Genomic DNA, 57,671 nt, shown 5'->3' with positions numbered 1-57,671 from the left:
GCACCCCGTGCTGTCCTTCGGGATCGAGCGCACCCTGGCGGCGGCCGGAGTCGAGGGTGTGGCGCTGGAGACCCTGCGCCGCGGCGACGGCGACCAGGCCCGGTTGCTCACGGCCGCCGCACGCGCTTTCACCGTCGGAGTGGACATCGACTGGGGCGCGCTCTTCCGCGGAACGGGCGCACACCGGATCGACCTGCCCACGTACGCTTTCCAGCGCGTCCGGTTCTGGCCGGACACGACGGCGCCCGCCGCCCGTCCGGAGGCCGCCGACCGGCCGACGACCGCTCCGGAACCGGAGCCGGTCTCCGCTGGAGGCGGCACAGGGGATCTGGTGGCGGCGCTCACGGCGCGGGTGCTCGAACAGGACTCGCTGCCGACGGACGACGCCCAACGGGCCTTCCGCGACCTGGGCTTCGACTCCATCATGCTGCTCGAACTCGCGGACCTCGTCGAGGACGAGACCGGGGTCCGCCTCGACGACACCGTCCTGTTCGACCTGCCCACCCCGGCCGCCCTGACGGAGTTCCTGGTCGACACGGTGGGGGAGCGGACGCCGGAGCACACCGCGAGCGCCGCGCCCGCCGCCACGGCCCCCTCCCGTTCCGCGCGGGTCCCCCACTCCGCCGCACCCGTCGCGGTGTTCGACGATGACCCCATCGCCATCACCGCGATGGCCTGCCGCCTGCCGGGTGGCGTGCGCTCCCCCGAACAGCTGTGGAGGCTGGTCGAGGCCGGTGTGGACGCCATCGGGGACTTTCCGGACAACCGCGGTTGGGACATCGACGGGATCTACCACCCCGAGCCCGGGGTCCCCGGGCGCACCTACACCCGCGCGGGCGGGTTCCTCTACGACGCCGATCTGTTCGACCCCGGTTTCTTCGGAATCAGCCCCCGGGAGGCCGACGCCATGGACCCCCAGCAGCGGCTGCTGCTGGAGGTCTCGTGGGAGGCGGTCCACCGGGCCGGGCTGGTCGCCGATGACCTGCGCGAGCGCCAGATCGGTGTGTTCGTCGGCGCCATGCCCGGCGACTACGGGCCGCGACTGGCGGACCGGGGGGCGGGCGAGGACGGGGGGTACCGGCTCACCGGCAGCACCCTGAGCGTGGCCTCGGGCCGCATCGCGTACGTGCTGGGCCTGCGCGGTCCCGCGCTGACCATCGACACTGCCTGCTCGTCCTCTCTGGTGGCGCTGCACCAGGCGGCTGAGTCCATCCGGCGGGGCGAGTGCGAGATGGCCTTGGCCGGAGGGGCCACCGTGATGTCCACTCCGGGCATGTTCCTGGAGTTCTCCGCCCAGCGCGGCCTGTCCCCGGACGGGCGCTGCCGGGCCTTCGGGGACGGGGCCGACGGCACCGCCTGGTCCGAGGGCGCGGGCGTGCTGTTGCTGGAGCGGGCTTCGCGCGCTCGCCGGGCGGGGCGTCCGGTCCTGGCCTTGGTCAAGGGCAGTGCGGTCAACTCCGACGGCGCCAGCAACGGGTTGACCGCGCCCAACCGCGATGCCCAGGAGCGGGTGATCCACCGGGCGCTGTCGACGGCCGGGGTGTCGCCGGAGGAGGTCGACGCCGTGGAGGCGCACGGCACCGGCACCCGGTTGGGCGACCCGATCGAGGCCAAGGCACTGATCTCGGTGTACGGGCGGGCGCGCGGCGACTCCGACGAGGACCTGCGGTTGGGCTCGCTCAAGTCCAACCTCGGGCACTCCCAGGCCGCGGCCGGGGTTGCCGGAGTGATCAAGATGGTGGAGGCGCTGCGGCATGGGCGGCTGCCTCGGACACTGCACGTCGACCGGCCCACGGACAAGGTGGAGTGGGACGGCAGCGGGGTGCGCCTGCTGCGCGAGGCCGAGGCTTGGCCGGACACGGGCAGGCCCCGCAGGGCCGCGGTGTCCTCCTTCGGGATCAGCGGCACCAACGCGCACGTGGTGCTGGAGGGCGTCGCGGACGAGGGCGCCCCCGTGACCGTCCCCGACGACCCGTTCCGGCGCGAACGCCACTGGGCGGACGCCCTGGCGGCTCCGGCGGAGCCGCCAGGGCGGCGCACCGTGGCGCCGCTCGACGAAGGTCTGGAACTGGCGGACGGGCGGACCGTGTTCACCGGCCGCATCGGCCTGGCGGGGCAACCGTGGGCGCGCGATCACGGACTCTGGGGGCGGGTCGTCGTTCCCGGCACGGCGCTGGTGGAGTTGGTAGCGCACGCGGCCGCGCGCACGGGGACCCCCACAGTGGCCGATCTGGTCCTGGAGGCGCCCCTGGTGCTGCATCGGGGCGGTGACGTCCTCCTCCAGGTCACTGTGGACGGGGACGCCAAGACCGGTCGGCGCCGGGTGAGCGTGCACGCACGCCCCGACGATGGCCCGGACGCCCTGTGGACCAGACATGCTTCGGGTTCCCTGGAGAGGGAGGGGGAGCCCGACACGGGGTCCACGGACGCCGCGGTGGTTCCGTGGCCCCCGGTGAGGGCCGACTCCGCGTCCGTGCGACCCGACTACGAGAGCCTTGCCGGGCGCGGGTACTCCTACGGGCCTGTCTTCCAGGGCCTGCGAAATGTGTGGCGGCACGGCGATGAGCTCTTCGCCGAGGCGGAGATACCTGCGGCCGCGTACATCGGAGGTGTCTTCCACGGCCCTCACCCCGCGCTGGTGGACGCGGCGCTGCACGCCGTCCTCCTCCACGGGGAGTCCGCCGACAGTGTCCCCCTGGTGCCTTTCGCCTGGTCCGGGGTGCGTGTTCGCGCGGTCGGGGCGGATGCCCCCACGCGGGCGCGCGTGCACGTCACCGTGCTCGGGCCCGACCGGTACCGCCTGCACCTGACCGATGGGGACGGGACCGTCATGGTGGCCGTCGAAGAACTCGTCATGCGGCCGCTGGACGAGGACGCCCTGCCGCCGCGCGACGCCGCGGAGCTGCCGGGCCTCTACGAACTCGTGTGGGAGAAGGCTCCGGCACCGGACCCCGCGCAGGCCGTTCCCACCCGCACCCCCGGTTTGGACGAACTCGACCTCGACGGCCACATACCGCCGCTGGTCTACACCGAGCTGCCCGCCGAACTGGTCTACTCGGAGGAGGATCCGGTCCCCGGTGCCGTCCGGCAGGGTTTGGACGCCGCTCTGAAAACCGTCCGGTCCTGGCTGGCGGACCCCCGCACCGAGCACGCGCGGTTGGTCGTCGTGACCTGGCGGGCGGTAGCCACCGCGCCGGGCGCTCGGATCATCGGACTGGCGGCGGCCCCGGTGTGGGGTCTGCTGCGGGTCGCCCAGCGCGAGCACCCCGGCCGCCTGGTGATCGTCGACTCCGACGGCTCCGACGACTCCCACCGAGTGATGGCCGGCGCCGTCAGCCTGGGGGAACCCCAGCTTGCGCTGCGCTCGGGTACCGTCCTGGTGCCCCGACTGGCCAAGGCGGGGCCCGACGGTGACCTCGTCCTTCCGGGGACGCCCTGGCGCCTGGACACCGGCCGCCCCGGTTCCCTGGCCGACCTGGGCTTGGTCCGAGCCAACAGGGCCGCTCTGCCGCTGGGGCCGTATGAGGTGCGGGTAGCCGTCCGCGCCGCCGGGGTGAACTTCCGCGACGTCGTGGTCGCCCTCGGCCTGGTCGAAGGCGAGACCGGGATGGGCATCGAGGGTGCCGGGATCGTCCTGGAGACCGGCGCCGAGGTCGCGGACTTGGCCCCGGGCGACCGGGTGACGGGCATGTTCGACGGAGCGTTCGGCCCGATCGCGGTCGCCGACGCCCGCAAGCTCGTCCGTTTTCCCGACGACTGGACGTTCGAGCAGGCGGCTGCGGTGCCCGTCATCTTCTTGAGCGCCTACTACGGCCTCGTCGACATGGCCGCGGTCCGGCCCGGAGAGAGCGTCCTGGTGCACGCCGCCGCGGGCGGTGTGGGCATGGCCGCTGTGCAGCTGGCCCAGTATATGGGCGCGCGCGTGTTCGGTACCGCCAGTCCGCGCAAGTGGGCGGGCCTGGAGGCCTACGGGCTCACCGAGGACCGGTTGTCCTCTTCCCGTGACCTGGAGTTCGAAGCACGGCTGCGCGCCGCCAACGGTGGACGCGGCATGGACGTGGTCCTCAACTCGCTCAGCGGGAAGTTCGTGGACGCCTCCCTGCGGCTGCTGCGTTCCCCGGGCGACGGCGGCGGTCCCGGCGGCCGCTTCGTGGAGATGGGCAAGACCGACATCCGTGATGTGGAAGAGGTCGGCGCCGTCCACCCCGGGCGCGACTACCAGGCGTTCAACCTGCCTGACGTGTCCCCTGAGCGGATCGGACAGATGCTCGGACGGATCATGGAGCTGCTGGTCGGCGGTGCCGTCTCACCGCCGCCCGTCACCGTCCACGATCTGCGACATGCCCAGGACGCCCTGCGCTCCCTGCAGCGCGGTGACAACGTGGGCAAGCTGGTGCTGACCGTGCCCGCGCCCTTCCCCCAGGACCGCACGGTCCTGATCACCGGTGGCACCGGGACCCTGGGCCACAGGATGGCCCGCCACCTGGTCACCGGCTATGGCGTGCGCGACCTGCTGTTGATCAGCCGCAGCGGCCCCGGGGCCGAGGGGCAGGCGGAGCGCACCGCGGAACTGGAGTCGCTGGGTGCCCGCGTCACCGTCGCCGCCTGCGACGCCGCGGATCGGTCGGCCCTGGCCGCCTTGGTCGCGGGCGTCCCCGCCGACCGACCCCTGGGCGCCGTGGTGCACACCGCCGGTGTGCTCGACGACGCCACCGTCACCTCCCTCACCCAGGAACAGGTCGAACGGGTCCTGCGACCCAAGGTCGACGCTGCCTGGAACCTCCACGAACTGACCGCCGACGCGGACCTGGGCTCCTTCGTCCTGTTCTCCTCGGCCGTGGGGGTCCTGGGCAACCCGGGCCAGGCCAACTACGCCGCCGCCAACGTCTTCTGCGACTCCCTGGCCCACCACCGCCGTGAGCGCGGACTGCCCGCGACCTCCCTGGCATGGGGGCTGTGGGCGGAGTCCAGCGGCATGACCGGGCACCTGGACGACATCGGACTGGCCGCCCTGAGCCGTCACGGACTCGCGCCGATGAGGCCCGAGGACGCGCTGGCCGCGTTCGACACCGCACTGTGGTGGGACCTGGCCAACAGCGTGCCCGCCCTGCTGGACACCTCTCACGGCGTGGACACTCCGGTCCTGCGCGACCTGGCCGGACCGGGCCCCGCCACCTCCGCCGAGGCCACGCCCGCGACCGGTCCCGCGAGCCGGTTCACGTCCCTGCCCGAGGCCGAGCGGGAGAGGGCGGTCCTGGTCGAGGTCCGCTCCCAGACCGCTACCGTCCTTGGCCACGACCCCGGCGTCGGTGCGTCGCGCATCGACCCCGACAGCCCGTTCACCGCTCTCGGCCTCGACTCCCTGACCGGAGTCGAACTGCGCAACCGCTTGAGCGGGGCCACCGGCGTCCGCGTCCCCGCCACCGCCGTCTTCGACCACCCCACCCCGCGTGCCCTGGCCTCGCTCCTCCTGGAACGGCTCTTCCCGGAAGCGTCCCCTCGGGGACGCTCGGCGGACACCGGCGCGGAGGAGCCCGCGGGAACGGGGCACCGCACCGACGCCCAGGACGGCGGCATCGACGCGATGGGGGTGGAGGAACTCGTCACCTTGGCCCTCCACGGGCGGGGGCACCCGAATCACGGAGAACAGGAGACGGCAGTTGACCACTGAGGACACACGTTTGGTCGCGGCCCTACGAACCGCGCTGAAGGAGAACGCACGACTGCGGGGCGAACTGGACGGCCTCACCGAGTCCGACCCGATCGCCGTCGTCGGCATGGGCTGCCGCTTCCCCGGAAGCGCCGATTCGCCCGAGGCGCTGTGGGACCTGGTCTTCGAGGGGCGCGACGTCGTGCGGCCCTTCCCCACGGACCGCGGGTGGGACCTCCAGGACCTGTTCAGCGGCGACTCGCCCCGCTCCTCGACCGGTGAGGGCGGTTTCCTCGACGCTCCCGCCTCCTTCGACGCGGAGTTCTTCGGTGTCTCCCCTCGTGAGGCGGTGGCGACAGACCCCCAGCAGAGACTGCTCCTGGAAACCGCCTGGGAGGCGGTGGAACGGTCCGGGATCGACCCCTTCTCCCTCGCGGGGACCGAGACCGGCGTGTTCGTGGGCACCATGCCCCAGGAGTACGGTCCCCGACTCGTGGACGCCTCCTCCGACGGCTTCGCCCTCACCGGGTCACTGACCAGCGTCGCCTCCGGCCGGATCTCCTACACCCTGGGGCTGACGGGGCCGGCACTGACCATCGACACGGCATGCTCGGCGTCGCTGGTGGCCCTGCACCAAGCGGTCCGGGCCCTGCGCGCCGGGGAGTGCTCGCTCGCCCTGGCCGGTGGCGCCTGTGTCATGGCGTCCCCGGGGGTGTTCGTGGAGTTCTCCCGCCAGGGAGGGCTGGCCCCGGACGGCCGCTGCAAGGCGTTCTCCGCTGACGCGGACGGCACCGGCTGGGCCGAGGGCGCGGGCATGATCGTCCTGGAACGCCTCTCCGACGCCCGGCGCAACGGGCGCACGGTCCTGGCGGTCATCCGCGGCAGCGCCGTCAACCAGGACGGGGCGTCGAACGGCATCATGGCGCCGAACGGGCCCTCCCAGCAGCGGGTCATCCGGCGTGCCCTGGAGGACGCCGGACTCGCCCCCGGCGACATCGACATGGTGGAGGCGCACGGGACGGGTACCAGGCTCGGTGATCCGATCGAGGCGCAGGCGCTCATCGAGGTCTACGGTCCGGGGCGCGCCGAGGACCGACCGCTGTGGCTGGGTTCCCTCAAGTCCAACATCGGCCACGCCCAGACCGCAGCCGGGGTCGGCGGTGTCATCAAGGCCGTCATGGCGCTGCGCCACGGTGTCCTGCCCACGAGCCTGCACTCGGACACCCCCACATCCCTGGTGGACTGGTCCGGAAGCGGGGTCCGGCTGCTGACCGAGGCACGCCCGTGGCCGGACACCGGCCGTCCCCGCCGCGCCGGGGTGTCCTCTTTCGGGATGAGCGGCACCAACGCGCACATGATCATCGAGCAGGCATCCGAGGTCCCGGTCGCACCGCAGCGGTCGGACGGGGGAACGGACCCCGTCCCGTGGGTGCTGTCAGCGCGCACCGAGGACGCGCTGCGGGAACAGGCGGACCGCCTGGCCCGGCGGCTGCGCGCCGAACCCGGGATCACGGTGCGGGAGGCGGGATGGTCCCTCGCCACCACCCGGTCCCGGTTTTCCCGCCGGGCCGCGCTCCTGGCCGGTGACCGTGAGGAGGCTCTGACCACGCTGGAGCTCTTCGCCGAGGGCAGGCCGGCGCCGGGCCTGATCCGCGGGCACGCCACGGCCGAGCCGCGCGTCGCGTTCGTCTTCCCTGGTCAGGGGGCGCTCGGAGAGGCACCGGACCTGAGTGCGCTCCTGGCCGCCCACCCGGTCTTCGCGGAGAGCGTCCACGAGTGCGAGAAGGCGTTGGACCCCCACCTCGACTGGTCGGTGACGGCCGCGCTGCGCGGTGGCCCCGACGCCCCCGACACCAGCCGCCCCGACGTGGCCCAGCCGCTGCTGTTCACGGTCATGGTCTCCCTCGCCCGGCTGTGGCGGTCCCACGGCGTCGAGCCGTCCGCCGTGGTCGGCCACTCCCAGGGGGAGATCGCCGCCGCGCACGTCGCGGGCATCCTGACCCTGGAGGACGCCGCCGCGGTGGTGGCCCTGCGCAGCAGGCTCGTCCTCCCGCTGGTGGGCGGCGGCGGGATGCTGGCCCTGCAACTGAGACCGGGGCAGGAGCCGCCCTCGCTGGCGCCCTGGACGGGACGATTGGACACGGCCGCCCACAACGGCCCCAGCACCGTCGTGGTCGCCGGGGAGGCGGAGGCGCTGGGCGAGCTGTCCGACCTGTGCGCGCGGGAGGGGATCCTCTCCTTCCCCGTCGCGGCGGACTTCGCCGCGCACTCCCCGCAGGTCGACGCCCTGCGCGGGGAGCTCCTGCCCGCGCTCGCCGGTGCCCGGCCGGGGCCGGGGCATGTGCCGCTCTACTCCACGGTGCACGGGACCAGGATCGACGGCACCGCCATGGACGCCGAGTACTGGTACCGCAACATCCGCCGGACCGTGCTGTTCGAAGAGGCGGTGCGCTCCATGGCGGCCGACGAGCACACCACGTTCCTGGAGATGGGACCGCGCGCGGTCCTCACGGTCGGCGTCCAGCAGACGGTGGAGTCCGTCCGCGGAAGCGGAGGGGCGGCTGCGCTCGGCTCCTTCCGCGGTGCCGCCTGCGGCCCCCAGGAGTTCTCCGCCGCCCTCGGCGAGGCGTGGGTGTGCGGGGTCGAACCCGACTGGGCGACGGTGTACGCGTCGGACGCACCGCACGCGGTCGACCTGCCCACCTACCCCTTCCAACGCCAGGTCTACTGGTTGGATCCCGCGCCCCGGTCCGCGGCCCCGCGGTCCGAGGAGCCCGGGTCCGCTCCGACCGTCCCATCCGGTGCGGGCCGTCCGCCCGCACTGTCCGAGCTGTCACGGCGCGAACGCGAGGACGCCGTGCTCGCCCTGGTCCGCGAACACGTCGCGGCCGTGCTGGGCTTCGTGTCCCCCGAACGGGTCGACGATCGGCGCGGGTTCGTGGACGCGGGAGGAACGTCCCTGGGAGCCGTGCGACTGCGCAACGCCCTGAACGAGGCCACAGGACTCGAACTGCCCGTCACCGTCGCATTCGACCATCCCACCCCGGTGGCCTTGGCACGGCACCTGCTCTCCCGGCTGCTCGCCTCCGGAGAGGAGACCGCCGCCGACCCGACCACGGCCCTGGCCCGGCTCCGGTCCGCCCTGACCTCCGCGGAACTGGACGAGGCCGGGCGCGACCGGATGGAGCACGGACTCCGTGACCTGCTGGACACGCTGGCCGCGGACAGGACGCACGGAGGGAAGGGCACTGAGGTCGGGGAGCTGGAGGGCGCCAAGGATGACGACCTCATCGAGCTCATCGGTAGGGAATTCGGGATCTCGTAGTCGACGCACGTTCTGAACTCGGAGTGGGCCACTGATGACACAAGAGGACAGGTTCCAGGAACTGGCGCGTCGACTCGCACTCGACCTGCGCCACGCACGCGACCGCATCGACGAACTGGAGGACCGCCGGCACGAGCCGATCGCCGTGGTCGGCATCGGCTGCCGCTATCCGGGCGGCGTGGATTCCCCCGAGAGCTTGTGGGAGCTGGTCGAGCGAGGCGGGGAGGGGCTCTCGGACTTTCCCACCGACCGCGGCTGGGACCTGGACGCCCTGTTCAACGGTGACTCCGACACACCCGGTACCAGCTACCTGCGCAAGGGCGGTTTCCTGCACGGCGCCGCCGGGTTCGACGCCTCCTTCTTCGGCATCAGCCCGCGCGAGGCGACCGCCATGGACCCTCAGCAGAGGATCGCGCTGGAGACCTCCTGGGAGGCCGTCGAGCACGCCCGTATGGACCCTGCCACCCTGCGCGGCACATCGACCGGGGTGTTTCTGGGCCTGGTCGCCCAACCCTACGGCCCGCCCATCCAGTACGCGGGTGAGGAGCTGGAGGGGTACCTGCTCACCGGCGTCATGCCCGCTGTGGCGGCCGGCCGGGTGGCCTACAGCCTCGGACTGGAGGGGCCCGCCTTCACCGTCGACACCGCCTGCTCGTCCTCCCTCGTCGCCCTGCACCTGGCCGCCGGGTCCCTGCGCGCGGGGGAGTGCGACCTGGCGCTGGCCGGTGGCGTGAGCGTGTACGCCGACACGGGGCCCTGGGTGTCCTTCAGCCGCCAGCGAGGTCTGGCCCCCGACGGCCGGTGCAAGGCGTTCTCCTCGACCGCCGACGGCACGAGTTGGTCCGAGGGCTCCGGAATGCTCCTCCTGGAACGACTGAGCACCGCGCGGAGCAACGGGCGCCGTGTCCTCGGAGTCCTGCGCGGCAGCGCCGTGAACCAGGACGGGGCCAGCAGCGGACTCGCGGTACCCAACGGCCTGGCCCAGCAGCGGGTGATCCGCGCCGCCCTGGCCGACGCCCGTCTCGCCCCCGGGGACGTCGACCTGGTGGAGGCGCACGGCACGGGGACGACCCTGGGCGACCCCATCGAGGCCAACGCTCTGTTGGCGACCTACGGCCGGGACCGGTCCGCGAAGAGCCCCGTCAGGGTGGGATCCCTGAAGTCCAACATCGGCCACTCCGGGGCGGCCGCCGGTGTGGGAGGTGTCATCAAGGCCCTCATGGCGATGCGGAACGCGACCCTGCCCCGCACCCTGCACGTAGCCGAGCCCAGCCCGCACGTGGACTGGGATTCCGGTGCCCTCGCGCTGCTGACCAGGGCCGAGCCGTGGCCGGAGACCGGCCACCCGCGCCGCTCCGCCGTGTCCTCGTTCGGTGTGAGCGGCACCAACGTCCATGTGGTCCTCGAGGAAGCACCGGCCGGACCCGAGCACCCGGACGCCCCGACGGGGACCGACGCACTCGCGCTTCTGGAGACGCCCGCGGTGCCGTGGGTGCTCGGCGGGCGCACCGAGGCGGCCCTGCGCTCCCAGGCCCGGCGCCTGTACGACCACTTGGCGGAGCGTCCAGGACTCGCCCCCGCCGACGTCGGCCTGTCCCTGGCGACCACGCGCACCGCCTTCGAGCACCGGGCCGCCGTGACGGCGGCGGACCGCGACAGCCTCCTTCGGGGTCTGCGTTCCCTCGCCGAGGCCGTTCCCGACACCGCCGTCGCCCGGGGCACCGCTCCCCTCTCGCCCCGGCGCACGGTCTTCGTCTTCCCGGGGCAGGGGTCCCAGTGGGAGGGCATGGCCGTTGAGCTGATGGCCTCGTCCCCAGTGTTCGCCGCACGCATGGCCGACTGCGAACGGGCGCTGTCCCTGTTCGTGGACTGGTCGCTGTCCGCCGTGCTCAGAGGTGAGGAGGGGGCCCCGCCCCTGGAGAGCGACGACGTGGTCCAACCGGCTCTGTGGGCGGTGATGGTGTCGCTCGCCGAGTTGTGGCGGTCGCACGGAGTCGAGCCGAGCGCGGTTGTCGGCCACTCACAGGGCGAGATCGCGGCCGCGTGCGTGGCCGGGGCGCTGTCCCTGGAGGACGCGGCCGGGGTCGTGGCACTGCGGAGCCGGGCGGTCCTGGAGCTGGCCGGCACCGGCGCGATGGCCTCGATCGCCCTCGGGGCCGACGAGGTCCGCGGACGGCTGGACGATCTCGCCGAATCCGTCCACGTCGCCGCCCTCAACGGCCCCGCCGCCACGGTGGTCGCGGGCGACCCGGAAGGGGTGCGACGGCTGGTCAAGGAATACGAGAGCCAGGGGGTGCAGGCCCGTCTGATCCCGGTGGAGTACGCGTCGCACACCCCGCACGTCGAACGGCTGCGCGAACGGATCCTCACCGCGCTCGCCGACATCGCCCCCCGGCGGCCGGACGTCCCCGTCTACTCGTCTTTGACGGGGGGACCGCTGGGAGACGCCCCCGTCGACGCCGACCACTGGTACCGGGGACTGCGCCACCCCGTCCGGTTCGAGGAGGCCGTCCGGTCCCTGACCGACCACGGACACACCGCGTTCCTTGAGATCAGCCCGCACCCCGTGCTCGGCTCCGCCCTCCAGGACACCCGTGAGGACGCCGGGGCGGAGGACGCCGTAGTGCTCCCCACCCTGTACCGGGACGAGGGCGGTGCCGACCGCTTCCTCGCCTCGGTGGCACAGGCGTACGTCCACGGTGTCGCCGTGGACTGGACACGGGTCTTCGGGCTGCGGCGTGAGGTCGATCTGCCGACCTACGCGTTCCAGCATGCCCGCCACTGGGCTTCGGCCCCGGTGGGCGGACAGGTGGACCGCGCGGGCCTGACCAGTGCCGACCACCCCATGCTCAGCGCCGCCGTGTCCCTCGCCGACTCCGACGAACACCTGTTCACAGGGCGAATCGCGCTGGACACCCACCCCTGGATCGCCGACCACGTCGTCCTTGGCATGGTTCTGCTCCCCGGAACCGCCTTCCTGGAGATGGCGCTGCACGCGGGCGACCGGGTCGGATTCCCGCAGGTGGAGGAGCTGGTGCTGCACGCGCCGCTGGAGATGCCGGCCATGGGCGGTGTGCAGATCCAGCTCAGGGTCGGTGCGCCCGACGCCGCGGGGGCCCGTCCACTGTCCGTGCACTCCAGGGCCTCCGGCGGGGACGAAGGCAGCTGGACCCACCACGCCGCCGGCCTGCTCACGCGGGCGCTCGCGGTGCCCGAGAACACCGAAACTTCGCAGCCCTGGCCGCCCTCCGGAGCCCTGCCCGTGCCGGTCGAGGACTTCTACCCCCGTGTCACCGCACTCGGCAACGCCTTCGGCCCGGTCTTCACCGGCATGCGCGCCGCCTGGCGGGACGGCGACGACCTCTACGCGGAGGTCCGCCTGCCCGCCGCCGAGGAGCCCGGTTCCGCCGACTTCGGTATCCACCCCGCCTTGATGGACTCCTCCCAGCACCCCCTTGCGCTGCCCTTCGTCACGGACGCGGGCGGCGGTGCGAGCCTGGCGGAGTCGGCAGGGCTCCCCTTCACCTGGTCGGACGTCACCCTGCACGCCGCCGGGGCAGCACACGTCCGGGTCCGTGTGCGCCGGACCGGAGCGGACTCGGTCTCGTTGGACCTCTCCGACCCCTCCGGACGGCCGGTCGCCACGGTGGGATCGCTGGTGACACGTCCGATCACCCCCGCGCAGCTGGCGGCCGCCACCCGTACGGGAGGTGACGACCTGTTCCGGGTCGAGTGGACCGCGCCGAGCGGCGCGTTCGGCCCCGATGCTCCCCCCGACGAGCTGGCCCTCCTAGGGCCCGACCCGCTCGGCCTCGCCGACCACCTCGCGGGAGCGGGACACCCGGTCACGGCCCACGCCGACCTCACGGCACTGCGTGGGGCCCTGGCCGCAGGGACGGTCGCGCCGGCGGCCGTGCTCGTTCCCTTCGCGGCGTCCCCGCCCGAGGGAACGGCCGAGGCAGCCCACGCCGCCACCTATCGGGCCCTGGACCTGCTCCAGGAGTGGCTCGCCGACGACGGTGCCGAGGAGACTCCCCTGGTCCTGGTCACCCGGGGGGCGGTCGCGGCCGCCGAAGGGGATGACGTCCCCGATCTGGACCACGCCCCCCTGTGGGGGCTGGTCCGCACCGTGCAGATGGAGTTCCCCGGCAGGTGCGCGATCATCGACGTGGACGACGCCGCGACGGCGGCGCCCCTGGTGGCGGCGGTCATGGCAGGCGAGGAGCCCCAGGTGGCCCTGCGCGAGGGGAAACCGCTGGTTCCCAGGCTCACACGCGCCGCCCCCCAGAAGAGGGAGCCGCTGGACCTGGGGTCGGACGGCACGGTGCTGGTCACCGGGGCCAACGGCACCGTCGGGGGCGTGGTGGCCCGCCACCTCGTCGTCGAATGCGGGGCCCGGAACCTGCTCCTGGTCAGCCGGACCGGACGTGAGGGCACTCCCGACGAACTCCGGTCCGAGCTGAGCGCGCTCGGGGCCACGCTGAGTTTCGCCTCCTGCGACGCCGCGGACCGGGACGCGCTGCGCGCGGTGATCGAGTCCGTCCCCGACGACCGGCCGCTGCGATCGGTCGTGCACATCGCGGGCACCGTTGGCGGCGCCGTCTTCACGGCGCTGACCACCGACCACGTCGACCACGTGATGCGCCCCAAGGTGGACGCCTCGATCAACCTGCACGAACTCACCCGCGACCTGGACCTGCGCGAGTTCGTGCTGTTCTCCTCCGCGGCCAGCACCCTGGGCAACCCCGGTCAGGCCAACTACGCGGCGGCCAACGCCTATCTGGACGCCCTGGCGCATCGGCGCCGCGCCAGCGGTCTCCCGGCGACCACCATCGGTTGGGGCATGTGGGCCCAGCGCAGCCAACTGACGGCCCACCTGGGCGAGACGGACCTGCACCGGTACGCGCGCATGGGCATCGCCGAGCAGATCGCCGACGAGCGCGGGGTCGAACTGTTCGACGAGGCACTGGCGGACGGGGCGGCCCACCTGCTCGCGGTTCCGCTGGACATCCCCGCCATGTCCGCGCGCGGCCTGCGCGGTGGTGACGTCCCGACCATGCTGCGCGGCCTGGTCCGCAGACCGCGCCGCAGGGCGGCGGGGCAGGCGGTCGACTCCGAGGGCCTGCGCCGCCGCCTGGCCGGGGCGGACGCCCGACAGCGGCGGCAACTGGTCCTCGACCTCGTCCGGGACGCCACGGCCGAGGTGCTCGGGCACTCCGCCCCGCAGGACGTGGCGGCCGACCGGGACTTCCTGGAGATCGGCTTCGACTCGCTCACCGCGGTCGAACTCCGCAACCAGCTGCGCTCCCTGACCGGCCTGCGCCTGCCCGCGGGGCTGGCGTTCAAGTACCCCACGCCCGCGGCCGTGGCGGATTTCCTCCTGGAGAGCCTGCCCGGTTCGGACGGGTCGGCTCCTCGGCCGCGCGAGGCGGCGGAGGCCCCCGGGGCGGACGAGGCGCGGACGCCGGACAGCCTGGTCACGCTCTTCGAGGAGTTCTGCCGCCAGGGCAGGACCGCCGAGGGGATGCGGCTGCTGGACGCGGCCGGGCTGGTGCGCCCCGGCTTCTCCGAGGCGGAGGGCCACGTCAGCGCCCGCGGTCCGGTCGTGCTGTCGAGCAAGGAGGCCGACACCTCCCTCCTGGTGTGCCTGCCGTCCATCGTCCTGGCCTCCGGCCCCCAGGAGTTCGCGAGGTTCGCCGGCGGCGTGCGCGGGCTGCGGGAGGTCGTGGTCGTCCCCCATCCGGGCTTCCGGGACGGCGAACCGCTGCCGGACACGCTGGCGGCGGCCCTGTCGGCGCAGGCCGACGCCGTCGCCCGCTGTGCCGACGGGCGCCCCTTCGTCCTCGTCTCCCGCTCCTCCGGAGGGCTGGTCGCGCACGCCGTGGCCGAACTCCTGGAGGAACGCGGTGCGCGCCCGGCGGCCCTGGCCCTCCTGGACCCGCCCCACCCGGACGACGAGGCGGTCCTGCCGACCACGGAGGCCCAGATGCTCCAGCGCGGCGGCGCCCTGGGCATCGTCGACAGCGCCCGCCTCACCGCGATGGGCCGTTACATGCGGCTGTTCGCCGACGTACGCCCCGGGCCCGTCGCGGCGCCCTCGGTGGTCCTGCGCCCGGAGGACCCCATCACCGACCGGGACGGGGTCCCCATCCCCCCGTTCAGCTGGGCGCCCCCGCACGAGCGGATCACCGTTCCCGGCGACCACTTCACGATGTTGGAGGACCACGCCGACATCGTCGCCCGGACGCTGCACGACTGGTTGTCGGAGCGCGGCCTGTGAACGGCCCTCCCCGCATCCGCGTACCGCGCCCCGACCCCCGCACAGACCACAGGAGGCCATGATGCCCACACGAGAGGCGGCGCCGCGCCCGGACGGGCACCGGATCACGGTGCTCGGGGCCGGCACCATGGGCGCCGGGATCACCTCCCTCGCGCTCGGCCACGGCGTGCCCGTGACGCTGGTCGACGTCGACCAGGCCGCCCTCGACGGGGCACGCGCCAGGATCGGGCACCACGGGCGCGTCGCCCAGCTGATGGGAGCCCTTCCGGACGGGGTGGAGCCCGGTGGGCTCGACACCACCACCTCGCTGGACTCCGCGGCCGAGGCCACGGTCGTCATCGAGGCCGTCACCGAGGACCAGGACACCAAGGCGGCGCTCCTCACGGAGGTGGGCGCCAGGACCAGGCCGGGCACGGTCCTGATCACCAACACCTCGTCCATCCCCGTGGACGACCTCGCCGGGTACCATCCCCGCCCCGGCGAGGTGGTGGGCACCCACTTCATGAACCCGCCCTACCTGATCCGCACGGTCGAGGTCGTCCGGGGCCCGCGGACCTCCCAGCACACACTGGACGCCCTCGACGGCCTGCTGCGCACGCTGCGCAGGGAGTCCGTCGTCGTGTCCGACGCGCCGGGGTTCGTCACCAGCCGCCTGCTGCACCCGATGATCAACGACGCCGCCCGGGTGGTCCAGGAGGGCACCGCCAGCGCGGAGGACGTCGACGCGCTCATGGTCGGCTGCCTCGGTCACCGGACGGGGCCGTTGCGGACCGCGGACATGATCGGCCTGGACAACCTCGTCGACTCCCTGTGGGTCCTGCACGAACGCACCGGCGACGAACGCTGCCGCCCCTGCGACCTCCTCCTGGGGAAGGTCCGGGCGGGCGACCACGGCCGCAAGAGCGGCCGCGGGTTCTTCACCTACGAACGGACGGAGCAACTGTCATGACCACGCCCGCTCAGACACCCCGGAGCCACGGAGAGGTCGAAGCCGACCTCATCGCCTTCCTGGAGGGCCGGACCCGGGCGTCGTGGGACGAGGACGTCGACCTGTTCGCCACCGGCGGCCTGTCGTCGATGTTCGCCATGGAGCTCGTCGTGCACCTGGAGCAGGCCCACGGGGTCTCCATCCGCGGCGGCGACCTGAAGCTCGACAACTTCCGCACGGTCCGGACCATGGCCGACCTGGTCCGGCGCCTGAAGGCCGACGAGGACACCGATGGCTGACGACGTGACGGTTCTCGGGGCCCGGGTCAGCGAGATCGTCGGGGACCGGGCCGACGCGTGGGACCGCTCCGGGAACCTTCCCGAGCCGGTGCTGCGCGAACTCGCCTCCGGCGGCCTGCTGTGCCCGCAGGTCCCCTCCCGGTACGGCGGCCTGGGGCTGGGCAGCCGTGACGGCGGGGAGCTCACCGCGCACGTGGGCAGCCTGTGCAGCTCCGTGCGCAGCGTCATGACCTCGCAGCAGATGGTGGCGGGCAGTGTCGAGCGGCTCGGGGACGACGACCAGCGCGACCGCTACCTGCCGCTCCTGACGGGCGGGCGGATCGCCGCGGCCGCCTTCAGCGAGCCCGGTGCGGGCAGCGACCTGTCGGCCATGGCGACCACCATCCGGGCCGAGGGGGACACGGTGGTGGTCGACGGGCGCAAGTCGTGGATCACCACGTCCGCCTACGCCGACATGCTCCTGGTGTTCGGCCGGTTCGGGGACGCGGCGGCCGCGGTCGTCGTCCCCGCCGACGCCCCCGGCGTCACGGTCGAGAGGATCTCCGACCCCCTGGGCTGCCGGGCCGCCGGGCACGCCGACATCACCTTCGACGGTGTGCGCGTGCCGGCCGACGCCGTGCTCGGCGGCGGCGGGCTCCCCCTGCCGTTCCTGGTCACCGCCGCCCTGGCGCACGGCCGCATGTCGGTGGCCTGGGGGTGCGTGGGCATCCTGCGCGCCTGCCTGTCCGAGGCGACCCGGCACGCCCGTACCCGCGAGCAGTTCGGCGTGCCGATCGCCCGGCACCAGCTGGTGGCGCGCCACCTGGCCGAGATCTACACCGCCGAACAGATCGCCACCCGCGCGTGCGAACACGCCAGCGACCGCTGGGAGACCGGTTCGCCGGACATGGTCACCGCCACCGTGCTGGCCAAGCACGTCAGCGCCACCCACGCGGTCTCCGGGGCGAGCTCGGCGTTGCAGGTCCTGGCGTCCGCGGGGGCCCGCGACGGGCACACCGTGGCGCGCGCCCACCGGGACGCCCGGATGATGGAGATCATCGAGGGCAGCAGCGAGATGTGCACGCTCGTCCTGGCCGACCACGTCCTTGCCACCGCCGACTGAACCATTCCCGAAGCGAACCCGAAGCGAAGAGGAGGACCAACGGTGAGCGCAGACAGGGAGAGCCGGGGCCCGGCGCTGGTGAAGTGCCTGGTGTGGGACCTCGACAACACCTTGTGGAAGGGAACCCTCCTGGAGGGGGACGAGCCGCTCCTGGCCGAGGAGCTCCGCGACGTGGTGGTCGAGCTGGACGCCCGCGGCATCCTCCAGGCCGTCGCGAGCAAGAACGACCACGACCTGGCCTGGGCCTGGCTGGAGAAGCTGGGGGTGGCCGAGTACCTCGTGCTGCCCCGCATCGGCTGGGGCCCCAAGTCGCAGTCGGTACGGGCCATCGCGGACCGGCTGAACTTCGCCCACGGAGCGGTCGCCTTCATCGACGACCAGCCCACCGAACGCGCGGAGGTCGAGTTCTCCCTTCCCGACGTCCGCTGCTACACGGCGGAGCAGGCCGCGTCCCTGCCGGAGCTGCCGGAGTTCAGCCCGCCCGTGGTCACCGTGGACGCGCGGCGCAGGCGCACGATGTACCAGGCGGGGTTCGAGCGTGAGGAGGCGCGGACGGGCTTCACCGGTCCCGACGAGGATTTCCTGCGCTCCCTGGACCTGGTGATGGGTATCGGCAGGGCCGGCGGGGAGGAACTGTCCCGGGTCGAGGAACTGACCGTGCGGACCAGCCAGATGAACGCCACCGGGGTGCACTACTCCGACGCGGCCCTGCGCGGGCTGCTGTCGGACCCCGGGCACGAGGTGCTGGTCGTCACCCTCACGGACCGCTTCGGCCCCCACGGGGCCGTCGGGGTGGTGCTCCTGGAGAGGCACCCGTCGGTGTGGCACCTGAAACTGCTGGCGACCTCCTGCCGGGTGGTCTCCTTCGGCGCGGGCGCCGCGATCCTGAACTGGCTGGTCGACCAGGCCGCGCGCCGGGGAGCGCACCTCGTCGCGGACTTCCGGCCCACGGAGCGCAACCGGATGATGGAGATCGCCTACCGGTTCGCCGGTTTCACCGACGACCCCTGCCCGTGCTCCGGGGCGGTGGCCGAGGCCTCCGAGGAGGGCGTCCAGCGGCTGCACCTGGTGGCCGAGCGCCGCGAACCGCCCGCCACGCTCAGGATCGAGGCCCCGGACCTGGGATGAGGACCCGCTGGGTGGAAGGCCACCCAGCGGCGCCCTCCCTACCGTTTGCGGGCCAGGGTGATCCCGTCGGCCATGGGGATGAGGGACAGGTCCACCCGCTCGTCGCCGTGCAGGGCCTCGTTCAGCTCACGGATCGCCGTCGTGTCCGGGTCCTGGGCGTCCCCGTCGGCCACGCGACCGGAAAAGAGGGTGTTGTCCACGACGATGAGTCCGCCGGCGCGGACCAGCGGGACCGAGCGCTCGTAGTAGAGCGGGTAGTTCTTCTTGTCGGCGTCGATGAAAACCATGTCGAAACTGTCCGGACCCCGTTTCTCGGCCAAATCCGAGAGCGTTTCCGCGGCGTCCCCCACGCGCAGCTCGATGCGGTCCTCGACCCCGGCGCGCTTCCAGTGGGGGGCGCCTATCTCCGCCCAGCGGTCCGTGATGTCGCAGGTGGTGATCCTTCCCTCCGGAGGGAGCGCGCGGGCCATGCACAGGGTGCTGTAGCCGGTGAAGGTGCCGATCTCCAGCACCGAACGTGCGCCGACCAGCCGGACGAGGAGGGCCAGCAGCTGTCCCTCCTCCGCCATCACCTGAAGCGACTCCCCTCCGGGAAGTCCGGACGTTTCCTCGCGCAGTTCGGACAGGACGTCGTCCTCGCGCAGGGAAGTGCCGCGCACGTAGTCCAGAAGGGCGGGGGTCATTTCGGTCTGATGAGCCATGCGGTGAATACTAGACGGAATAAGCAGGCGGGACAAAGCAGTGGGAATGATGGTTTATCCGCTCCGTGGGGAAACGGAATCGACCGGGGCCGGCACCACCGGCCCGCCGTCGTGCACGGGCGGTGGCGAACCGCACGCCCCGGAACAGAACGGGCCCGCCGGGCGTTGGCCGGTACGTGCCCGCGGCGCCCCTTCGCCCGCCCGTGGCCGCGCGCCCACCGCGCGCGCCCGGCGGCGAAAACCGGTTGCCGTCCCTCCTACCCTTGACTACTGATGAGCACCACCACGCCCGCGCCCGCCGCGGACACGCTGCGTTCCCGGCTGCGCGACCTCATGCCCTCGGACCGCCACCGGCTCCGTCGGCGTATCGACGGCCTGGCCAAGATCGGCGACGAGCGCCGCCGCGCCTCCGTCGCCGCCCAGATCTCCGGGGACGTCGACGAGGCGCTCCTGCGCGTGAACCTGCGCCGCGAGTCCGTGCCCGAGCTGAACTACCCCGAGTCCCTGCCGGTCAGCTCCCGGCGCGAGGACATCGCCGAGGCCATCCGAGACAACCAGGTCGTCATCGTCGCCGGTGAGACCGGCTCGGGCAAGACCACCCAGCTGCCCAAGATCTGCCTGGAGCTGGGGCGCGGCGTCATGGGCACCATCGGCCACACCCAGCCCCGGCGGCTGGCCGCCCGCACCGTCGCCGAGCGCATCGCCGAGGAGATCGGCACCCCGCTGGGCGAGACGGTCGGCTACAAGGTCCGCTTCACCGACTCCTCCAGCGACAGCACCCTGGTCAAGCTGATGACCGACGGCATCCTGCTCGCCGAGATCCAGCACGACCGCATGCTGCGCCAGTACGACACGCTCATCATCGACGAGGCCCACGAGCGCAGCCTCAACGTCGACTTCCTGCTGGGCTACCTCAAACAGCTGCTGCCCCGGCGCCCCGACCTCAAGGTCGTCATCACCTCGGCCACCATCGACCCCGAGCGCTTCTCCCGCCACTTCGACGACGCCCCCATCGTCGAGGTCTCCGGGCGCACCTACCCGGTCGAGGTCCGCTACCGGCCCATCTCCGAGGAGATCCTCGACCCGGAGGAGAAGAATCCCGGCGGCGGCACCGACCGCGACCAGACCCAGGCCATCCTGGACGCCGTTGACGAGCTCGGCCGCGAGGCCCCCGGCGACGTGCTGGTCTTCCTCAGCGGCGAGCGCGAGATCCGCGACACCGCCGAGGCCCTGGAGAAGAAGAGGCTCCCGGGCACCGAGGTCCTGCCGCTCTACGCGCGCCTGTCCACGGGCGAGCAGAGACGCGTGTGGTCCTCGCACAGCGGACGGCGCATCGTCCTGGCCACCAACGTCGCCGAGACCTCCCTGACCGTCCCCGGCATCAAGTACGTCATCGACCCCGGCACCGCGCGCATCTCCCGCTACTCCCACCGCACCAAGGTGCAGCGCCTGCCCATCGAGGCGGTCTCCCAGGCCTCCGCCAACCAGCGCAAGGGCCGCTGCGGCCGCGTCTCGGAGGGCATCTGCATCCGGCTGTACTCGGAGGAGGACTTCCTCTCCCGCCCCGAGTACACCGACCCCGAGATCCTGCGCACCAACCTGGCCTCGGTCATCCTCCAGATGGCCGCCCTGGGGCTGGGCGACGTCGCCGCCTTCCCGTTCGTGGACGGCCCCGACCACCGCCAGATCAAGGACGGCGTCAACCTCCTCAACGAGCTGGGCGCCCTGCACCCCGACGAGTCCGGGGGCAAACGCAGGCTCACCCCGACCGGCCGCCGCCTGGCCCAGCTGCCCATCGACCCCCGCCTGGGCCGGATGGTCCTGGAGGCCGAGGAACGCGACGTCCTGGGCGAGGTCCTGGTCATCACCGCGGCCCTGTCCATCCAGGACCCGCGCGAGCGGCCCACGGACAAGCAGCAGCAGGCCCAGCAGGCGCACGCCAGGTTCACCGACAAGGAGTCGGACTTCCTGGCCTACCTCAACCTGTGGAACCACCTGCGCGAGAAGCAGCAGGAGCTGTCGGGCAACCAGTTCCGCAGGATGTGTCGCGAGGAGTACCTCAACTACCTGCGCGTACGCGAGTGGCAGGACATCCACGGCCAGCTCAGGCAGGTCCTGCGCTCCATGGGCGTGGAGGTGCCGCGCCCGCGCGAGGAGGCCGCCGACCCGCGCGGCGTGCACATGTCGCTGCTGGCCGGGCTCCTGTCGCACGTGGGCCTCAAGGACCCCGAGAAACACGAGTACCTGGGGGGCCGGGGCGCCCGCTTCGCCGTCTTCCCCGGTTCGGCGCTGTTCAAGAAGCAGCCCCGCTACGTGATGGTCGCCGAGCTGGTGGAGACCTCCAAGCTCTGGGGCCGCATGGTGGCCCGGATCGAGCCGGAGTGGGCCGAGGAGCTGGCCGGGGACATCGTCAAGCGCAGCTACAGCGAGCCGCACTGGGAGCGCAAGCGCGGCGCCGTCATGGCCTTCGAGCGCGTCACCCTCTACGGCGTGCCCATCGTCGTGCAGCGCAAGGTCTCCTACGGAAAGATCGACCCCGAGCTGTCCCGGGAGCTGTTCATCCGCCGCGCCCTGGTCGAGGGCGACTGGGAGACCCGCCACCACTTCTTCCACGACAACCGCAAGCTCCTGGACGAGGTGGAGGACCTCGAACACCGCGCCCGGCGCCGCGACATCGTCGTGGACGACGAGACGCTGTTCCAGTTCTACGACGCCCGCCTGCCGGACTCGGTGGTCTCGGCCGCGCACTTCGACTCCTGGTGGAAGAAGACCCGCCGCACCGAGCCCGATCTGCTGGACTTCACCCGCGAGGAGCTCATCAACGAGGGCGCGGGGTCGATCAGCGAGGACGACTACCCGGACGTGTGGCGCCAGGGCGAGTTCACCTTCCCGCTCAGCTACCAGTTCGAGCCGGGCAGCGACTCCGACGGCGTCACCGCGCGCGTCCCGGTGAAGTTCCTCAACCAGGTGGAGGACACCGGGTTCGACTGGCAGATCCCGGGCCTGCGCGCCGAGCTGGTGACCGCGCTCATCCGCTCGCTGCCCAAACCGCTGCGCCGCAACTTCGTCCCGGTCCCGGACAACGCCGCCCGCGCGCTGGCCGGGCTGACGCCCTACGAGGGGCCGCTCACCGCGGCGCTGGCGGACGAGCTCACCCGGATGGCGGGGGAGCGGATCGCCCCCGGCGACTTCCAGCTGGACCGGGTGCCCGACCACCTGCGCATCACCTTCCGGGCCGTGGACGACCGGGGCCGGACCCTGGCCGAGTCCAAGGACCTGGAGAAGCTGCGCGCCAAGCTCAAACCGCGTCTGCGCGAGGCGATCTCGGCCGAGGCCAAGGGCGTGGAGAAGAAGGGCCTGACCTCCTGGGACTTCGGTCCGCTGGAGCAGACCCTGGAGCGCAAGGCGCTGGGACCCAAGGTCAAGGGCTACCCGGCGCTGGTGGACGAGGGCGACAGCGTCGCGATCCGCATCTTCGACACCCGTCCCGAGCAGCGCGCCGCGATGTGGGCGGGCACCCGCCGCCTGCTGCTGCTCACCGTGCCGTCCGTGGCGAACGTGGTGAGCAAGGGGCTCAACAACCCCGACAAGCTGGCCCTGGCCGACAACCCGCACGGTTCGATCCGCAGGATGCTCGACGACGCCGAGACGGCCGCCGTCGACCACCTGCTCGCCCGCGAGGGCGGCCCGGTGTGGAGCGGCGAGGACTTCGCCAAGCTCGCCGACCGGGTGCGCGCCGACCTCGGCGACACCCTCGCCGAGATCCTCGACAAGTCCGCGCGCGTCCTGGTGCTGTGGCGCAAGGTGTCCAAGAAGGTCAAGGGGACCACGTCCCTGGCCGTGCTGCCCTCGCTCAACGACGTGCAGGGCCAGCTCGGCGACCTGGTGGGCGAGGGTTTCGTGACCCGCACCGGCCTGGCCCGCCTGGACGACCTGCACCGCTACCTGCGCGGGGTGGAGTACCGGCTGAACAAGCTGCCGGAGAACCCGCGCCGCGACCAGGTGAACATGTCCAAGGTCGAGCAGACGCGCCAGGCCGTGGCCAAGCTGCGCGGGAGCCTGCCGCCCGGACGGGCGGCCGACCCGGACGTGGCGGAGCTGCGCTGGATGCTGGAGGAGTACCGGGTGAGCCTGTTCGCGCAGGAGCTGCGCACGGCCTACCCGGTCTCGGACAAGCGCATCCTCAAGGCGATCGAGGCCGTCAAGGCCGCCGAGCGCAAGTAGGGGTTCCTCTCCCGCGGTGCCCCCGTACTCAGGGTGCCCGCCAGCAGGTGCCGGGTTCGGATTGGCCGGAAACGTTGCTGATGCGACGCAGGGGCCCTGACCTGCCGTGATCTTGTACTTATAGCGAGGTTGGAGCGCCGAGCCTCGCTATAAGTACAAGATCACGGCGAAGAGGAGGGGGCGGCCACCGGATAAGGGCGCTGACCCTGGGTTGGACACCTGCTGGCGGACGCTCTGAATGCAAGATCATTCGGGGTGGGGCACGTTATCCACAGGTTCGCTCTTCCTCTGGCAGCCGGAACCCGAGGCGTGGACAGTGGGTCCATGGCACCTCACCCGCCGCTGTCCGATGCTCCCCTCGCCGCGGCCAGCGCGACCGCGATGCGCCAGTACGGTGTTCTCAGCTGGCAGCAGGCCCACGCCCACGGGCTCCGTCAGGCCGACATACGCTGCCTGCTGCGCAGCGGGCAGTGGGAGAGGCCGTACCGGCAGGTGTACTCCGTGCGCTCTCTTCTTCCGCCGCCCACGAGTCCCGACAGGCTCCGCAGCGGTGTCATGGCCGCGCAGTTGGCCCTCGGGCCGCGCTCCTTCGCGGGAGGAGAGACCGCCGCACGGCTGTGGGACATGCAGGGGTTGCCGCCATGGGACGGCCGCGAGATCCACATGGTCATCCCGGCGCTCGGGGCCCAGCGCCACGTCACCGGCATCACCCTGCACAGCTGGGACGTCCTGCTGGAGGAGGTCGCCGAGACCGGTCGCGGCATCAGGACCACCCGGCCGGGTCGCACCCTGCGGGACACTCTCCTGCGGGTGGACCGGGACACCGCCGTGTGCCTGATGGACTCGGCCCTGAACCAGGGGCTCGTCAGGCAGGAGGAGTTCGAGGAACTGGAAAGGGCCAACCAGGGCCGCAGGGGGTGTGTGAACGTCCGTCGCTGGTGGACGCTGGCCGATCCCCGTTCCCAGAGCGCGCTGGAAACACGGGTTCGCCTGATCTGTGTCGACGGCGGCCTGCCCCCCGACGAACTGCAACGCCGCTTCGTGGACGGCTGGGGCAGGACGATCGCGGTGGTGGACTTCTGGTGGGAGGAGTCCGGGCTCATCGGAGAAGCCGACGGCCTGGGCCCGCACAGTCTGCCGCAGGCCCTCGCCCGGGACCGGGAGCGGCAGAACGCCCTTCAGCGGTGGCACTCGGGCGTCAGGATCGCCCGCTTCACCTGGCAGGACCTCAAGCGCCCCGAGTACATCCTGGCCACCGTCGCCGCTGCCGGACGTTGACCTTCCGCCCCCGGCCGGCCCTCCGGTTATCTCCGAGCCCGCTCCGAAGGCAGAGCGCAGGCAGGGGGCCGCAGCCGCCGGGGCGTCCCGGCGGCCTGTAGCATGCGCCATGGACTTCAGTGGTGTAGACCACTGTCGGGCGGACATCACAGGCGCGACGGAAGCGAGGCCCCCGGTGGGCGAATCGGCGGACAGCTCGGTGGGCGACTCGGTGGACGGCAAGCGGCTCCTGCTGGTGGGCACCTACACCCCCGACTCCGACCCTCCGGGGGAGGGCGAGGGGGTCTACCGCGTCTGGTTCGACCCCATGACCGGCGAGATGGCCGACGGCGGCGCGGCCGCCCGCACCCCCGGTCCGTCCTTCCTGGCCTTTCGCGAGGACCCGCCCACGGTGTACGCGGTCAACGAGCGCGAGAAGGGCACCGTCACCGCCTTCCGGATCGACGGCCGGGCCGTGCTCACCGAACTGGGCCAGGCCCCGACCGGCGGCGGGTCGCCCTGCCACGTGCTCGCGCACGGCTCCGAGCTGGCGGTGACCAACTACGCCAACGGCGTGGCCACGGTGTACGCCCTGGCCGGTGACGGTTCCCTCGGCGAGACGATGGCGGAACTCGCGCACTCCGGAAGCGGCCCGGTCACCGACCGCCAGGAGGGGCCGCACGCGCACAGCGCCGCCGCCCCCGACGAGCGCCACCTGCTGGTGGCCGACCTGGGCACCGACGAGCTGCGCGTCCTGCGCGGCGGCGAGCAGGTCGGCGCCGTCGCCCTGCCCCCGGGCACCGGGCCCCGGCACACCGCTGTCTCCGGCGAGTACCTCTACGTCGCGGGCGAGTTGGACTCGCGCGTGCACGTCCTGCGCTGGAACCCGGGCACCGGCACCGCCGAGCACCTGGGCTCCGTCCACGCCACCGGTGAGGAGGCGGCGGGCGAGAACTTCCCCGCCGAGATCCTCACGAACGGCGATCACGTCTACGTGTCCAACCGGGGCGCGGACACGATCGCCACCTTCGCCGTCCGCGACGGCGGCGCCCGCCTGGAGCACGTCGCCAACACCCCGGCCGGAGGGCCGTGCCCGCGCAACTTCACCGTCGTGCGCGGCCACCGCGACGAGCCCGACCACCTGGTCGTCGCCGCCCAGAACGGCGACTCGCTGGCCTCACTGCTCCTGGACCCCGGCACGGGCGTCCCGGCCGACACCGGCCACCGGCTGCGCCTGCCCGTCCCCGTGTGCGTGCTCCCGGTCCCGATCACCCGCATCCGCCGTTCCGGGGTCGCGACTGCCTGACGGCTCACACGTAGTCCTCGGACCGGAAGGGGACCGTCACCTCGTCGGCACGAGCGTTGATCACAGCGCTGTCAGCGGTGTCCTCCAGCTCTTCCGGGCACACCGCCTCCGGCTCCGGGGCCCGGCCCCGGGGCCCTTCCGCCGGTCGCACCGGGGCCAAGGACGTTCGCTCCGTTCAGGTGTGCTTCTTCGCGCTCGGCCAGATGCGGTGTTCGGGGTCCCAGAACACGACGTGGAAGACGTTGTCGTCGACGAAGCCGTACAGCCTGCCGGGTCCGTTCAACCTCAACCGGGAGATCCTGGTCTGATCAGCCAGCCGCAGGTGCTCCAGGCGTTCCTTGGCCTGCTTGTCCGGCAGTCCCTCCAGGTCATAGCTCTTCGCGAGACCGCCGCTCTGGTGGAAGAGTTCGCGGACACTCATCCGCTCGAAGTCCCGCGGTTTCCTCAGCAGGTCGCAGAGTTCCTCACCCGGGACCTCCGAGAACCCCCACGGTCCCTCGTGGTCGACGTGCTCGAACCGCCAGCACATGCGCTCATGGGAGCTGTCGGCCTGGGGGAGCCGGTCGGGGTTGGGCGGGCTCCTGCCAGGGGGTTTGGAGAGTGTCGGGGCCTTTGCCGCCCCTACCCCTGGGCGCTGTCGGCCGCCGTGAGCGCGTCGAAGTACTCGTGGAGGTCGTTCTCCGCCAGAGGTTCGGTGCTCCGTTCGAGCCCTTCGGCGCCAGCCCGCTGGCGTGCGCGCAGCCAGGGCGGCTCGCGGTGGGTCATCGCCGACAGCTGGTGCGCGCTGAAGCCCTGGAGCGAGCCCAGGACCAGGTCGACGGACTCCCGCTCACCGGGGTCCAGGGCTTCGGGGTCGCCCTTGATGTCCTCGGGCGCAACGGAGAACAGGCCGCGGTGGCGCGCGTACAGGACGGGGGCGACCGGGCCGTTGGCCCAGGCCTCGAAGCGCTCGGGGAACAGCGGGCGCTCCTCCCAGGCCAGGTGGTAGCCGTAGGAGTAGTAGCACAGCTTCTGGAGCCTCACCGCCCTCACCGCCCGCACGGGAGAAGCGGGAAACGGTAGCGGCTCGTCCGACCCCGCGCTCAGGCACGAACCGGTCCGGCCGCTCTTCGCCAGGGACGACGTTTCGCGCAGCGGGGTCGCGTCCGCCGTCCACGAGTTCGCCCAGGCGGTGGCGGGTGTACGCGAACCCGAGATCGACGGGGTGGACGGGATGCGCACCCTCGCCCTGTGTGAGTCCCTGATCCTCTCGGCGCGTACCGGAACCGCCGTCGCACCGATGGACCTCCTTGAGCTCGTGCGGCGCAGGCCGCGACCACCGAACTGAGCGCACCAGAGCGCAGGGTGGAAATCCGCTTCCGCTGATACGCCGCGACGATAGGCTTCGTGTTCATGGCCACCCCCATCGCCGTTCGGCACGTCAAGAACGCCATCCGCCAGCACTTCGCGGATGTCATCGATTTCAGTGACATCCCGGGCCATTCCCTGACAGTTGAGGAACCCACATCCAGGAGCCTGACCAGAGGGTTGGCCGCGCTCGCGGTCAAGAGCCTGTCGGGCTGTGACCTCAGCGAGGCTGGCGCCTCGGTGATCGACGGGACTGACGACGGAGGCATCGACGCCGTCCACGTCGACAGCACCCGCTCCCGTCTGTGGTTCGTGCAGTCCAAATGGAAGGCCAAGGGCAACGCGACACTGGACCTGGAGGCCACCCTCAAGTTCTGGGACGGGGTGGGCGAGATCCTGTCGACGAATGTGGCAGGCTTCAACGACCGTTTCCGGAAGAAGTGGCCCGAGGTTCTTGAAGCGATCGAGAACCCGTTGGTGAAGATCACCGTGGTCATGGCCCTGTTGGGCAATGAGCCGGTGCATCCCGACATCAAGCGGAAGAATGACGCCAAGATCGCCCTGCACGGCGCCGGAACGGTCGATGTCGAGTACCTACACCTGAACGACTTCCAGAAGTTCGTCAGAGTGGGGGTCAACCGGCCCCGTGTCGACTTGGACGTCATGGTTGAACGTTGCAGTGAGCACGACGGTCCGCTCCCGGCGTTCTCCGGTACGGTCCCAGCAGGCCAGATCAAGGAATGGTACGACGAGCACGGCGATCGGCTCTTCGACCGCAACATCCGACGGTCACTTGGCGTGACCAGTGTCAACCAGACACTCATCGACACACTCAAGAACGAACCGCAGAACTTCTGGTACTTCAACAACGGCATCACGGTACTGGCGGACTTGGTACGCCGGGGAGTGAAGTACAGGGGCAAAGCCGGAGGCAGCGGTCAGCTCACTGTTGAGGGAGCCAGCATCGTCAACGGCGCCCAGACCGTCGCCGCCATCCACAGGGCGGTTCGCGAGGCTCCTGAGGTCGGTGAACAGGCTGATGTCAGTGTGCGCTTCATTTCCCTTGAAGAGGAGAACGGCGACTTCGGTGAACGCGTCACCACCGCGACCAACACACAGAACCAGGTGGAGCGGCGCGATTTCGTCGCGCTGGACCCGGTCCAGGCCGAACTGCGCGACGACTTGGCGCTGACGCTCGGCAAAACCTACGCGCTCAAGCGCGGTGAGCAGATCATCCCTTCTCAGGAGGTGGGCTGCACCGTGCGCGAGGCCGCACTGGCGCTGCTGTGCGCTCACCCGCACTCCGCCTGGGTGGCCAGGGTCAAGGAGAATGAGAATGCCCTGTGGGGGCCTGTCGGTGACCCGATGTACAAGTCACTCTTTGGTCCCTCGCCGACGAGCGCGCGGGTCTGGAACGGTGTTCGGCTCTTCCGGGTTGTTCAGGATCGATTGAAGGAGATCGCGGAGCAGCGCGAGGGGCGGGGCGCGGCGATCGCCGAGCAAGGCAAGTTGCTGGTCACTCATCTGGTCTTCCAGCACACGGACACCAGTGAGATCACGGATCTGGACGCCGACTGGGATACCGAGCTCGACAATGCCGCCGAGTCGGTGGAGACGGTGCTCGATCTGACAATCCACTACGTGGACAGCCGTTTCGGTCCGACTAGTTATCCGCTTACCACCTTCAAAAACGCGGAGCGCTGCGGTGTTCTCGCGGATGCTGTCCTCACTCACCTGGAGTCGGGCGCTGGTTCTCCCGATGCCCCGGCGGTCTATAGGAAGCCGAATAAGGTGCGCAAGCCTCGCACTGTGGGCGTTCTGGTGGATGCGGACAAGATCGCTGATGGAACCCCACTGGAGTTCCGCCCGCAGACACGACCTCAGCAGTTGGGTATGCGTGCCTGGCTGGCGGAGAACCCGGACCGCCGCTGGGCCACGTGGATCAACGACCGCGCGCGCCCGTTGCTGTGGAGTGTGGACGGGCAGCGCTACTCCCCAAGCAATCTGTCCCTGCGCATGCTCCAGGAAGCAATGGGCGAGCGCGCTGGCAAAGCCGTGCAGGGGCCTAAGCATTGGTTCCTGCCCGGTGAGGGGTCGCTGGTCGAACTTGCCGAACAGGTGCGGCGTTCCGAGGCGGAGTGAGCCCTTGATCAGGGACCTGACCGAACCTGTCTGAGCCTGTCCGAGCACGCCTCTAGTCTGGTGTTCCGCGCCCGTACGTCTTGGGCGCGGAACACGTCAAGAGGGGACCCGGTGGCAACGCACTTCAAGCTCACCCTGCCGCAGCTGGAGCGGCACCTGTTCTCGGCGGCGGACATCCTGCGGGGGCGGATGGACGCCTCCGAGTACAAGGAGTACATCTTCGGGATGCTCTTCCTGAAGCGCGCCTCCGACGAGTTCGAGGACGAGCAGGCCAAGGTCGTCCAGGAACTGCTGGCGGAGGACTTCAGCCAGGAGGAGGCCGAGGAGCTCGCGGAGCGCCCCAGCTACTACTCCGGTGTGTTCTTCGTTCCCGAGGACGCCCGCTGGGAGCGCCTGCGCGACAGGGTCCACACCAACGTCGGCAGCGAGCTGAACAAGGCCCTGGAGGCGCTGGAGAGGGCCAACCCCGAGCTGGAGGGCGTGGTCCAGCACATCGACTTCAACGCCACCATCGGCAAGACCCGCCTGTCGGACCGCTCGCTCCGGGACCTGGTCAGCCACTTCAACGCCTTCAGCCTGCGCGACTCCGACTTCGAGTTCCCCGACCTGCTGGGCGCGGCCTACGAGTACCTCATCGGCCGGTTCGCCGACTCGGCGGGCAAGCGCGGCGGGGAGTTCTACACCCCGCGCGCAGTGGTGCGGATGATGGCCCAGCTCACCGACCCCCAGGAGCGGGAGAGCGTCTACGACCCCTGCGCGGGGTCGGGCGGAATGCTCATCATGGCCAAGCACCACATGGAGGAGCAGGGGCGCAACCCCCGCGACCTGCGCCTGGCCGGACAGGAGCTCAACGGCGGCTCCTGGTCGATCTCCAAGATGAACCTGCTGTTGCACGGCATCCCCGACGCCGACCTGGAGAACGACGACACCCTCCTCCACCCCAGGCACGTCACCAACGGCGCGCTGGACCGGTTCGACGTGGTGCTGTCCAACCCGCCCTTCTCCCAGATGTTCCAGGGGGAGGAGGCCGAACTCGCCGACGCCCGTTACCGCTGGGGCCGGGTCAAGGACGGCGCCAAGAAGGCCGACCTGATGTTCCTCCAGCACATGGTGGCGGTACTCAGGGACGGCACCGGGCGCGGTGCCACCGTCATGCCGCACGGCGTGCTGTTCCGCGGTGGCGAGGAACGCCAGATCCGCACCGAGCTGCTGCGCGACGACTGCATTGAGGCGGTCATCGGCCTGGCCCCGAACCTGTTCTACGGCACGGGCATCCCCGCGTGTGTGATCGTCTTCCGCGCTCCGCGCAGCAAGCCGGAGGAGCGCAAGAACAAGGTGCTGTTCATCAACGCCGACCGGGAGTTCAGGGCCGGGAAGGCGCAGAACCACCTGCTGCCCGAACACACCGAGAAGATCCTCTACGCCTACACCAACTTCGCGGAGATCCCCGGGTACTCGCGGGTGGTGGACCACGAGGAACTGAGCGAGAACGACTTCAACTTCAACATCCGCCGATACGTGGACAACGCCCCGCCGCCGGAGCCGCACGACGTGTACGCCCACCTGCACGGGGGTGTGCCGGAAGCGGAGGTCCAGGAGCGGGCGGAGGCGTTCGCGCGGATCGGGTTCAGCTCTGACGGAACGCTGGTGCCGCGCCCGGAGAGGGCTGACGGGGAACACGGGCCCTACCGCGACTTCGCTGAGGGGTTGACCAGGGCGGACCTGGCGGCGCAGGTGGGCGGGGACCCGGGTGTGCACGCCAGGCGCGAGGAGCTGTTCAAGGCCCTGGACGGCTGGTGGGAGCGCCAGGGTGGCCTGGTCACGGCGTTGCCGGAGACCAAGCATTTGATGAAGGTGCGCCGGGAGCTCATCAACAGCTTCGTGGAGGCGCTGGAACCGGTGGGGTCGCTCGACCGGTTTGAGACCACGGGCGTGGTCGTGCGCTGGTGGGATTCCATTCAGTACGACCTGCGGACACTGGCCGAGAACGGTTTCGGCGGGGTGCTGGACGGCTGGATCACCACCATCGAGGACGGCCTGGAGGCCACGCCGCCGAAGGATCCGACAGAGCACCCGTTGGTGCCCGCGCTGATTCCGGACCACCTGGAGAAATTGGCGGAGGCGGAGCAGAGGGCGTCGGAGTTGGACGCCCGGATCAGGGCCGCGACTCCGAAGCCCGCTGAGGGTGATGAGGACGGCAACGAGGCTGAAGACTCCGGGGACTCAGGGGAGCCCTCGGGTGCAGTGAGTGAAGCCGAACTCAAGAAGCTCAAGAAGGAACGCACCGACACCAAGAAGAAGGTCAAGTCCCTACGTGAAGATCTGGTCGCCGCTTTGCGGATGGCTCGCCACTCCCTGGCCGCCGAGGACGAGCGCGAGTACGTCATGGAGTTCGCCGAGCGGAAACTGACGTCGGAGCTTGAGGACTATTCGGCTAAACAGCGGCGCGTGGTGGTGGCCTCGCTGGAGAACTGGTGGGACAAGTACCAGACTTCGCTGGAGCAGATCGAGACTCGCCGCAATGATGCTGAGCTCAGGATCAACGGGTTCCTGAAGGGGCTCGACTATGCGTGAGACATTGAAAGTAGTTCCGTTTACGGCATTGGCTGAAATCAACCCAAATACGCAGCTCCCACTCCAGGGAGAGTGCTCGTTTCTGGGAATGTCCGATGTTACTGATGATGGAAAGTTCGTATCTTCTCATGTGAGGAGTGTTCGCGAGTCTGATGGTTATACGCGTTTTCGGGACGAAGATGTACTATTTGCGAAGATTACACCTTGCATGGAAAACGGAAAAGGCAGCCGTGTAGACGGCCTTGTTTCCGGTTATGGCTTTGGGAGTACGGAGTTTCATGTGCTTCGTGCGAAGGGTGATTCAGATAGCCGATTTGTTGGCTACTGGGCGCAATCGCGCTTGCTCAGGCAGCGCGCCGAGGCGTTTATGGTGGGTTCGGCTGGCCAGCGTCGAGTTTCTGCGTCTTTCTTCTCCAGGTTCAAGGTGCCACTGCTGGCTGTGGGCGAACAACGGCGGATCGCTGAGACCCTTGATGCTCTCGATGTCGTGATCGACTCGGCTGGACAGGTTATTGACAAGCGATCCAGAGTCAAGCAAGGAGTGGTCGATGGCCTATTCTCGGAGAGGCAGGATTGGCTAGGCCGCTCTCTCCGGTCTTTTTTGGATCATTCGCCCAAGAACGGGTTCAGTCCATCGGAGGTAGGTGACTGGACTGGTGTTCGTGTTCTTGGGCTTAGTTGCTTGACTCCTGATGGTTTTCTTCCAAAGCAGCTTAAGAATGTACCGGCTTGGTGCTCTGGGGTTTCTTCGGCCGTTTTGGAAGATGGGGACCTTCTGATTAGCAGGGCTAACACGCGTGATCTCGTTGGTTTGGCTGGTAGGTATCGGGATGTCGGTGGCCCTTGTCTCTATCCCGACCTCATGATGCGCCTGCGTCCTAGCGGTAGAATTCTCTCCGAATTCCTGGAGATTTCGCTGCGCCACTCTTATATGAGGCGCCAGATCATGGCGAATGCGGTTGGGACATCAGAGAGCATGGTCAAGATCAGCTCCGCCATCGTCCAGAATCTTGATATCTGTGTGCCATCGTTGGAAGAGCAGCGGCGGATTGTCTCGATTGTTGATGCGCATGACGAGCGGATCGCCGCCGAGCGGGCGCGGCTGGAGAAGCTGCGCAAGCTCAAGGCCGGGCTGATGGACGACCTACTCACCGGCCGGGTCCGCGTGAACCAGCTCCAGGACCTTCCCGTTTGACTCCACCCGGATACACGTGTGGCCCGGAGCGGGGGCCCGGGCCACACGTGCGAACAGAGGATCAGCGGAGAGGTCGGCCGCCGCGCGGGCGGGGTCGGGACGGAAGCCGCCACGAGTGGCTACGCCGCTGCGGAGGGACCACGGCCGGGGGCCTGCTGGGCTGCACCTTTTCGATCTCGGCCGCCAACTCCTGGGCGCTGTCACCGCTCAGCATCACCATGCGTCCGGTGTGCGCAGCCCAGTACTGGCCGGTCGAGTTGCCGTGCCACACCGTCCACCCGCGCTTCCGGTAGGTGGCGCGAAGACGACCCACCTCCTGGGGGATGGAAGCCTCTACGGACTCCAGGGTCATGACCGCGCTCATGCCACACCACCTTCCAGAACCCGCAGTGCCTTCCGGAGCTCCTCGGCACCCGCGCACACGACCAGTTCGGGCTGACCGCTGGCGGTGGTCCGGGTACTCGTCGCCACGAAGCAGGGTCGCCCCTGTCCTCCGTGCAGTTCGCAGATGAGGAAGTCAGGGAACTCCTCGCGCAGCGTCAGCACGGCCGCGCTCGGCTTCACGTGGTAACCCTCCATGGTGCTCACTGTCCCTTCCGGGGGAGGGGAACCACCGGGGCCAGCAGCTCGGGCGCGTGCCATCGCAGCTCGAAGAACATCCCAGGTCCGCGCAGGGATTGGAAGCTCCCCCACCGAGAAGCGAGGGCGTTCACCAGAACCAGGCCGCGCCCACCCTCGGCGTAGGTGTCGGGGGTGACGACGCGGAGGGACGGGGCTCGCCCGTAGGCGTCGAGAACCTCCACGCGCAGCCACCTGTGAAAGAAGAACGCCCGGATGTAGAAGTCGCCGCGCCCCACGCTGCCGACCGGGGCGTGTTGGACGTTGTTGGTGGCCAGCTCCGAGAGCAGGAGCAGGGTGTTCTCGGCGGTCTCGTCGGGGGCGTCCGAGAAGGTCAGCTTGCGCTCCATCCAGGCGCGTGCCTCCTTCACGCTCTCCGGGCGTCCGACGAACCGGAAGGAGCAGCGCCGCAACGGCAGCCGCCGTCGCGGTTCGGGGGTGTTGGGAACGATACGGTTGGACATGGGTCCTCACCTGTCTGTTCAGGTTGTGGGCCAAGGCCCTGGTTCGGTGTTCGCGCACCGTCCGGGGCCGTTTGTGTGAGTGCCGGGTTGTGTCCCGGCCTCACTTGGCCACAGTGACACGGCAGGCACTCGAAAGTCCTGCATCTCCATCAGAAGTAGCTATTTGTAGAAAACCGCAGCACGACGTGTTGTTCTGTGGTCAACTGTGGTTATGGCTAGTGGTCGGAAGACGGTCGCGAAAGCGGCAGTGGCGCAGTTTGGCAACGAACTTCGGCGTCTACGGCGATCAGCGGACCTGTCCCAGCGGGAGCTGGCCAGGGCGACGCTGGTCTCCTACCAGATGCTGGGTGCGGTGGAGCGAGCGGAGCGTAGTCCACGCAAGAGCTTCGCGGAGAGGGCGGACGAGGTACTTGGCGCGCGTGGTGCTCTCCTCCGACTTTGGCCCAGCGACGAGGAGGGATACCCGCGTGGGTTCAAGGAGTATGCGGAGCTGGAGCGGGAGGCTAGAGCTATTCACGACTTCCAGACACAGGCTGTCCCGGGGCTCTTCCAGACCAAGGACTATGCCTGTGCAGTCCTGAGCGCAGGCTGGCCGCCAAGTGGTGATGAAGAGGTTGAGCGCTTGCTCAACACTCGTGTAGCGCGCCAGCAGATCCTGGAGCGAGACCAGCCACCCCTGATGTGGGTAGTCGTTGACGAGAGTGTCCTACGGCGGCCTGTGGGCACCAAGGATGTGATGATCGCTCAACTCGAGCGTTTGATGGAACTCGCAGCCAGGCCACGTATCCGCCTTCAGGTTCTGCCCTTCGCCAAGGGCGTGCACGCCGCAATGGACGGCGCGTTTAAGGTCTTGGACATGGGCGGAGGCGAGCATGTCACCTATGCCGAGATGCCCGGGAGTGGTCGTGTAACCGCTGACACTGACGAGGTGGAACAATGCACTCTGCGCTTCGGGGCGCTGCGTTCGCTGTCGCTCTCTCCGGACGAGTCTCTTGACTTCATCTCCCGCTACAAGGAGGCACACAGCCATGGAATCGACCCCTTCTCACTGGCGTAAGTCCAGTTACAGCGGAAACCAGGGGGGTGACTGCGTCGAGGTCGCGGACACCGGTTCCAGCGTCTATGTCCGGGACACCCAGAACCGTCCCCTCGGACACCTGACCTTCTCCACCTCCGGTTGGAGCGCGCTCCTCTCCTCCCTGCGCGGTGACGACACCGCCGGATAGTTCCGGCTGGTTCCGGCTGGTTCCGGCCAGGGTGGCCACGGCCTCGGGGAACGCCCAAACCACGGGCTTTTGACGCTGGCAGCTGAGTACAAGTAACAGAGAGGTCGTATCGTGGAACGAATCGCACCCTTGTGGCGTAAGTCGTCCTACAGTTCGAACACCGGGGCTTGCGTTGAGGTCGCGGACACCGGTTCCAGCGTCTATGTCCGGGACACCCAGAACCGTCCCCTCGGACACCTGACCTTCTCCACCTCCGGTTGGAGCGCGCTCCTCTCCTCCCTGCGCGGTGACGACACCGCCGGATAGTTCCGGCTGGTTCCGGCTGGTTCCGGCCAGGGTGGCCACGGCCTCGGGGAACGCCCAAACCACGGGCTTTTGACGCTGGCGGCTGACAGAATCAGGACGACAAAGACAAGTCGCCCGCTGCCTCTGACGCCAGTGACGAAAGGTCGCCCATGAGCGCCCCCGAGGGCCGTTCCCCCCATCCCTCCGGCCCTGACCCCTCCGGCTCCCGTCCCTCCGGCTCCTCTCCCTCCGGCTCCCACCTCTCCGACGTCCAACCCTCCGGAAAGCAGCCCATCGGCCCCGAGTGGGAGCTGACCGAGAAACCCCTTCTCGACCAGCTCACCGCGATGGGGTGGACCCTGGCCGAGGGCAACGACCGCCCCTCCTACCGGGAGACCCTCCTGGAGCTGCCCCTGCGCTCCGCCCTGCGCCGGATCAACCTGGACGACGACGGTCGCGAGTGGCTCGACGAATCCCGCCTGGGCCAGGCGATCAGCGCCCTCACCCGCCCCCAGGCGCGCACCCTGATCGAGATCAACGAGGAGCTCAGCGCACTCCTCCTGGTCGGCACCGAGGTCGACGGCGTGGAGGGCTGGCACGGCGGACGCCGCCAGAGCGTCCGCTTCATCGACTTCGACGACGTCGACAACAACGACTTCCGCGTCGTCCGCCAGTTCGTCGTGGACGGTCCGGGAGTCCCCGGAACCGACCGGATCATCCCCGACCTGGTCCTGTTCGTCAACGGCATCCCCCTGGTCGTCATCGAGGCCAAGAGCCCCGACGCCAACGAGCCCATGGCGACGGCGATCGACCAGCTGCGCCGCTACGCCAACCAGCGCGGCGAGGTCCGGGCCACCGAGGGCAACGAACGGCTCTTCCACACCAACCAGTTCGTCGTGGCCGCCTGCGGCACCAACGCCCGCGCGGCCGGGTTCACCGCCGACCCCGAGCACTACGCGGAGTGGAAGACCACCGAGCCCCGCACCCGCCAGCAGGTCGCGGCCGAGCTCGCGCTCACCAGCGCCGTCGGCCCCGTCAGCCCTGACGCGTTGAACGGCCAGCAGGTGCTGGCCGCCGGGATGCTGCGCCCCGGCGTCCTCCTCGACCTGGTCCGGCACTTCACCCTGTTCATGGACACCGGCACCAGCAAGGTCAAGGTCGTCGCCCGCTACCAGCAGTACCGGGCCGTGCACCGCGCCGTCCGGCGCATGGCCGCCGAGCCCACCCGCCTCCAGGACGGGGAGTTCGACCGCCGGGGCGGCATCGTCTGGCACACGCAGGGCTCCGGCAAGAGCCTCACCATGGTGTTCCTGGTCCGGGTCATGCGTTCCCACCCCGGGCTGACCGGCTTCAAGATCGTGGTCGTCACCGACCGCACCCAGCTCCAGGAACAGCTCTCGGCGACCATGGCGCTCACCGGGGAGAGCAGCCGCACCATCGCCAGGGTCGAGGAGCTCGTCCCCACGCTCTCCGTTCCGGGCAAGGCCCTGTACTTCGCCATGATCCACAAGTACCAGGACGGGGGCGCCGACACCGACGACACCGACGAGTCGCAGGAGGGCGCCGAGAGCATCGAGGACTCCGAGCCGGAGCGGGAGGAGAAGAAGGGCGGGAAGAAGGAGATCGTCCCCCAGCTGGACGTCGTCGACGACTCCGCCGACATCCTCGTCCTCGTGGACGAGGCCCACCGCTCCCAGGGCTCCCAGCTGCACGCCAACCTCATGGGCGCCCTGCCCAACGCCGTCCGGGTGGGCTTCACCGGCACCCCCATCATCATGGGCGACAAGGAGCGCTTCACCAGTAAGATCTTCGGCGCGTTCATCGACTCCTACACGATCAGGCAGTCCGAGGCCGACGGCGCCACCGTGCCCATCCTCTACGAGGGCCGCACCACCAAGGCGCACGTGCGCGACGGCAACGGCCTCGACGAGCTGTTCGAGGACATGTTCGACCTCGCCCCCGAGCAGCGCGAGGCGCTCCAGAAGCGCTACGCCACCAAGAACAACGTCCTCGAAGCCGGGGGGATGATCGCCGAGAAGGCCGCGAGCATGCTGCGGCACTACGTGGACGTCATCCTGCCCAACGGCTTCAAGGCCCAGGTGGTCGCGGTCTCCCGCAGGGCCGCCGTCCGCTACCAGGCGGCCCTGATCCGGGCCCGCGACGACCTGGTCGCCGAGATCGACGCCCTGCCCGCCGAGCTGCGCACCCCGGAGGCGGCGGAGGATGCCGAGTCCCACGGCGCGGCCACCGCCCGCCTCATCCGCGCGCTGCCCTACCGCGACCTCATCGCGCGGCTCGACGCGGCCGCCGTCATCTCCGGTAACCACAACGACAGCAAGGACTGGAAGGAGGAGAGCAGGGCGTGGACCAACCAGACCGGGCACCGCAACCGGGTCCGTGAGTTCAGGAAGCCCCTGCCCCTTCCCCGTCCCTCGGGGGAGGCCCCCGACCCGGAACAGACCAGCCCCCTGGCCTTCCTCGTGGTCAACTCCATGCTGCTGACCGGCTTCGACGCCCCCAACGAACAGGTGCTCTACCTGGACCGGCACATCAAGGAGGCCGAACTCCTCCAGGCCATCGCCCGTGTCAACCGCACCGCCCGCGCCAAGGGCGTCGGCTACGTCATCGACTACTACGGGGTCGCCGAGCACCTCAAGGTCGCCCTGGCCGCCTACGCCGCCGAGGACGTCGAGGGCGCGCTGAGCAGCGTGCGCGAGGAGGTGCCGCTGCTGCGCGAGCGGCACGAGAGGGTGCGGCGGGTCTTCACCATCCGGGGGCTGGACCGCTTCGACACCGAGGAGGCCCGGGAGGCGTGCGTCCAGGTGCTGGAGGACGAGCGGATCCGGCGCGAGTTCCGGGGCGCCCTCAAGGACTTCAACCGCAGCCTGGAGACGGTCCTGCCCCGCCCCGAGGCGCGGGAGTTCGTCCCCGACGCCAAGGCCTTCGGCGCCATCGCCGAGGTCGCGCGCGGGCGCTACCGCGACAGCGGCGGCTTCGACCCCTCCCTCTACGGGGGCAAGGTCCGCGACCTCATCGACCAGTACGTGCGCGTGCACGACATCCGTACCAGGATCCCGCCTACGGCCATCACCGCCGCCGACTTCGACGCCAGGGTCGAGGACCTCTCCTCCGACCGGGCCAAGGCCTCGGAGATGGAGCACGCGCTGCGCCACCACATCAGCGAGCACCTGGACAGCGACCCCGAGCACTACGGCAAGCTCTCCGAGCGGCTCGACCAGATCCTCACCAGCCTCGACGGCAACTGGAACGAGGTCTTCCAGGCCCTGCGCGACCTCAAGGACGACATGGCCGCGGGAAGGCAGGGGGACGACACGGGCCTGGACCCGGACACCGAGGCCCCGTTCTTCGACCTCCTGGCCCGTGCGGTCCGCGACGGCGAGGACTCCCCCCTGGAGGAGGAGCTGCGACGGCTGCTGAGCGAGTTCACCGTCGAGGTCAGCGGGCTCATGCGCGGTGAGATTGCGCTCGCGGGCTACGGCGACCACCGTGGAAGGGAACTGCGCAAGCAGGTGACGCGCGCGCTCACCAAGGTGAGGCTGGGCGGGGTCCGGCTCTTTCCCATCGACCGGGCGGAGAGCCTCGCCCCCCGCCTGGTCGCCCTGGCCGAGAGGCGGTTCGCACACGGGGCGCGGTGACCGGAGAGGCACACCGCTCCCGGCGCTTCCAGCGCGGTCCTGCCCCTGGTGGCACTGTGGACCACCGACAGCGCCACCAGGGGCAGGACCAACTCGGGCCGAGCCTTTCCCGCCACTCCGTCAGCGTTTCCGGCTGGCCCGGGGCTCAGCCCAGCCACACCTGCCCGCCGAGGAACGCGAGGCGTTCGCGGTGGCGTTCGAAACCGGGCAGGACGGTGCGCACCAGTTCCCAGAACCCGGGGGAGTGGTCCCGCACCGCCAGGTGGGCGAGCTCGTGCACCAGGACGTAGTCGACGACGGTGGGCGGCAGTTGCATCACGGCCCAGTGCAGGTTCAGCCTGCCGTTCCTGCCCAGGGAACCCCACCGGTGGCCCAGGTCGCGCACGTGTACCTCGGCCGGGTGCAGCGCCGTCCGCTCCCGCCAGGGGCGCAGCCGGGAGGGTAGCCACAGCCGTGCACGCTCCCGGTACCAGGCGGCCATGGCCGCCGCCGGGTCCGGACCGTGGGCCACGGCCGGGTGCATGCGGATGCGCCCGCCCGCGAAGTGGACGCGCTCTACCTCGTCGGTGACCTTGAGCCGGTAGCGCCGCCCCAGGTAGTCGAACCCCTCCCCGGACACGAACTCGCGCGGTGGCTGGCGGGAGAGCAGCACGTCCTTGTCGGCGAGCTTGTCGCGCACCCAGTCGCGCTTGCCCCGCGCCCAGCTCTCGACCCGCTCCCAGGCGATGCCCTCGGGAACGTGCAGCAGCAGCGTTCCGTCCCGGTCCACGGTGATGCCCACCGTCCTGCGCCGCGACGAAGGACGGACCCGGAAGGTCAGTTCGTCGAGGACGAGCTGGTCGGGGACTCGGGCGGTCAGGGTCGCGGGCACGCCCACCAGGTTAGACCCTCCTCAGTGACCGAATCCGCCGGACACCTCCGCGTGACCTGCGTCTCAGGAGACCCCCTACAACCCCGGGGCCCGCAGGACTGTGCGCCCCGACCTTCGTCCTGGTCACCGCCATAACGGACAATGGGCAGAGATCCGCCTCCACGACCTCCCGAGGGAACCGCCCATGCCCACGACCAGGACCAACGTCCGCTACAAGGGTCTGACCGCCCGCGACCTCGCGCTCATCGCCGTGTTCGCCGGGCTCATCGCCGCCCTCAGCGTCACCGTCGCCATTCCGCTGCCGTTCTCGCCGGTGCCCATCACCCTCCAGACCCTGGGCATCATGCTCGCCCCCGCCCTCCTGGGCTGGAAGCGCGGAACCCTCGCCGTCGCCGCCTTCCTGGCGCTCGGCCTGGCCGGGCTCCCGCTCTTCGCGGGCGGCATGGGCGGCGTCGGGGTCCTGGCCCGCCCCTCGGCCGGGTTCATCGTCAGCTGGGTCTTCGCCGCCCTGGTCATCGGCCTGCTCACCGACCTCCTGGTCCGCGGCGGCCAGGGGCGCTACCGCTTCTGGGCGGGCCTGGCGGTCAACATCGTGGGCGGCATCCTCGTCATCTACGCGATCGGCGTCCCCTGGATGGCCGTCGTCATGGGCGACGGCGTCCTGGCCGCCGCCTACTCCATGGTGGCCTTCCTGCCCGGCGACCTGGTCAAGGCCGTGGTCACCGCCCTCATCGCCAGCGCCGTCTACCGCGCCTACCCGATCCCGCCCGCGGGCCGCCCCGTCGTGGAGGCCGGTGCCGACCGCGGGGAATCCTGATGCTGCGCCTGGAGGGCGTCTCCCACTCCTACGACGACCGCGCCGTGCTGCGCGACGTCACCCTCGACCTCGCCGAGCACCGCATCGGCGTGATCGGGGCCAACGGATCGGGCAAGTCCACGCTCGCCCGCACCCTCAACGGCCTCGTCGTCCCCGACGAGGGCCGTGTGACGCTGGGGGAGTGGGACACCCGGCGCCACGCCAGGAAGGTCCGGCGCAGGGTCGGCTTCGTCTTCTCCGACGCCGCCAACCAGATCATCATGCCCACCGTCGCCGAGGACGTGGAGATCGGTCTGCGCTCCCTGCGGCTGGGCAGGGAGGAGACCGCCCGCCGGGTGGAGGCGGCCCTGGTCCGCTACGGGCTCGACGGCCACCGCGACCACCCCGGGCACCTGCTCTCGGGCGGGCAGAAGCAGCTCCTGGCCCTGGCCTCGGTGCTGGTCACCGAGCCGGAGGTGCTGGTCTGCGACGAGCCCACCACCCTGCTCGACCTGCGCAACACCCGCATGGTGCACCGGACCCTGGACGGCCTGGAGCAGCAGGTCGTCCTGTTCACCCACGACCTCGACCTGCTCGAAGGCTTCGACCGGGTCCTGGTCATGGACGCGGGCCGGGTGGTCTTCGACGGCGTTCCCGGCGACGCCGTGCCCCACTACACCAAGCTCATGGACGAGCGGTGAGCACGGTCGGCCTCTACGTCCCCGGCACCGGGTTCCTGTACCGGATCCCGGCCGGGGCCAAGCTCCTCGCGCTGCTGCTGGTCGGTGTCGGCCTCGTCGTCTGGGCCGATCCCCGGGTCGCCGTCGGCGCCCTGGCCGCCGCGCTCGCGCTGTACCCGCTGGCCGGTCTCCCGCTGGGGCGGGCCTGGTCCGCGCTGCGCGCGCTGTGGCCGTTCCTGCTGGCCATCGGCCTGTTCCAGGTCCTGTTCGCGGACTGGCAGACGGCCCTGCGCCTGTGCGCACAGCTGGCCGCGCTCGTCCTGTTCGCCAACCTCGTCACGCTCACCACCCGCGTGCGCACGATGCTCGACCTCTTCGAGCGGATGGCCCGACCGCTCAGGCACGTGGGCGCCAACCCCGACCGGATCGCCCTCGTCCTGGCGCTCACCGTCCGCTCCATCCCGATGGCCGCCTCCGCCTGGCGGGCCGCGCGCGAGGCCTACCGCGCGCGGGGCCTGTCCGGCCGCCCCCACCTGCTCGTGGTGCCGGTCATCGTCCAGCTGCTGCGGATGGCCGACGCGACGGGGGAGGCCCTGGTGGCCCGCGGTATCGACGAGGACACCCAGCGCTGAGGATTCGCCCACGGGAGTGGACGAAAAGAGGGAAGCCGGTACCGATTCGGTATCGAGATGTTCGTATTCGCGGCATTTCGCTGAATAATGGCGGTACTCCAGCCCATCCGCGTGTCAGCGAACCGGTGATAGCGTGCCCCGGCATCCCCCCGCCGATATCCGAGCTCGGGCCGTCGCCGTCGCGGCGGTCGTCCTCGCGGTGCTCATGGCCTTCGCCCTGCCCGGCGCCACCTCGGCCTCCGGGGCGGCACCGCCCCGCCCGGACCCCGCCCTGTTCCGCTCGCTGGTCTCCGAGAGCGCGTTCCCCCTGGTACCCCTCGCGCCCGTCGACACGCCCGAAACCGGAGGGCAGGGCCTCACCCCCGCCCAGCGCGAGGAGCTCACCGCGCGGATCGGGGGGATCGGGGAGGAGCACCCGGCCGACTTCGCGGTCGCCGTGCAGGACCTGCGCACCGGCGCCACCTTCAGCCACGACGCCAACCGGCAGTTCCCCACGGCGAGCGTGGCCAAGCTGACCATCCTCACCATGCTGCTGCTGCGCGCCGAGGAGGAGGGCCGCGACCTCACCGGAGCCGAGCGGTCCCAGGTCTCCCACATGATCCGCTACAGCGACAACGAGGTCACCGACGGCCTGTACTCGCGGATCGGGTTCACCGACGGCTTCGTCGAGGGCGCGGAGACGCTGGGCTTCACCAACACCGACCCCCACCCGCGCGGCCGGTGGGGCGCCACCATGACCACCGCCGCCGACCAGGTGCGGCTGCTGCGCGCCCTCTACTGCGACGGGAGCCCGTTGGCGGAGGAGGACCGGGCCTACGCGCGCGGGCTGATGGAGTCCGTCGCCGCCGAGCAGTCCTGGGGGGTCTCGGCCAGCGCGGGCCCCGACGACACCGTCGGGCTCAAGAACGGCTGGACCCCGCGCGAGGCCAACGGCGGCCTGTGGAACGTCAACAGCGTCGGCTACGTGTCCGGACCCGGACGCGAGTACCTGATCGCGGTCCTGACCGACGGCAGCCCCGACTACACCACCGGTGTCGCCCTGGTGGAGGAGGTGGCGGCCACGGTCACGGCGGCGATGGAGGAGGCCCGCGCCGTCGGGGACCCGGGCGAATGACCCCCGGCGCCGTCCCCGGCCCGGGACGAACGACCCCCGGTGCACTCCCTGGCCCGTGCGCACGTGTGCCCCGTCCGGAGGGCTCCGGACGGGGCACACACGGGTCTTCCGGTCAGCTAGTCCAGCGGGCCGCCGGCGACGTAGAGGACCTGGCCCGACACGAACCCGGCCTCCTCACCGGTGAGGAAGGCGACGGCGTTGGCGATGTCCTCGGGCACGCCCACCCGGCGCACCGGGATCTCGGCCTCCTTGAAGGCCTTCATGTCCTCGTACTTGACGCCGATGCGCTCCGCGGTCGCCCTGGTCATGGCGGTCTCGATGAATCCGGGCGCGACCGCGTTGCAGGTCACGCCGAACTTGCCCAGCTCGATCGCCAGGGTCTTGGTGAACCCCTGGAGCCCCGCCTTGGCCGCGGAGTAGTTGGCCTGGCCCCGGTTGCCCAGCGCGGAGGAGCTGGACAGGTTGACGATCCGGCCCCAGCCGCCCGCGGTCATGTGGGCCTGGGCGGCCCTGCTCATGAGGAACGAGCCCCGCAGGTGCACGTTCATCACGGTGTCCCAGTCCTCCACGGACATCTTGAACAGCAGGTTGTCGCGCAGGACACCGGCGTTGTTCACCAGGATCGCGGGCGGACCCAGGCGCTCGGCCACGGTGTCGACGGCGGCGGTCACCTGGTCGGGGTCGGACACGTCGCAGCCCACGGCCAGGGCGGTGCCGCCCGCGGCCGTGACGCGGTCGACGACCTCCTGGGCGTCGGACTCCCTCAGGTCCAGCACGGCGACGGACCGGCCCTCGCGCGCCAGGCGCTCAGCAGCGGCGGCACCGATCCCACGGGCCGCACCGGTCACAATGGCCACACGGGGCGTTGGTGACATGGGATTACCTCCAAGAATTCGCGTGGTGGGCGCGAGGAGATCCTATCCACATGCCAACCGGTCGGTAGGTGGACGGGGTGCGTCCGGGAGGGCCCACCCGCGAACAGGGCGATCCGCGCCGACCCGCTTTACGGGTCGGACGAAGTCGTCTCTCCGTTTGCCTGCACATCGTCGGGGCTTGGCCTACGATTGCCTGCAAGACGAAGATGCACGTGCATTCGAGTCGTGCAGCGGCACGAGCCCGACCTGCACGCGGACACGGGCCCGTCCCGGCCGTGTCACCGACGCCCACACAGCGGTGCGTCAGGGAGGAGTGGAAGGCATGGAGTGCGCTGCGGCGGTGGCCGATCCGGCCGGTGGCTGGTGGCTCAAGGTCCTGACGCACGGTTCCCGCCGCTGGAACACCCCCGTCTGCGGGGACAGACACGACGCCGTCACGTGGAGCTTCGAGCCGCGCCCCCACTCGGTGGGGGCCGCGCGCGAGATTTCCGAGGCGCTTCTCCACGAATGGGAGATGCACTACTTGTCCAGCGATGTCGCGGTGGTCGTTTCGGAATTGGTCACCAATGCGCTCCGGCACGGTGGCCCTCTGCCCTTGACAGGGCAGAGCGATGGCGGTATTCAGCTCTCGCTCATGCGCAGCGGCAGTGAATTCATCTGCGCGGTTCGTGACGGTGGAGACCGGTTGCCGGAGAGAAGGGAAACCGATCTCGACCTGGAGGGCGGTCGGGGGCTTGCCCTGGTGAGTGCTTTCGCGCGAGAGTGGGGTGTGATTCCCACGCCGCCCGGCGGAAAGTTCGTTTGGGCGCAATTCGTGTGAGTCCCGGGGTTCCCGACGGGCGCTCCGTCCGGTGCTTCCGGCGGCGCTGTCCTTCGGTGGTGCGGCCCTCCACGGAGGCGCTGGAGGGACCAGAGAGCGGGACGAAGGCACCACTGCTCTATCGTTCTATCGTGTACCTGTAGTGTCTTGTCCGCACGGCAAAGGTGTCCCGTCGCATGGATACCCTTGTGCGAGGAATGAGGGAGAGGCGGCGAACGTGGATATCGCTCGATTGCGCCAGGGGAGCGGCCCCACTGTGCGCCGCATGCTGATCGGGCACGAGCTGCGCCAGCTTCGCGAAGCGCGTGCTATCAGCCGGGAGGACGCCGGGAACAAGATTCGGGCATCGGCGTCGAAGATCAGCCGTATGGAACTCGGCCGGGTCGGTTTCAAGCTGCGCGATATCGAGGACCTCCTCAAGATGTACGGGGTCTCCGACCGCAGGAGGATCAAGGAAATCCTCGAAGTCGCGCGCGAATCCAACAAGCCCGGTTGGTGGAAGGAGCACGGGGAGTCACTGCACAAGTGGTTCATCCGCTACGTCGGCTTCGAGGAGGCCGCCGACCACATCCGCATCTACGAGTCCCAGTTCGTTCCGGGGCTGCTCCAGACCGAGGAGTACGCGCGGGCGGTCATCTCCGGCGGGGTGGAGACCGACGAGGTCACCGAGCAGCGCGTCGACGCCAGACTCAGGAGACAGCGGCGCCTGCGCACCGACACGAGCATGCGCATGTGGGTGATCCTCGACGAGGCCGCGGTCCGCAGACCCATCGGCGGACCGGAGGCCGGGCGCGAGATCATGCGCGGTCAGCTGGAGTGGCTCATCCAGCTCAGCAAGGAGTACGACAACATCACCCTCCAGGTCGTCCCCTTCGCGGTGGGCGCGCACGCGGCCGAGGCGGGTTCGTTCACGCTCCTGCGCTACTCGGAGTTCGAGCTCGCGGACATGGTCTACCTGGAGCAGCTCACCGACGGCGAGATCATCGACCGCAGGCCGGTGGTGGAGGCCTACACCAAGGCCATGACCCGGCTCAGCGTCGCCGCGGCCACGCCGGACGAGACGCTGGAGCTGCTGGAACAGATGTTGGAGGACCTGGACAAGGCAGTCGACTGAGCAGCGGCGTGGGACGGGTGGAGGGGACCCGGAGCACGCGCTCAGGGATACGAGAGGCTCGCCGAGGCGGGCCTTTCCGGGTTTCGGGGCACGTGCGCCCGGGCAGGTGGCGCGGGCGGTCGCGGACCGGCCGGGGCGCGGGCGGGGGGCGGTGCCCGAGGAAGAAGGGGTCACCGCCGAGCGGTAACCCCTCCTGTGTGCCGCGGGGCCGAACGCGCCAGAGGGGACGAAAGACCCTAGCTGAGCAGGTTGTCGAAGTCCCCGTCCTTGGCGCCCAGGATGAGGCAGTCGATCTCCTCCTGGGTGTAGACCAGCGCCGGTCCGGTCGGGAACCGCGAATTGCGTACGGCGATGGAGCCGTCGCCGAGGCGGGCCATCTCGACGCAGGCGCCCTGGGAGTTGCTGCGCCGGGCCTTCTGCCAGGCCGCCTCGGTGAGCTGGGTCGCGGGGATGCCGTTGTGTGCGGTCATGCTGCTCCTTATGTCTCGTCGAGGGGAACGTCCGTGCTTATGCACTGCCAGATGCACGTGCATTGGCACCGACATGTTCACAAGCATAGCGTGACCCCCGCCACTTGTCCGGGGGTTTGGTGGTATGTAAGCGCCATGTAACCCGTGGCGTGTCCGTGTGCCGTGTCCACGTGGCCCGGGGCGGTTTCGGCCGGGAGGGAAGAGGGGACGCGAGCGCGCGCATATCCCCTGTGCGGCGACGGGGGCGGGGCGTGGGGCGCGAAAGCGCGGAGGCCCCGCCTGCCGGGAAAGCCGTCTCCCGGGAGAGCGGGGCAGGGGGCGCGGAAGCGCGTCGGCCCCGTCGGCCGGGGCGGGTGCCCGGGGCCGACGGGGCCGGTGCGGTGGGACGGACCGGGGCTCAGGAGCAGGACAGCGCGGTGGTCAGCGCCTCCAGGTTGCCCCGCATGATCGACGGGTAGTCGTCGCCGGGGGAGTCCTCGGTGACGCCCTCCAGCGGGTCGAGCACCTCCACCTGGGCGCCGGTCTCGGCGGCGATGGTCTCGGCGGTCGCCGCGGGCATCAGCGGCTCGGTGAAGACCGTCTCGATGCCGCGCTCGTTGACGATGTCGGTGATGGCCGCGATCTGCGAGGGGGAGGGCTCGGTCTCGGGGTCCACCCCGCTGACCCCGATCTGCTCCAGTCCGTAGGCCTCGGTCAGGTAGGTGAAGGCGGTGTGCCCCACGACCACCTCATCGTGCTCGCAGGAGGACAGCCCCTCCTCGTACTCCTGGCCGATCGCCTCCAGTTCGGCGGTCACGGCCTCCACGCCCTGCGCGTAGCCGTCGGCGCCCTCGGGGTTGACCTCGGCCATCCGGTCGCCGAGCGCCTGGGCGGTCTGGGCCATCAGGTCCACGTCCAGCCAGAAGTGGGGGTCGTACTCGCCGTGGTCGTGCTCCTCCTCGGCGGCGGCCTCCTCCTCCGCGTGCGCCTCGTCCTCGGCGTGGTCGTGGCCCTCCTCCTCGGAGTGCGCCCCGTCCTCGGCGTGGTCGTGGCCCTCCTCGGCGTGCTCGTCACCTTCCGGGTGGTCGTGGCCGCCCTCCCCCGCGGGGTGCAGCTCCACGATGTCGGCGACGTTGAACGCGCTCTCGGAGGCCTCCTGCGCGATCGCCTCGTCCACGGCGGGCTGGAGGCCCTCCACGTAGAAGGCGATGTCGGACTCGCTGACCTCGGCTACCTGTCGGCCCGTGAGCTCCAGGTCGTGGGGCTCGGTGCCCGGCTCGGTGAGCTGGACGACCGCCACCCGGTCGCCGCCGATCCGCTCGGCCAGCCACTCCAGGGGGTAGACGCCGGTGACCACGGTCAGGTCCGCGTCGGCGGGGGAGACACCCGAGTCGTCCGCCCCCTCGCCGCCGCTTCCGCAGGCGGTGATCGTCAGAAGTGTCGCGGCGCCGAGGGCGGCGGCCCGCACGGTTGTCCCAGTTCGCATGGGTCAATTGTCGGGATAATGAAAACGGTTGTCAATTTGTCCGTTCGGAGCGCAACGCTCACGCGCCCCCGGAACCGCTGTCCGCGGGCGCATGGAGCGGGCGGCCGGGCGCGGAACCGACGGTGCCGGGCGCCTTCCCGCGGCCTCCCCGCCCCACCGGTTTTCACGGTTCCCAGCGGTTCCTGGCCTCTTCCGCCGCCGTGCGGCCCGGCTCAGGTGGACTCGGAGAAGCGCTCCACGTCGTCGGTGCGCCCTGCGACCACGATCACGTCGCCCTTGTTCAGCACCGTCTCCTGGGTGGCGTAGGTGAACTCCTCACCCATCCGCTTCACCGACACCACCGTGATCCCGTAGTGCTGGCGGACCCGCGTCTCGCGCAGCGTCTTGCCGATGAGCTCCTTGGGCGCCTTGGTCTTGCCCAGCGAGAAGCCCTCCTCCAGCTCCACGTAGTCGAGCATCCTGCCCGACAGCAGGTGCGCCACCCGCTCGCCCATGTCGTGCTCGGGCAGCACCACGTGGGTGGCGCCGACCTGCTCCAGGATGCGGCCGTGGCGGCGGCTCGTCGCCTTCGCCCAGATGTTGGACACTCCCATGTCCACCAGCAGCGAGGTGGCCAGGATGCTCTCCTCCAGGTGGGTGCCGATGGCCACCACCGCGCTGTGGAACTGGCCCGCGCCCACCTGGCGCAGCGCCTCCTCGTCGGTGGCGTCGGCGATCACCGTGTGCGTGAGCGCGTCGGCCAAGGACTGCACCAGCCGTGGGCTGGAGTCCACGCCCAGGACCTCCCACCCCCGGCTGACCAGCTCCAGGCCGAGTGAACTGCCGAACCGGCCCAGGCCGATGACCAGGACCCGCTTGTCGGTGAGTCTCCTGTGCTGCTGCACGGTGTCCCTTCCTTCCCCCGGAGCGCTCTCAGCCGATGATCGGCCGTGCCTCGGCGAGATCGTAGCGCTTGCGGTGGTCGCGGAAGGCCAGCGCCGTCACGAAGGTGATGGGGCCGATCCGCCCGGCCACCATCAGCAGGGCCAGCAGGAACTGGGCCCACGGCGCCAGGTCGGCGGTGATGCCGGTGGACAGGCCCACCACGCCGACGGCCGACACCACCTCGAACATCACCGGCAGCAGCTCGAACGGGGTGGTGCGCACCAGCAGGACCGTGGTGAAGGCCACCACCGTCGCGGACAGGAACACCAGGCTCAGCGACTGCCGGATCACCTCAGGCGACAGCTGGCGCCCGTAGACGTGCACCTTGTCGTTGCCGCGGACCTCGGCCGACACCACCAGGAAGATCACCGCCAGGGTGGCCACCTTGATGCCCCCGGACGTTCCGGCGCTGCCGTTGCCGACGAACATCAGCATGATCGTCACCAGCAGCGTGGCGTCCTCCATCTCCCCGGTGTCGACGGAGTTGAGGCCGCCGCTGCGGGGCATCACGCCGTGGAAGAAGCCGTCGACGAGCTTGGCCCACCAGTGCATCTGACCGAGGGTCTGGGGGTTGTGCCACTCCATCACCGTGACCAGCAGGGCCCCGGCCGCGAAGAGGATCGCGGTGGTGGTGACGGTGAGCTTGGTGTGCAGGCTCCACCGGCGCGGGGTGCGCAGCTCGCGCCGCAGCTCCAGCAGGACGGGGAAGCCGATACCGCCGAGGATCACCGCCAGGGCGATCGGCACCAGGACGAACGCGTCGCCGGAGAAGCGCATCATGCTGTCCCCGTACAGGGAGAGCCCGGCGTTGTTGAAGGCCGAGATGGAGTGGAAGAAGCCCGAGTAGACGGCCTCCCCGAGGGACATGTCGTAGCCCAGCCACATCCTCGGCGTGATCAGCAGGAACGTCAGGCCCTGGCAGATGAGGAAGATGAGGGCCACCCGGCTGACCAGGCCGCGCACGTCGCCCACCCACAGGCTCCGGGTCTCGGTCTGCACGGTGAGCTGCATGCGCAGCCCGAACCGGCGGATCATCGCGGTGCCCAGCAGGGAGGCCAGGGTCATGATGCCCATGCCGCCGACCTGCATGAGCACCAGGACCACCCCCTGGCCGAAGGTGTTCAGGTCGTTGCCGATGCTGATCACGCTCAGCCCGCACACCGAGAGCGCCGAGGTCGCGGTGAAGAAGGCCTCGACGAAGCCCAGCCCCCGGTGGTCGGGCGTGGTCAGCGGGGTCATCAGCAGCACCGTGCCGATCAGGTCCACGATCACGTAGGCCATGAGGAACACCCGCGCGGGCTGGCGCCACGTGCTGGCCTCGCGGGTGGAGCTCAGCTCCCGGCGCAGCTTGTACGACAGCCTGGCCGCCCTGAGGGGCAGGAGCGAACCGCGCAGCCTGCGCAGGGCGCGCGTCCCCGCTCCCAGCCGGTTCTCGCTCACCGCTGGCCGCGGGTCGGGAAGGGTGCCACGGTGTCTCCTTAAGCGTTCCTGGGCGCGGGGGATCGTGCCAGAGGGTTCCGATGGTGGCACGTCGACGGCCCGTCCAGCATCGTAACCGTGCGGGGGGTGTGCCGGTGGCACCCGCGGCGGTCTCCACCAGCGGGGACGCGGGACGCGCGCGGGCCCCGCCGCGCGGTCCCGCAGGAGGCCGGTCGTGGGGCCCCGAGTGCGCCTTACCCCAGGTCAGGCGTGGCGGGCGCCCTCGTGGTCGGCGTGGCCGGGAGGCTCCAGTTGCAGCGTGGAGTGCTCGACGTCGAAGTGGCCGGTCAGGCACGCGTGGAGTTCGTCCAGCATGCGGCCGCTGTCGCGCAGGTGCTCCTCGGCGACCACCACGTGCGCCGACATCACGGGCACCCCGGAGGTGATGGTCCAGGCGTGCAGGTCGTGGACGTCCAGGACGGCGGGGTGCCCGAGCAGGTGGTCGCGGACCTCGCTCAGGTCCATGTCCTGCGGGGTGGCCTCCAGCAGGATGTGCACGGCCTCGCGCAGCAGCGCCCACGCGCGGGGCACGATGATCGCCGCGATGCCCAGTGAGACGAGGGTGTCCACCCGGTCCCAACCGGTCAGCCAGACGACGACACCGCCCGCGATCACCCCGGCCGAGGCCAGGGCGTCGCCCATGACCTCCAGGTAGGCGCCCTTGACGTTGAGGCTCGCGCGGGCGCCCGAGCGCAGGACGAACAGCGCGCCGATGTTCATGACCAGGCCGAAGGCGGCCACGGCGATCATGCCCGGCCCGGACACGTCGGCGGGCGTCCGGAGCCGCTCGACCGCCTCCACCACGATGAACCCGCACAGGACGAACAGCACCAGCGCGTTGACGGCGGCGGCGAGGATCTCCGCGCGCTGGTAGCCGAAGGTGCGCCTGCTGGTGGCGGGCCGCGCGGCGATCCACACGGCCACCAGGGCCAGGGCCACCCCGAAGGAGTCGGTGACGGTGTGCCCGGCGTCGGCGAGCAGGGCCAGGCTGTCGCTGAGCGCGGCGCCGACCACCTGGACCACGGCGACGACGAGCATCATCCCGAGGACCACCACCAGCCGCCTGCTGTTGGCGGCCCCGGCGGTGACACCGTGCCCGTGCCCGTGGTCGTGTCCCAGGCCCATCAGCTCTCCCGTTCCGACGTCCTCTCCCGGAGCCGCCGTGTGCGGCCTCCATGGTTCAGCCTCCACTGTTTATACAGCCTACGCTGTCTATACAGCAAGCCATGTACAATGGTTTTCATGTTGACCTCCGAGCAGCGCCTGTCCGCCATCCACCGGCTCGGCCGCGCCCTGTCCGACCCCACCCGCTGCCGCCTCCTGCTGGCGCTCCTCGACGGTCCCCACTACCCCGCCGGACTCGCCGAGCAACTGGGGCTCACCCGGCAGAACGTCTCCAACCACCTCGCCTGCCTGCGCGACTGCGGCCTGGTGAGCACCTCCGCGCGCGGGCGCCAGGTCAGCTACGCGCTCGTGGACGACTCCCTGGCCCACGCCCTGGAGGACCTTCTGCGCGTGGTGTGGGGGACCGCGCAGCCGCATGAGACCCCCGGGGAGCGGCGGCCCGCCTGAGCGCCGCCTCCACGGGGCCGTGTCGCGCGGCTCCCCGCCGCGTTCGCTCCGTCACCTCCGGTGCCCCGTGGTCCACGCGTCCGGGGCCGTTTTCCGGTTGGCCAGAAGTTGCCACCGTGATGTCCGTTACAGGGCGATCCCCTTGCGCCGCCACGGAAAGCCGCATTTCATCCCGTCCGGCTCCGACTTACGGATGAGGACACCTACTTTGGTCAGAAACCGACCCTGACAGAAGGCTGACGCGTCCCTGAGACTTCCCTGAATCGTGTGGGGGGAGCCCCAAGTCCCGATATAACGCGACGTATGGTGAGTAGTGCGCCCGGCAGGTGCACGAGCCCCGGGAGAGACGGCTGACACGGCCGCCCCGCATCCGGGCGACCAGACACCGACACCCCGTCACCACACGTTCGAGCCCGGTCCCAGTACCGGCGGACGACTGTGTGCTGCCCCGGCGCGTACACGCGCTCGACGACCCACACATCACGGCCCGCCCCGTGTCCGCAGTGAACTAGGAGCGAGAACCTCTCATGTCCAGATCGGCCGCAAGGGCCCGCGCCGCGGGTCTCCCCCGGACGGGGACCGCTGCCACCAGCGTGGAAGGAACCCGGGTATGAACCGCGCCGCGGTCATGTCGCTCGGCAACCGGGCACTGGTCCTGCTCATCACCCTGGCAGTCCTCTTCTTCGGAGTCCTCGCAGCGACGTCGGCCAAACGCGAGCTCTTCCCCGACATGTCCCTGCCGATGGTGATGGTCTCCGGCACCTACCAGGGGGCCGCCCCCCAGGTGGTGGAGAGCCAGGTCACCGAGCCGCTGGAACAGGCCATCCAGAGCGTCCCGGGCGTCACCACGGTCACCTCGACCTCCAGCACCGGCTCCTCCCAGGTCACGGTCGAGTTCGACTACGGCCAGGAGCAGGACGACCTCGTCCGCCAGACCCAGATCGCCGTCGACCAGGTCGCGGGCATGCTCCCCGAGGGCGTCGACACCAGCGTCATGTCCTTCAGCACGGACATGATGCCGGTCGTGATGCTCGCGGCGGGCGCCGAGGACGGCGACGACCAGGCCATGGTCGACCCGCTGGAGACCCACCTCATCCCCGAGCTGGAGTCCGTCGAGGGCGTGCGCTCGGCGACGATCACCGGCGCGGTGGAGTCCGACGTGGTCGTCACGCCGGACGAGGACGAACTCGCCTCCAACGGCCTGTCCCCGCAGAGCCTCGTGGACGCCCTCCAGTCCAGCGGTCTGCTCCAGCCGGGCGGGGACGTCGAGTCCGACGGCCGCAGCCTGAGCGTGACCACCGGTGACCAGTTCACCTCGATCGAGCAGGTCGAGGAGGTCTGGCTCCAGCCCGCCGCCGCGGGAGCGGACATGTCCGCCGCGGCGCCCGGCGCGCCCCCGGCCGCCCCGGCCGAGCCGGTCCGGCTCTCCGAGGTCGCCGAGGTCGAGCTCGTCCAGGACGAGGCCGCCAGCCTGGCGCGCGTCAACGGCGACCCGAGCATCGGCGTCATGGTCATGAAGACCCCCGACGGCAACACCGTCGAGGTCTCCGAGGGCGTCCAGACGGTCCTGGACGAGCAGGCCGACGTCCTGGGCGAGGACATCGACATCAGCGTGGTCTTCGACCAGGCCCCCTACATCAACGAGTCCATCGTCGCGATGCTCGAAGAGGGCGGCATGGGCCTGCTGGCCGCCGTGATCGTCATCCTGGTCTTCCTGTTCTCGATCCGCTCCACCCTGGTGATCGCGGTGTCGATCCCGGTGTCGGTGCTGATCGGGTTCCTGGGCATGCAGGCGTTCGACTTCTCGCTGAACATGCTCACCCTCGCCGCCATCACCATCTCCATCGGACGCGTGGTGGACGACTCCATCGTGGTCCTGGAGAACATCCGCAGGCACCTGGACTACGGCAAGGAGCGGATGGCCGCGGTCAAGCAGGGCGTGCGCGAGGTCGCCACCGCCGTGGTCTCCTCCACGCTCGCGACCGTCGCCGTGTTCCTGCCGCTGGCCTTCGTCGGCGGCCAGGTCGGCGAGATCTTCCTGCCGTTCGCGGTCACCGCCAGCCTGGCCCTGGTCGCCTCCCTGATCGTCTCCATCACCCTCATCCCGGTGCTGTGCTACTGGTTCATGCGCCCCAGGGAGATCGGGGACGCCACCCAGGAGGAGATCGAGCGCGAGGAGTACGAGCGGGAGACGCGCAGCCCGCTCCAGCGCGCCTACCTGCCGATCATCCGCTGGATCACCACCAAGCGCAGGACCGCCACGATCACCACGCTCATCGCCAGCGCCGCGATCTTCGGCGGCACGGTCCTCATGGCCGGCGGCATCGAGACCGACTGGATGGGCCAGTCCGAGGAGAACACCTACCAGGTCGTCCAGGAGCTGCCCCCGGGCACGTCCCTGGAGGTCGCCGACGAGGAGGCGGCCAAGGTCGAGGAGGTCCTCGACGGCTACGCCTGGGTGGACTCCTACCAGACCAACGTCGGCGGCGGCGGTATGGCCGCCATGATGGGCGGCGGCGGTGCGGCCCAGGTGGACTACAGCATCACCGCGGACCCCGACACCGACCAGGCCCGCAACCGCGAGGTGCTGCGCACGGCCATGGAGGACCTGGACACCGAGTACGAGCCGCGCCTGAGCGCCATGGCCGCCATGGGCGGTTCGGGCATCGAGGTGCGGGTCAGCGCCGACGACCAGGAGGCACTGGCCGAGGCTGCCGGGATGGTCGAGGACGAGCTGCGCGGCATCGACGGCGCCGACGACGTCGCCAACAGCATCGCCGAGTCCCAGCCCGCGCTGGAGGTCCGCGTCGACGGCGAGGAGGCCGCCGAGCGGGGCATGACCGAGGCCATGATCGGCCAGCAGGTCACCGCCGCCTTCAACGGGCAGAGCGTCGGAACCGTCACCCTCGACGACACGCGCCGCGACATGGTGGTCCGCGTCGACGAGGCCCCCCAGACCGTGGCCGAGCTGGAGGACCTGCCCATCACGGGTCCGACCGGACAGGCGGTCCCGCTGTCCGACGTCGCCGAGGTGGCGGAGGTGCAGCAGCCGCCGGAGCTCACACGGATCGACGGCATCACCAGCGCCACCGTGTCGGCGAGCGCCACCGGTTCCGACCTGGGCGCGGTGAGCGCCGAGATCACGCAGGCCCTGGACTCGATGGACATGCCCGAGGGCGCGACCGCGACCCTGGGCGGCGTCAGCCAGGACCAGAGCGAGGGCTTCGCGCAGCTGATGCTGGCGATGGTCGCCGCGATCGTCATCTGCTACCTGATCATGGTGGCGACCTTCAAGAGCCTGCTCCAGCCGCTCATGCTCCTGATCTCGGTGCCGTTCGCGATCACCGGTTCGCTGGGGCTGCTGCTGGTCACCGGCACCCCGCTGGGTGTGGCGGGCATGGTCGGCATGCTGATGCTCATCGGTGTGGTCATCACCAACGCCATCGTCCTGATGGACCTGATCAACCAGAACCAGAACAACGGGATGCCGCTCAGGGAGGCGATCGTGGAGGGTGCCCGGCACCGTCTGCGGCCCATCCTCATGACGGCGCTCGCGACCGTCGCGGCGCTGACCCCGATGGCCCTGGGCATCACCGGCGGCGGGGCGTTCATCTCCGCGCCGCTGGCGATCGTGGTGATCGGCGGTCTGGTGACCTCCACCGTGCTCACGCTGATCCTGGTCCCCGTCCTCTACCAGCTGGTGGAGTGGGGCAGGCAGCGCGGTGCGGCCCGCAGGCAGGCGCGCCGTGAGCTGCGCAGGGAGCGCAAGGCTGCGGCCACCGCGTCCGAGCGCACCAAGGAGCCGGTCGGCTGACCCCAGGCGGTTCCCGGTTCGGGGGCGCTTCGCGCACGGCGCGGGGCGCCCCCTCGTCGTTGCCCGGGAGGACGACGGTCCCGCATCCGCAGGGCGGTGACCGGCCACGTTGAGGCGAACATGAGTTCGATCATGAAAAATTCGGCAAAAGTGTTTTATGGGATGACTTGGCGGTAGGGGCCTGGTATCCGTGCCCGGCCCACCGGGCGGGAAGGGTGCGGTCGCCGTGCCCCGTGGGCTTGCGGGGGCAGAAGCGCAGAGTGCTTCACCCGCTCTCGCCTACGCGCAGTAACCGCGCGAGCGTCGAAAGATATTTGTCGCACGACAACTTTTTTCGCTCCGTCGCTTTTGAAGGCGTTTCTGAGGGAACGTACTCCCCGCACGGCGGTCGTCCCCCGCCCGACCAGAGCTCCCGACGACGCGTCGGGAGCGGGGGCCGCGCCGCAGGTGCCGACAGGTGAACACGAGCACACAGGACAGAGCACCGGGGGGTCTCCTCTTGTCCGCGAACGCCGCGCAAAAGTCCCAAACCGTCGCAGACCACACAACCGTCATCCCCAGGCCGCGCAAACCGATGCCCAGCGAGGACGCCACGGCGGAGGAACTGCTGTCCGTACTCGGAGGGCTGGGGGAGGAGGACCCGCGGGCCAACGGGTTGCGTGAGCGGGTCATGGTCCTCTACCAGCCGTTGATCAACAAGATCGCGCGCCGCTACGGGGGCCGCGGTGAGCCGCTGGAGGACCTGAAGCAGACCGCGATGGTGGGGTTGGTCAAGGCCGTGCGCGGCTACGACCCGGCCCGCGGCAAGCCCTTCATCTCCTATCTGCTGCCCACGGTGACGGGGGAGATCAAACGGCACTTCCGCGACCACACCTGGGCGGTGCGGGTGCCGCGCCGCCACCAGGAGAACCGGGTGAAGCTGCGCCGGGTCACGAGTGAGTTCCAGCAGGAGCACGCGCGTACGCCCACGATCGCGGAGCTGGCCCACGAGATGAAGCTTCCCGAAGCCGAGATCAGCGAACTCGTCCAGGTCTCGGAGTCCTACCGCTCCCTGTCCCTGGACGCGCCGGACTCCTCCGACGCCGAGGGCCAGGACGGCGCCCGACTGGAGGACCATCTCGGCAAGGAGGACGAGGGCCTGGAACGTGTGGTCCAGCGCGAGTCGCTCAAGCCCGCGCTGGCGCGGTTGCCCGCGCGTGAGCGGGAGATCCTGCGGTTGCGGTTCTTCGGGGACCACACCCAGTCCGAGATCGCGGACCGGTTGGGGTACTCGCAGATGCACGTGTCGCGGTTGCTGTCGGGGGTGCTGGAACAGCTGCGCCAGGAGGTCGGCACGGC

At 70.5% G+C, this 57,671-nt stretch carries 40 protein-coding genes (2 of these 40 only partly in view); 27 read left to right on the top strand and 13 right to left on the bottom strand.

The genetic code is table 11. The features are described 5' to 3' along the window. The 7 genes in view from ACSIH6_RS00465 to ACSIH6_RS00435 are tightly spaced (at most 58 nt apart) and all read left to right on the top strand, a layout consistent with a single transcriptional unit that may run on beyond the window. Positions 1-5,671 carry the 3' portion of an SDR family NAD(P)-dependent oxidoreductase gene (locus ACSIH6_RS00465; RefSeq protein ID WP_435105378.1) on the top strand. The gene continues 2,408 nt to the left of window position 1, outside the view, so only the last 5,671 of its 8,079 coding nucleotides appear in the window; its start codon lies off the left edge, out of view; the stop codon is at positions 5,669-5,671. After that, complete coding sequence (locus tag ACSIH6_RS00460) at positions 5,661-8,975, top strand: type I polyketide synthase (protein WP_435105376.1); 3,315 nt, start codon at positions 5,661-5,663, stop codon at positions 8,973-8,975. Before ACSIH6_RS00465 ends, ACSIH6_RS00460 begins: the two co-directional genes overlap by 11 nt. A 34-nt stretch (positions 8,976-9,009) precedes the next feature. Further along, complete coding sequence (locus ACSIH6_RS00455) at positions 9,010-15,255, top strand: type I polyketide synthase (RefSeq protein ID WP_435105374.1); 6,246 nt, start codon at positions 9,010-9,012, stop codon at positions 15,253-15,255. Between the two features lie 58 nt (positions 15,256-15,313). Then, complete coding sequence (locus tag ACSIH6_RS00450; protein ID WP_435105372.1) at positions 15,314-16,204, top strand: 3-hydroxyacyl-CoA dehydrogenase family protein; 891 nt, start codon at positions 15,314-15,316, stop codon at positions 16,202-16,204. Continuing rightward, positions 16,201-16,482, top strand: coding sequence for an acyl carrier protein (locus ACSIH6_RS00445; protein WP_435105370.1), 282 nt, complete (start codon positions 16,201-16,203; stop codon positions 16,480-16,482). Before ACSIH6_RS00450 ends, ACSIH6_RS00445 begins: the two co-directional genes overlap by 4 nt. Beyond that, positions 16,475-17,584, top strand: a complete 1,110-nt coding sequence (locus ACSIH6_RS00440; RefSeq protein ID WP_435105368.1) for an acyl-CoA dehydrogenase family protein — start codon at positions 16,475-16,477, stop codon at positions 17,582-17,584. The genes ACSIH6_RS00445 and ACSIH6_RS00440 overlap by 8 nt, the downstream gene beginning before the upstream one ends. 42 nt (positions 17,585-17,626) lie before the next feature. Then, positions 17,627-18,712, top strand: a complete 1,086-nt coding sequence (locus tag ACSIH6_RS00435) for an HAD-IIIC family phosphatase (RefSeq protein ID WP_435105366.1) — start codon at positions 17,627-17,629, stop codon at positions 18,710-18,712. A gap of 38 nt (positions 18,713-18,750) precedes the next feature. Here ACSIH6_RS00435 and ACSIH6_RS00430 read toward each other — a convergent pair whose 3' ends face one another. Continuing rightward, positions 18,751-19,413, bottom strand: a complete 663-nt coding sequence (locus tag ACSIH6_RS00430; protein ID WP_435105364.1) for an O-methyltransferase — start codon at positions 19,411-19,413, stop codon at positions 18,751-18,753. A gap of 273 nt (positions 19,414-19,686) precedes the next feature. Between ACSIH6_RS00430 and hrpA the strand changes: the two genes are divergently transcribed. From hrpA to ACSIH6_RS00415, 3 genes are all read left to right on the top strand, one after another. Further along, on the top strand, positions 19,687-23,637 hold the full coding sequence (gene hrpA / locus ACSIH6_RS00425; protein WP_435105362.1) for an ATP-dependent RNA helicase HrpA: 3,951 nt from the start codon (positions 19,687-19,689) through the stop codon (positions 23,635-23,637). Positions 23,638-23,961: 324 nt separating this feature from the next. Then, complete coding sequence (locus ACSIH6_RS00420; protein WP_435105360.1) at positions 23,962-24,915, top strand: putative endonuclease domain-containing protein; 954 nt, start codon at positions 23,962-23,964, stop codon at positions 24,913-24,915. A 175-nt stretch (positions 24,916-25,090) separates the two neighbouring features. Continuing rightward, positions 25,091-26,200, top strand: a complete 1,110-nt coding sequence (locus ACSIH6_RS00415; protein WP_435105358.1) for a lactonase family protein — start codon at positions 25,091-25,093, stop codon at positions 26,198-26,200. Between the two features lie 175 nt (positions 26,201-26,375). Here the strand turns inward: ACSIH6_RS00415 and ACSIH6_RS00410 are convergent, their stop codons facing one another. Together ACSIH6_RS00410 and ACSIH6_RS00405 are read right to left on the bottom strand one after the other, a co-directional pair. Beyond that, complete coding sequence (locus ACSIH6_RS00410) at positions 26,376-26,729, bottom strand: hypothetical protein (protein ID WP_435105356.1); 354 nt, start codon at positions 26,727-26,729, stop codon at positions 26,376-26,378. Between the two features lie 92 nt (positions 26,730-26,821). Next, complete coding sequence (locus tag ACSIH6_RS00405) at positions 26,822-27,223, bottom strand: Panacea domain-containing protein (RefSeq protein ID WP_435105354.1); 402 nt, start codon at positions 27,221-27,223, stop codon at positions 26,822-26,824. A 148-nt stretch (positions 27,224-27,371) separates the two neighbouring features. Here ACSIH6_RS00405 and ACSIH6_RS00400 point away from each other — a divergent pair, with 148 nt between their 5' ends. The 4 genes from ACSIH6_RS00400 (at position 27,372) to ACSIH6_RS00385 (ending at position 33,458) form a co-directional block, all read left to right on the top strand. Further along, on the top strand, positions 27,372-27,527 hold the full coding sequence (locus ACSIH6_RS00400; RefSeq protein WP_435105351.1) for a hypothetical protein: 156 nt from the start codon (positions 27,372-27,374) through the stop codon (positions 27,525-27,527). Between the two features lie 65 nt (positions 27,528-27,592). Next, positions 27,593-29,689 carry an AIPR family protein gene (locus tag ACSIH6_RS00395; protein ID WP_435105349.1) on the top strand — a complete coding sequence of 699 codons (2,097 nt, stop codon included), beginning with the start codon at positions 27,593-27,595 and terminating at the stop codon, positions 29,687-29,689. A 111-nt stretch (positions 29,690-29,800) separates the two neighbouring features. Next, complete coding sequence (locus ACSIH6_RS00390; protein WP_435105347.1) at positions 29,801-32,263, top strand: type I restriction-modification system subunit M; 2,463 nt, start codon at positions 29,801-29,803, stop codon at positions 32,261-32,263. Continuing rightward, the gene (locus ACSIH6_RS00385) at positions 32,256-33,458 is read left to right on the top strand and encodes a restriction endonuclease subunit S (RefSeq protein ID WP_435105345.1); all 1,203 of its coding nucleotides are present in this window, start codon (positions 32,256-32,258) and stop codon (positions 33,456-33,458) included. Before ACSIH6_RS00390 ends, ACSIH6_RS00385 begins: the two co-directional genes overlap by 8 nt. A gap of 61 nt (positions 33,459-33,519) precedes the next feature. Here the strand turns inward: ACSIH6_RS00385 and ACSIH6_RS00380 are convergent, their stop codons facing one another. Genes ACSIH6_RS00380 through ACSIH6_RS00370 form a run of 3 tightly spaced genes read right to left on the bottom strand, consistent with a single transcriptional unit; the run spans position 33,520 to position 34,540 of the window. Next, positions 33,520-33,822, bottom strand: a complete 303-nt coding sequence (locus tag ACSIH6_RS00380; protein ID WP_435105343.1) for a hypothetical protein — start codon at positions 33,820-33,822, stop codon at positions 33,520-33,522. Next, positions 33,819-34,037: a hypothetical protein gene (locus ACSIH6_RS00375; protein ID WP_435105582.1), complete on the bottom strand. Its 219-nt coding sequence runs from the start codon at positions 34,035-34,037 to the stop codon at positions 33,819-33,821. Before ACSIH6_RS00375 ends, ACSIH6_RS00380 begins: the two co-directional genes overlap by 4 nt. 5 nt (positions 34,038-34,042) lie before the next feature. After that, entirely contained in the window at positions 34,043-34,540 is a 498-nt protein-coding gene (locus ACSIH6_RS00370) for an ATP-binding protein (RefSeq protein WP_435105340.1), read from the bottom strand. A 211-nt stretch (positions 34,541-34,751) separates the two neighbouring features. Between ACSIH6_RS00370 and ACSIH6_RS00365 the strand changes: the two genes are divergently transcribed. From ACSIH6_RS00365 to ACSIH6_RS00350, 4 genes are all read left to right on the top strand, one after another. Then, positions 34,752-35,597, top strand: a complete 846-nt coding sequence (locus tag ACSIH6_RS00365; protein WP_435105338.1) for a helix-turn-helix domain-containing protein — start codon at positions 34,752-34,754, stop codon at positions 35,595-35,597. Next, positions 35,569-35,766 (top strand): DUF397 domain-containing protein, encoded by a 198-nt coding sequence (locus ACSIH6_RS00360; RefSeq protein ID WP_435105336.1) that lies wholly within the window; start codon positions 35,569-35,571, stop codon positions 35,764-35,766. The genes ACSIH6_RS00365 and ACSIH6_RS00360 overlap by 29 nt, the downstream gene beginning before the upstream one ends. Positions 35,767-35,877: 111 nt before the next feature. After that, positions 35,878-36,072 carry a DUF397 domain-containing protein gene (locus ACSIH6_RS00355; protein ID WP_435105334.1) on the top strand — a complete coding sequence of 65 codons (195 nt, stop codon included), beginning with the start codon at positions 35,878-35,880 and terminating at the stop codon, positions 36,070-36,072. A gap of 149 nt (positions 36,073-36,221) precedes the next feature. Further along, on the top strand, positions 36,222-39,707 hold the full coding sequence (locus ACSIH6_RS00350; RefSeq protein ID WP_435105331.1) for a type I restriction endonuclease subunit R: 3,486 nt from the start codon (positions 36,222-36,224) through the stop codon (positions 39,705-39,707). A gap of 145 nt (positions 39,708-39,852) precedes the next feature. Here ACSIH6_RS00350 and ACSIH6_RS00345 read toward each other — a convergent pair whose 3' ends face one another. Further along, positions 39,853-40,578, bottom strand: a complete 726-nt coding sequence (locus tag ACSIH6_RS00345) for a M48 family metallopeptidase (RefSeq protein WP_435105329.1) — start codon at positions 40,576-40,578, stop codon at positions 39,853-39,855. Positions 40,579-40,762: 184 nt separating this feature from the next. On the opposite strand from ACSIH6_RS00345, the gene ACSIH6_RS00340 reads away from it, so the two are divergent. The 4 genes from ACSIH6_RS00340 to ACSIH6_RS00325 all read left to right on the top strand — a co-directional run bounded on the left by ACSIH6_RS00340 (position 40,763) and on the right by ACSIH6_RS00325 (position 43,800). After that, entirely contained in the window at positions 40,763-41,395 is a 633-nt protein-coding gene (locus ACSIH6_RS00340) for a biotin transporter BioY (RefSeq protein WP_435105327.1), read from the top strand. Then, complete coding sequence (locus ACSIH6_RS00335) at positions 41,395-42,075, top strand: energy-coupling factor ABC transporter ATP-binding protein (protein WP_435105325.1); 681 nt, start codon at positions 41,395-41,397, stop codon at positions 42,073-42,075. The genes ACSIH6_RS00340 and ACSIH6_RS00335 overlap by 1 nt, the downstream gene beginning before the upstream one ends. Further along, positions 42,072-42,686, top strand: coding sequence for a CbiQ family ECF transporter T component (locus tag ACSIH6_RS00330; RefSeq protein ID WP_435105323.1), 615 nt, complete (start codon positions 42,072-42,074; stop codon positions 42,684-42,686). Before ACSIH6_RS00335 ends, ACSIH6_RS00330 begins: the two co-directional genes overlap by 4 nt. Before the next feature lie 133 nt (positions 42,687-42,819). Then, complete coding sequence (locus ACSIH6_RS00325; protein WP_435105320.1) at positions 42,820-43,800, top strand: serine hydrolase; 981 nt, start codon at positions 42,820-42,822, stop codon at positions 43,798-43,800. 116 nt (positions 43,801-43,916) lie between these two features. Here the strand turns inward: ACSIH6_RS00325 and fabG are convergent, their stop codons facing one another. Next, the gene (fabG, locus tag ACSIH6_RS00320; RefSeq protein WP_061081671.1) at positions 43,917-44,675 is read right to left on the bottom strand and encodes a 3-oxoacyl-ACP reductase FabG; all 759 of its coding nucleotides are present in this window, start codon (positions 44,673-44,675) and stop codon (positions 43,917-43,919) included. Between the two features lie 322 nt (positions 44,676-44,997). Between fabG and ACSIH6_RS00315 the strand changes: the two genes are divergently transcribed. Continuing rightward, positions 44,998-45,495: an ATP-binding protein gene (locus tag ACSIH6_RS00315; RefSeq protein ID WP_435105580.1), complete on the top strand. Its 498-nt coding sequence runs from the start codon at positions 44,998-45,000 to the stop codon at positions 45,493-45,495. Positions 45,496-45,760: 265 nt separating this feature from the next. Next, the gene (locus tag ACSIH6_RS00310; RefSeq protein WP_435105318.1) at positions 45,761-46,609 is read left to right on the top strand and encodes a helix-turn-helix domain-containing protein; all 849 of its coding nucleotides are present in this window, start codon (positions 45,761-45,763) and stop codon (positions 46,607-46,609) included. A 236-nt stretch (positions 46,610-46,845) separates the two neighbouring features. Here ACSIH6_RS00310 and ACSIH6_RS00305 read toward each other — a convergent pair whose 3' ends face one another. The 5 genes from ACSIH6_RS00305 to ACSIH6_RS00285 all read right to left on the bottom strand — a co-directional run bounded on the left by ACSIH6_RS00305 (position 46,846) and on the right by ACSIH6_RS00285 (position 52,072). Then, the gene (locus ACSIH6_RS00305; protein WP_061081670.1) at positions 46,846-47,079 is read right to left on the bottom strand and encodes a DUF397 domain-containing protein; all 234 of its coding nucleotides are present in this window, start codon (positions 47,077-47,079) and stop codon (positions 46,846-46,848) included. 397 nt (positions 47,080-47,476) lie between these two features. Continuing rightward, positions 47,477-48,544, bottom strand: coding sequence for a metal ABC transporter substrate-binding protein (locus ACSIH6_RS00300; protein ID WP_435105316.1), 1,068 nt, complete (start codon positions 48,542-48,544; stop codon positions 47,477-47,479). A gap of 212 nt (positions 48,545-48,756) precedes the next feature. Continuing rightward, positions 48,757-49,428: a potassium channel family protein gene (locus ACSIH6_RS00295; RefSeq protein ID WP_435105314.1), complete on the bottom strand. Its 672-nt coding sequence runs from the start codon at positions 49,426-49,428 to the stop codon at positions 48,757-48,759. 28 nt (positions 49,429-49,456) lie between these two features. Next, entirely contained in the window at positions 49,457-50,908 is a 1,452-nt protein-coding gene (locus ACSIH6_RS00290; protein ID WP_435105312.1) for a TrkH family potassium uptake protein, read from the bottom strand. A 243-nt stretch (positions 50,909-51,151) separates the two neighbouring features. Continuing rightward, on the bottom strand, positions 51,152-52,072 hold the full coding sequence (locus tag ACSIH6_RS00285; RefSeq protein ID WP_435105310.1) for a cation diffusion facilitator family transporter: 921 nt from the start codon (positions 52,070-52,072) through the stop codon (positions 51,152-51,154). 117 nt (positions 52,073-52,189) lie between these two features. Between ACSIH6_RS00285 and cmtR the strand changes: the two genes are divergently transcribed. From cmtR to ACSIH6_RS00270, 3 genes are all read left to right on the top strand, one after another. Continuing rightward, positions 52,190-52,519: a Cd(II)/Pb(II)-sensing metalloregulatory transcriptional regulator CmtR gene (gene cmtR, locus ACSIH6_RS00280; protein WP_435105308.1), complete on the top strand. Its 330-nt coding sequence runs from the start codon at positions 52,190-52,192 to the stop codon at positions 52,517-52,519. 610 nt (positions 52,520-53,129) lie between these two features. Further along, positions 53,130-56,333, top strand: coding sequence for an efflux RND transporter permease subunit (locus ACSIH6_RS00275; protein ID WP_435105306.1), 3,204 nt, complete (start codon positions 53,130-53,132; stop codon positions 56,331-56,333). Between the two features lie 499 nt (positions 56,334-56,832). Beyond that, positions 56,833-57,671 carry the 5' portion of a SigB/SigF/SigG family RNA polymerase sigma factor gene (locus tag ACSIH6_RS00270; protein ID WP_435105303.1) on the top strand. The gene runs 19 nt beyond the window's last position, so only the first 839 of its 858 coding nucleotides appear in the window; its start codon is at positions 56,833-56,835; its stop codon lies off the right edge, out of view.

Origin of the sequence: Nocardiopsis synnemataformans, from assembly GCF_965343085.1 — a bacterium.
Lineage (GTDB): Bacteria > Actinomycetota > Actinomycetes > Streptosporangiales > Streptosporangiaceae > Nocardiopsis > Nocardiopsis alborubida.
Note: the sequence above shows the minus strand (reverse complement) of the source record. Positions and strands in the feature narration are given on the sequence as shown.

Excerpts from the sequence above, each read along its gene's own strand:
- ACSIH6_RS00455 (WP_435105374.1), top strand. The coding sequence starts at position 9,010 with ATGACACAAGAGGACAGGTTCCAGGAACTGGCGCGTCGACTCGCACTC.
- ACSIH6_RS00450 (WP_435105372.1), top strand. The coding sequence starts at position 15,314 with ATGATGCCCACACGAGAGGCGGCGCCGCGCCCGGACGGGCACCGGATC.
- ACSIH6_RS00445 (WP_435105370.1), top strand. The coding sequence starts at position 16,201 with ATGACCACGCCCGCTCAGACACCCCGGAGCCACGGAGAGGTCGAAGCC.
- ACSIH6_RS00440 (WP_435105368.1), top strand. The coding sequence starts at position 16,475 with ATGGCTGACGACGTGACGGTTCTCGGGGCCCGGGTCAGCGAGATCGTC.
- ACSIH6_RS00430 (WP_435105364.1), bottom strand. The coding sequence starts at position 19,413 with ATGGCTCATCAGACCGAAATGACCCCCGCCCTTCTGGACTACGTGCGC.
- hrpA (WP_435105362.1), top strand. The coding sequence starts at position 19,687 with ATGAGCACCACCACGCCCGCGCCCGCCGCGGACACGCTGCGTTCCCGG.
- ACSIH6_RS00420 (WP_435105360.1), top strand. The coding sequence starts at position 23,962 with ATGGCACCTCACCCGCCGCTGTCCGATGCTCCCCTCGCCGCGGCCAGC.
- ACSIH6_RS00410 (WP_435105356.1), bottom strand. The coding sequence starts at position 26,729 with ATGTGCTGGCGGTTCGAGCACGTCGACCACGAGGGACCGTGGGGGTTC.
- ACSIH6_RS00395 (WP_435105349.1), top strand. The coding sequence starts at position 27,593 with ATGGCCACCCCCATCGCCGTTCGGCACGTCAAGAACGCCATCCGCCAG.
- ACSIH6_RS00385 (WP_435105345.1), top strand. The coding sequence starts at position 32,256 with ATGCGTGAGACATTGAAAGTAGTTCCGTTTACGGCATTGGCTGAAATC.
- ACSIH6_RS00380 (WP_435105343.1), bottom strand. The coding sequence starts at position 33,822 with ATGAGCGCGGTCATGACCCTGGAGTCCGTAGAGGCTTCCATCCCCCAG.
- ACSIH6_RS00375 (WP_435105582.1), bottom strand. The coding sequence starts at position 34,037 with ATGGAGGGTTACCACGTGAAGCCGAGCGCGGCCGTGCTGACGCTGCGC.
- ACSIH6_RS00370 (WP_435105340.1), bottom strand. The coding sequence starts at position 34,540 with ATGTCCAACCGTATCGTTCCCAACACCCCCGAACCGCGACGGCGGCTG.
- ACSIH6_RS00365 (WP_435105338.1), top strand. The coding sequence starts at position 34,752 with ATGGCTAGTGGTCGGAAGACGGTCGCGAAAGCGGCAGTGGCGCAGTTT.
- ACSIH6_RS00360 (WP_435105336.1), top strand. The coding sequence starts at position 35,569 with ATGGAATCGACCCCTTCTCACTGGCGTAAGTCCAGTTACAGCGGAAAC.
- ACSIH6_RS00350 (WP_435105331.1), top strand. The coding sequence starts at position 36,222 with ATGAGCGCCCCCGAGGGCCGTTCCCCCCATCCCTCCGGCCCTGACCCC.
- ACSIH6_RS00340 (WP_435105327.1), top strand. The coding sequence starts at position 40,763 with ATGCCCACGACCAGGACCAACGTCCGCTACAAGGGTCTGACCGCCCGC.
- ACSIH6_RS00335 (WP_435105325.1), top strand. The coding sequence starts at position 41,395 with ATGCTGCGCCTGGAGGGCGTCTCCCACTCCTACGACGACCGCGCCGTG.
- fabG (WP_061081671.1), bottom strand. The coding sequence starts at position 44,675 with ATGTCACCAACGCCCCGTGTGGCCATTGTGACCGGTGCGGCCCGTGGG.
- ACSIH6_RS00315 (WP_435105580.1), top strand. The coding sequence starts at position 44,998 with ATGGAGTGCGCTGCGGCGGTGGCCGATCCGGCCGGTGGCTGGTGGCTC.
- ACSIH6_RS00310 (WP_435105318.1), top strand. The coding sequence starts at position 45,761 with ATGCTGATCGGGCACGAGCTGCGCCAGCTTCGCGAAGCGCGTGCTATC.
- ACSIH6_RS00305 (WP_061081670.1), bottom strand. The coding sequence starts at position 47,079 with ATGACCGCACACAACGGCATCCCCGCGACCCAGCTCACCGAGGCGGCC.
- ACSIH6_RS00300 (WP_435105316.1), bottom strand. The coding sequence starts at position 48,544 with ATGCGAACTGGGACAACCGTGCGGGCCGCCGCCCTCGGCGCCGCGACA.
- ACSIH6_RS00285 (WP_435105310.1), bottom strand. The coding sequence starts at position 52,072 with ATGGGCCTGGGACACGACCACGGGCACGGGCACGGTGTCACCGCCGGG.
- cmtR (WP_435105308.1), top strand. The coding sequence starts at position 52,190 with ATGTTGACCTCCGAGCAGCGCCTGTCCGCCATCCACCGGCTCGGCCGC.
- ACSIH6_RS00275 (WP_435105306.1), top strand. The coding sequence starts at position 53,130 with ATGAACCGCGCCGCGGTCATGTCGCTCGGCAACCGGGCACTGGTCCTG.